This window comes from Micromonospora sp. NPDC004704 (assembly GCF_053601675.1).
The window spans coordinates 226109-281660 of sequence record NZ_JBSGCD010000003.1; the positions used below are offsets into that span (position 1 = coordinate 226109).

At 71.9% G+C, this 55552-nt stretch carries 54 protein-coding genes (2 of these 54 cut by a window edge); 29 read left to right on the forward strand and 25 right to left on the reverse strand.

Features of this window, described 5'->3' with window-relative positions:
* Together ACWEFB_RS05365 and ACWEFB_RS05370 are read right to left on the reverse strand one after the other, a co-directional pair.
* On the reverse strand, window positions 1-1019 hold the start of the coding sequence (locus ACWEFB_RS05365) for a S8 family serine peptidase (RefSeq protein WP_452282445.1). The gene continues 2713 nt to the left of window position 1, outside the view; 1019 of the gene's 3732 nt are visible here — the first part of the coding sequence; its start codon is at window positions 1017-1019; its stop codon lies beyond the left edge, outside the window.
* 156 nt (window positions 1020-1175) lie between these two features.
* The gene (locus ACWEFB_RS05370; protein ID WP_452282447.1) at window positions 1176-2054 is read right to left on the reverse strand and encodes an AraC family transcriptional regulator; all 879 of its coding nucleotides are present in this window, start codon (window positions 2052-2054) and stop codon (window positions 1176-1178) included.
* Here ACWEFB_RS05370 and ACWEFB_RS05375 point away from each other — a divergent pair.
* Both ACWEFB_RS05375 and ACWEFB_RS05380 read left to right on the forward strand, forming a co-directional pair.
* Window positions 2038-2451, forward strand: coding sequence for a DUF2000 family protein (locus ACWEFB_RS05375; protein WP_452282449.1), 414 nt, complete (start codon window positions 2038-2040; stop codon window positions 2449-2451). The two genes, ACWEFB_RS05370 and ACWEFB_RS05375, sit on opposite strands and share 17 nt — an antisense overlap.
* A gap of 145 nt (window positions 2452-2596) precedes the next feature.
* Window positions 2597-2836 carry a twin-arginine translocation signal domain-containing protein gene (locus ACWEFB_RS05380; protein WP_452282451.1) on the forward strand — a complete coding sequence of 80 codons (240 nt, stop codon included), beginning with the start codon at window positions 2597-2599 and terminating at the stop codon, window positions 2834-2836.
* A gap of 4 nt (window positions 2837-2840) precedes the next feature.
* On the opposite strand, the gene ACWEFB_RS05385 is transcribed toward ACWEFB_RS05380, so the two are convergent.
* The 4 genes from ACWEFB_RS05385 to ACWEFB_RS05400 all read right to left on the reverse strand — a co-directional run bounded on the left by ACWEFB_RS05385 (window position 2841) and on the right by ACWEFB_RS05400 (window position 6872).
* Complete coding sequence (locus ACWEFB_RS05385; protein WP_452282453.1) at window positions 2841-3659, reverse strand: hypothetical protein; 819 nt, start codon at window positions 3657-3659, stop codon at window positions 2841-2843.
* Between the two features lie 75 nt (window positions 3660-3734).
* Window positions 3735-4460: a response regulator transcription factor gene (locus tag ACWEFB_RS05390; protein WP_326556408.1), complete on the reverse strand. Its 726-nt coding sequence runs from the start codon at window positions 4458-4460 to the stop codon at window positions 3735-3737.
* Window positions 4430-5674 (reverse strand): hypothetical protein, encoded by a 1245-nt coding sequence (locus ACWEFB_RS05395; protein WP_452282455.1) that lies wholly within the window; start codon window positions 5672-5674, stop codon window positions 4430-4432. Before ACWEFB_RS05395 ends, ACWEFB_RS05390 begins: the two co-directional genes overlap by 31 nt.
* Entirely contained in the window at window positions 5664-6872 is a 1209-nt protein-coding gene (locus ACWEFB_RS05400; protein ID WP_452282457.1) for a sensor histidine kinase, read from the reverse strand. The genes ACWEFB_RS05395 and ACWEFB_RS05400 overlap by 11 nt, the downstream gene beginning before the upstream one ends.
* A 195-nt stretch (window positions 6873-7067) precedes the next feature.
* On the opposite strand from ACWEFB_RS05400, the gene ACWEFB_RS05405 reads away from it, so the two are divergent.
* Entirely contained in the window at window positions 7068-7991 is a 924-nt protein-coding gene (locus ACWEFB_RS05405; RefSeq protein ID WP_452282459.1) for a DUF72 domain-containing protein, read from the forward strand.
* Between the two features lie 29 nt (window positions 7992-8020).
* On the opposite strand, the gene ACWEFB_RS05410 is transcribed toward ACWEFB_RS05405, so the two are convergent.
* Window positions 8021-8611, reverse strand: coding sequence for a hypothetical protein (locus ACWEFB_RS05410; RefSeq protein ID WP_452282461.1), 591 nt, complete (start codon window positions 8609-8611; stop codon window positions 8021-8023).
* Window positions 8612-8729: 118 nt separating this feature from the next.
* Here ACWEFB_RS05410 and ACWEFB_RS05415 point away from each other — a divergent pair, with 118 nt between their 5' ends.
* Window positions 8730-9557 carry a MerR family transcriptional regulator gene (locus ACWEFB_RS05415; protein WP_452282463.1) on the forward strand — a complete coding sequence of 276 codons (828 nt, stop codon included), beginning with the start codon at window positions 8730-8732 and terminating at the stop codon, window positions 9555-9557.
* Between the two features lie 65 nt (window positions 9558-9622).
* Here the strand turns inward: ACWEFB_RS05415 and ACWEFB_RS05420 are convergent, their stop codons facing one another.
* Complete coding sequence (locus ACWEFB_RS05420) at window positions 9623-10258, reverse strand: SAM-dependent methyltransferase (RefSeq protein WP_452282465.1); 636 nt, start codon at window positions 10256-10258, stop codon at window positions 9623-9625.
* Between the two features lie 114 nt (window positions 10259-10372).
* Here ACWEFB_RS05420 and ACWEFB_RS05425 point away from each other — a divergent pair, with 114 nt between their 5' ends.
* Window positions 10373-10996, forward strand: coding sequence for a hypothetical protein (locus tag ACWEFB_RS05425; protein WP_452282467.1), 624 nt, complete (start codon window positions 10373-10375; stop codon window positions 10994-10996).
* A gap of 127 nt (window positions 10997-11123) precedes the next feature.
* Complete coding sequence (locus tag ACWEFB_RS05430; RefSeq protein ID WP_452282469.1) at window positions 11124-12137, forward strand: NAD(+)/NADH kinase; 1014 nt, start codon at window positions 11124-11126, stop codon at window positions 12135-12137.
* 13 nt (window positions 12138-12150) lie between these two features.
* On the opposite strand, the gene ACWEFB_RS05435 is transcribed toward ACWEFB_RS05430, so the two are convergent.
* The 3 genes from ACWEFB_RS05435 to ACWEFB_RS05445 all read right to left on the reverse strand — a co-directional run bounded on the left by ACWEFB_RS05435 (window position 12151) and on the right by ACWEFB_RS05445 (window position 14375).
* Window positions 12151-12441 (reverse strand): hypothetical protein, encoded by a 291-nt coding sequence (locus ACWEFB_RS05435; RefSeq protein ID WP_326556417.1) that lies wholly within the window; start codon window positions 12439-12441, stop codon window positions 12151-12153.
* A 311-nt stretch (window positions 12442-12752) separates the two neighbouring features.
* A complete protein-coding gene (locus ACWEFB_RS05440; RefSeq protein WP_452282472.1) occupies window positions 12753-13697 on the reverse strand; it encodes a serine hydrolase domain-containing protein in 945 nt (314 codons plus the stop codon).
* 9 nt (window positions 13698-13706) lie between these two features.
* Entirely contained in the window at window positions 13707-14375 is a 669-nt protein-coding gene (locus ACWEFB_RS05445) for an MOSC domain-containing protein (protein WP_452282474.1), read from the reverse strand.
* 188 nt (window positions 14376-14563) lie between these two features.
* Between ACWEFB_RS05445 and ACWEFB_RS05450 the strand changes: the two genes are divergently transcribed.
* The 5 genes from ACWEFB_RS05450 to ACWEFB_RS05470 all read left to right on the forward strand — a co-directional run bounded on the left by ACWEFB_RS05450 (window position 14564) and on the right by ACWEFB_RS05470 (window position 18142).
* On the forward strand, window positions 14564-14971 hold the full coding sequence (locus ACWEFB_RS05450) for a hypothetical protein (RefSeq protein WP_326556421.1): 408 nt from the start codon (window positions 14564-14566) through the stop codon (window positions 14969-14971).
* Window positions 14972-15089: 118 nt separating this feature from the next.
* On the forward strand, window positions 15090-15980 hold the full coding sequence (locus tag ACWEFB_RS05455) for a hypothetical protein (protein WP_452282476.1): 891 nt from the start codon (window positions 15090-15092) through the stop codon (window positions 15978-15980).
* A 30-nt stretch (window positions 15981-16010) separates the two neighbouring features.
* Complete coding sequence (locus ACWEFB_RS05460; protein ID WP_452282478.1) at window positions 16011-16571, forward strand: GNAT family N-acetyltransferase; 561 nt, start codon at window positions 16011-16013, stop codon at window positions 16569-16571.
* 253 nt (window positions 16572-16824) lie between these two features.
* Window positions 16825-17634: a DUF4352 domain-containing protein gene (locus ACWEFB_RS05465; RefSeq protein ID WP_452282480.1), complete on the forward strand. Its 810-nt coding sequence runs from the start codon at window positions 16825-16827 to the stop codon at window positions 17632-17634.
* Window positions 17635-17737: 103 nt separating this feature from the next.
* The gene (locus ACWEFB_RS05470; protein ID WP_452282482.1) at window positions 17738-18142 is read left to right on the forward strand and encodes a VOC family protein; all 405 of its coding nucleotides are present in this window, start codon (window positions 17738-17740) and stop codon (window positions 18140-18142) included.
* Window positions 18143-18151: 9 nt separating this feature from the next.
* On the opposite strand, the gene ACWEFB_RS05475 is transcribed toward ACWEFB_RS05470, so the two are convergent.
* Window positions 18152-19030: an alpha/beta fold hydrolase gene (locus ACWEFB_RS05475; protein WP_452282484.1), complete on the reverse strand. Its 879-nt coding sequence runs from the start codon at window positions 19028-19030 to the stop codon at window positions 18152-18154.
* Between the two features lie 300 nt (window positions 19031-19330).
* On the opposite strand from ACWEFB_RS05475, the gene ACWEFB_RS05480 reads away from it, so the two are divergent.
* The gene (locus tag ACWEFB_RS05480; RefSeq protein ID WP_452282486.1) at window positions 19331-20605 is read left to right on the forward strand and encodes a cellulose-binding domain-containing protein; all 1275 of its coding nucleotides are present in this window, start codon (window positions 19331-19333) and stop codon (window positions 20603-20605) included.
* Between the two features lie 161 nt (window positions 20606-20766).
* Window positions 20767-21213, forward strand: a complete 447-nt coding sequence (locus ACWEFB_RS05485; RefSeq protein WP_452282488.1) for a VOC family protein — start codon at window positions 20767-20769, stop codon at window positions 21211-21213.
* A 30-nt stretch (window positions 21214-21243) separates the two neighbouring features.
* Here ACWEFB_RS05485 and ACWEFB_RS05490 read toward each other — a convergent pair whose 3' ends face one another.
* The 4 genes from ACWEFB_RS05490 to ACWEFB_RS05505 all read right to left on the reverse strand — a co-directional run bounded on the left by ACWEFB_RS05490 (window position 21244) and on the right by ACWEFB_RS05505 (window position 26669).
* The gene (locus tag ACWEFB_RS05490; RefSeq protein WP_452282490.1) at window positions 21244-22113 is read right to left on the reverse strand and encodes a cellulose binding domain-containing protein; all 870 of its coding nucleotides are present in this window, start codon (window positions 22111-22113) and stop codon (window positions 21244-21246) included.
* A gap of 35 nt (window positions 22114-22148) precedes the next feature.
* Window positions 22149-22559 (reverse strand): roadblock/LC7 domain-containing protein, encoded by a 411-nt coding sequence (locus ACWEFB_RS05495; protein ID WP_326556431.1) that lies wholly within the window; start codon window positions 22557-22559, stop codon window positions 22149-22151.
* Window positions 22560-22656: 97 nt separating this feature from the next.
* Window positions 22657-25293, reverse strand: coding sequence for a LuxR C-terminal-related transcriptional regulator (locus ACWEFB_RS05500; protein ID WP_452282492.1), 2637 nt, complete (start codon window positions 25291-25293; stop codon window positions 22657-22659).
* Window positions 25290-26669 (reverse strand): Hsp70 family protein, encoded by a 1380-nt coding sequence (locus ACWEFB_RS05505; RefSeq protein WP_452282494.1) that lies wholly within the window; start codon window positions 26667-26669, stop codon window positions 25290-25292. Before ACWEFB_RS05505 ends, ACWEFB_RS05500 begins: the two co-directional genes overlap by 4 nt.
* Before the next feature lie 278 nt (window positions 26670-26947).
* Here ACWEFB_RS05505 and ACWEFB_RS05510 point away from each other — a divergent pair, with 278 nt between their 5' ends.
* The 6 genes from ACWEFB_RS05510 (at window position 26948) to ACWEFB_RS05535 (ending at window position 36500) form a co-directional block, all read left to right on the forward strand.
* The gene (locus ACWEFB_RS05510; RefSeq protein WP_452282496.1) at window positions 26948-27823 is read left to right on the forward strand and encodes an IniB N-terminal domain-containing protein; all 876 of its coding nucleotides are present in this window, start codon (window positions 26948-26950) and stop codon (window positions 27821-27823) included.
* Window positions 27824-27987: 164 nt separating this feature from the next.
* The gene (locus tag ACWEFB_RS05515) at window positions 27988-29850 is read left to right on the forward strand and encodes a dynamin family protein (RefSeq protein ID WP_452282786.1); all 1863 of its coding nucleotides are present in this window, start codon (window positions 27988-27990) and stop codon (window positions 29848-29850) included.
* Entirely contained in the window at window positions 29847-31376 is a 1530-nt protein-coding gene (locus ACWEFB_RS05520) for a hypothetical protein (protein ID WP_452282498.1), read from the forward strand. Before ACWEFB_RS05515 ends, ACWEFB_RS05520 begins: the two co-directional genes overlap by 4 nt.
* A 60-nt stretch (window positions 31377-31436) precedes the next feature.
* Window positions 31437-34418 carry a glycine--tRNA ligase gene (locus ACWEFB_RS05525; protein WP_452282500.1) on the forward strand — a complete coding sequence of 994 codons (2982 nt, stop codon included), beginning with the start codon at window positions 31437-31439 and terminating at the stop codon, window positions 34416-34418.
* 75 nt (window positions 34419-34493) lie between these two features.
* A complete protein-coding gene (locus ACWEFB_RS05530) occupies window positions 34494-35204 on the forward strand; it encodes a hypothetical protein (protein WP_452282502.1) in 711 nt (236 codons plus the stop codon).
* Between the two features lie 393 nt (window positions 35205-35597).
* Window positions 35598-36500, forward strand: a complete 903-nt coding sequence (locus ACWEFB_RS05535) for a helix-turn-helix domain-containing protein (protein ID WP_452282504.1) — start codon at window positions 35598-35600, stop codon at window positions 36498-36500.
* A gap of 12 nt (window positions 36501-36512) precedes the next feature.
* Here the strand turns inward: ACWEFB_RS05535 and ACWEFB_RS05540 are convergent, their stop codons facing one another.
* Window positions 36513-38267 (reverse strand): hypothetical protein, encoded by a 1755-nt coding sequence (locus ACWEFB_RS05540; RefSeq protein ID WP_452282506.1) that lies wholly within the window; start codon window positions 38265-38267, stop codon window positions 36513-36515.
* 167 nt (window positions 38268-38434) lie between these two features.
* Window positions 38435-38776 (reverse strand): hypothetical protein, encoded by a 342-nt coding sequence (locus ACWEFB_RS05545; RefSeq protein WP_326556442.1) that lies wholly within the window; start codon window positions 38774-38776, stop codon window positions 38435-38437.
* A 172-nt stretch (window positions 38777-38948) separates the two neighbouring features.
* Here ACWEFB_RS05545 and ACWEFB_RS05550 point away from each other — a divergent pair, with 172 nt between their 5' ends.
* Genes ACWEFB_RS05550 through ACWEFB_RS05560 form a run of 3 tightly spaced genes read left to right on the forward strand, consistent with a single transcriptional unit; the run spans window position 38949 to window position 40942 of the window.
* The gene (locus ACWEFB_RS05550) at window positions 38949-39167 is read left to right on the forward strand and encodes a hypothetical protein (protein ID WP_452282509.1); all 219 of its coding nucleotides are present in this window, start codon (window positions 38949-38951) and stop codon (window positions 39165-39167) included.
* Window positions 39168-39191: 24 nt separating this feature from the next.
* Window positions 39192-40337, forward strand: a complete 1146-nt coding sequence (locus tag ACWEFB_RS05555; RefSeq protein ID WP_452282511.1) for a sensor histidine kinase — start codon at window positions 39192-39194, stop codon at window positions 40335-40337.
* Complete coding sequence (locus tag ACWEFB_RS05560) at window positions 40334-40942, forward strand: response regulator transcription factor (RefSeq protein WP_326556445.1); 609 nt, start codon at window positions 40334-40336, stop codon at window positions 40940-40942. The genes ACWEFB_RS05555 and ACWEFB_RS05560 overlap by 4 nt, the downstream gene beginning before the upstream one ends.
* Before the next feature lie 9 nt (window positions 40943-40951).
* Here ACWEFB_RS05560 and ACWEFB_RS05565 read toward each other — a convergent pair whose 3' ends face one another.
* The 4 genes from ACWEFB_RS05565 to ACWEFB_RS05580 all read right to left on the reverse strand — a co-directional run bounded on the left by ACWEFB_RS05565 (window position 40952) and on the right by ACWEFB_RS05580 (window position 43775).
* Window positions 40952-41269 (reverse strand): carboxymuconolactone decarboxylase family protein, encoded by a 318-nt coding sequence (locus ACWEFB_RS05565; RefSeq protein ID WP_452282513.1) that lies wholly within the window; start codon window positions 41267-41269, stop codon window positions 40952-40954.
* 21 nt (window positions 41270-41290) lie between these two features.
* The gene (locus tag ACWEFB_RS05570) at window positions 41291-41824 is read right to left on the reverse strand and encodes a hypothetical protein (protein WP_452282515.1); all 534 of its coding nucleotides are present in this window, start codon (window positions 41822-41824) and stop codon (window positions 41291-41293) included.
* Window positions 41825-41940: 116 nt separating this feature from the next.
* A complete protein-coding gene (locus tag ACWEFB_RS05575) occupies window positions 41941-42579 on the reverse strand; it encodes a response regulator (protein ID WP_452282517.1) in 639 nt (212 codons plus the stop codon).
* Window positions 42576-43775, reverse strand: a complete 1200-nt coding sequence (locus tag ACWEFB_RS05580; protein WP_452282519.1) for a sensor histidine kinase — start codon at window positions 43773-43775, stop codon at window positions 42576-42578. Before ACWEFB_RS05580 ends, ACWEFB_RS05575 begins: the two co-directional genes overlap by 4 nt.
* A 148-nt stretch (window positions 43776-43923) precedes the next feature.
* On the opposite strand from ACWEFB_RS05580, the gene ACWEFB_RS05585 reads away from it, so the two are divergent.
* On the forward strand, window positions 43924-44700 hold the full coding sequence (locus ACWEFB_RS05585) for an ABC transporter ATP-binding protein (RefSeq protein WP_363591839.1): 777 nt from the start codon (window positions 43924-43926) through the stop codon (window positions 44698-44700).
* Window positions 44697-47261, forward strand: a complete 2565-nt coding sequence (locus ACWEFB_RS05590) for an FtsX-like permease family protein (protein WP_452282521.1) — start codon at window positions 44697-44699, stop codon at window positions 47259-47261. Before ACWEFB_RS05585 ends, ACWEFB_RS05590 begins: the two co-directional genes overlap by 4 nt.
* 146 nt (window positions 47262-47407) lie before the next feature.
* Here ACWEFB_RS05590 and ACWEFB_RS05595 read toward each other — a convergent pair whose 3' ends face one another.
* A complete protein-coding gene (locus tag ACWEFB_RS05595; RefSeq protein WP_452282523.1) occupies window positions 47408-48364 on the reverse strand; it encodes an SDR family NAD(P)-dependent oxidoreductase in 957 nt (318 codons plus the stop codon).
* 129 nt (window positions 48365-48493) lie between these two features.
* Here ACWEFB_RS05595 and ACWEFB_RS05600 point away from each other — a divergent pair, with 129 nt between their 5' ends.
* Entirely contained in the window at window positions 48494-49090 is a 597-nt protein-coding gene (locus ACWEFB_RS05600) for a TetR/AcrR family transcriptional regulator (protein ID WP_452282525.1), read from the forward strand.
* Window positions 49091-49100: 10 nt separating this feature from the next.
* On the opposite strand, the gene ACWEFB_RS05605 is transcribed toward ACWEFB_RS05600, so the two are convergent.
* Entirely contained in the window at window positions 49101-50054 is a 954-nt protein-coding gene (locus tag ACWEFB_RS05605; RefSeq protein WP_452282528.1) for a L,D-transpeptidase family protein, read from the reverse strand.
* Window positions 50055-50238: 184 nt separating this feature from the next.
* Here ACWEFB_RS05605 and ACWEFB_RS05610 point away from each other — a divergent pair, with 184 nt between their 5' ends.
* Entirely contained in the window at window positions 50239-51867 is a 1629-nt protein-coding gene (locus ACWEFB_RS05610) for a hypothetical protein (protein ID WP_452282530.1), read from the forward strand.
* Entirely contained in the window at window positions 51864-53330 is a 1467-nt protein-coding gene (locus ACWEFB_RS05615; protein ID WP_452282532.1) for a ferredoxin, read from the forward strand. Before ACWEFB_RS05610 ends, ACWEFB_RS05615 begins: the two co-directional genes overlap by 4 nt.
* A 54-nt stretch (window positions 53331-53384) precedes the next feature.
* Here ACWEFB_RS05615 and ACWEFB_RS05620 read toward each other — a convergent pair whose 3' ends face one another.
* Window positions 53385-53933 carry a hypothetical protein gene (locus ACWEFB_RS05620; protein ID WP_452282534.1) on the reverse strand — a complete coding sequence of 183 codons (549 nt, stop codon included), beginning with the start codon at window positions 53931-53933 and terminating at the stop codon, window positions 53385-53387.
* Window positions 53934-54266: 333 nt separating this feature from the next.
* On the opposite strand from ACWEFB_RS05620, the gene ACWEFB_RS05625 reads away from it, so the two are divergent.
* Both ACWEFB_RS05625 and ACWEFB_RS05630 read left to right on the forward strand, forming a co-directional pair.
* Window positions 54267-54836 carry an RNA polymerase sigma factor gene (locus tag ACWEFB_RS05625; RefSeq protein ID WP_326556458.1) on the forward strand — a complete coding sequence of 190 codons (570 nt, stop codon included), beginning with the start codon at window positions 54267-54269 and terminating at the stop codon, window positions 54834-54836.
* Window positions 54829-55552, forward strand: the 5' portion of a protein-coding gene (locus tag ACWEFB_RS05630; protein WP_452282536.1) for a CU044_5270 family protein. Its footprint extends 347 nt past the window's final position; 724 of the gene's 1071 nt are visible here — the first part of the coding sequence; its start codon is at window positions 54829-54831; the stop codon falls past the right edge of the window. The genes ACWEFB_RS05625 and ACWEFB_RS05630 overlap by 8 nt, the downstream gene beginning before the upstream one ends.

Sequence of the window (55552 nt, forward strand, 5' to 3'; positions counted from 1 at the left end):
TCCTGCCGGGCGGCCCACTCCATGCCGGCGATGATCCAGGAGTCCTGCCCCCGGCCCTCACCGTCGAGGACCTTGCCGACGATCAGCTTCGCGCCGGGCGCGACGCCCTTCTCCTGCCCGTCCGAGGTGGCGCCGCTGCCGGCGATCGTCGACGCGACGTGCGTACCGTGCCCGTTGAAGTCGGCCACCTCCTCGTACGGCACGAAGCTGGTGCTGGTCGCGATCTGCCCGGCCAGGTCCGGGTGTTCGGCGTCGACACCCGTGTCGAGCACCGCGACCGAGACACCGGTGGCGGTGTTCCCCTCCGCCCAGACCTGCTGCGCGCCGATCTGCGCGGTCGAGTCGGCCAGGCTGGCCGTGACCCGGCCGTCGAGCCAGATCTTGGCGATGCCGCCGGTGAAAGCCGGGCCGGACGGTGCACGCCGGGCGGTGGCACCGGTCGCCGTGCCGGCCGCTGTCCCGGTCAGCGAGGACCAGAACGTCGGTGCCTGCTCGCGTTCCTGGGCAACGGCCGCGCCCTGGACGCTGGTGAGCGGCCGTACGACGGTGGAGCCGGCCACGTTCGCCGTGGTACGGGCACGGGCGGCGGCGTCGGTGTAGCGGACGATCAGCGGCAACCGGTCGGTGTTCGCGTCGTCGTAACCGTCGGCGATCAGCCCGGTCACGTTGAACAGTTGCCGGTCGAGCAGCCCCGCGGTGACGTACGGCAGGGCGGCGTCCGGGTAGACGTACAGCGAGCCGTCGACCACCGCTCGGTGGAAGCTGGCGGTTGTCCCGTTCGGACCCTCGACCGAACGCAGGGCGCTGCCGTCGTCGGCCGTGCCGACCGTGACCCTGTCGCCGGTGATCAGGGTGACGCTGTGCGAGCTGCCGGCTCCCGGTGGGGGTGAGGTGACCGGAGCCTGCGGCGGAACCGGGCCGGCGGGTGCGGCGGCGGCGGGCGGGGTGACGCCCACCGCCAAGGCCGCGACCGTACCGAGGGCGATCAGCCCCGGCCTGCGGATGGGTACGAGAGGCAAGGGATTTCCTTCGTCGTCATCGGATGTTTGGCAAGAGCATCCGGCCGGTCTGTTACATCGACACCAAGATCAGCCTGGCGGCGTTGCGACATGTCGCATTCTTGCCATCGGTCCGTGGAGCGGCGGTGTCAGCCCAGCGGTGTCAGCCCAGCGGTGCTATCCCGTGGGGGCGGACGCGGAGTAGCGGGCCGGGGTGGCGCCGAGGTAGCGGCGGAAGTGTCGACTCAGGTGCGACTGGTCGTGGAAGCCGACCGCGACGGCCACCTCGGCCGGGGGCTCACCGGCGAGCAGTCGACGGCGCGCGGAGTCGATCCGCCGCCCGGTCAGGTACCGGTGCGGCGGCACCCCGTACGCGCCGGTGAACGACCGGACCAGGTGGCTCGGGTCGGCGTGCAGGATCTCCGCCGCCTGCCGCAGCGAGACCCCCTCGGCCGTACGGGCGTCGATCAGGTCGCGCAGCTCCGTGGCGAGGCGGCGGTCCGGTGCCGGTGGTGGACCGCTCGGGTGCCGCACCAGGTGCCGGCGCAGCCGATCACCCACGAACGCCAGCCGGCTCTCCGCCTCGAACGCGTCGGCGGGGGTGGCGAGGGCACGGTGGAGCTGGTCGATCCGGCGCCGCAGCAGGGGGTCGTGCAGGGTGGGGGTGTCCACGGACGCGTCGACCAGGCCCGGGTCGAGCACCGATTCGTCGAGGTAGAGGACCCGTTTGCGGAAGCCGTACCGGGTGGCCGCCCGTCCGTCGTGGACCACGTGCGGCGGCAGGAGGGTGACCGCCTGCTCGGCGGCGTCGTGGCCGTGCCGGTCGAGGGCGTAGTTGATCGCACCGTCGTCGACGATGAGCAGGGTCCAGGTGTCGTGGGTGTGCGCCGGGTAGGCGTGGCCGAGGAAGCGGGCGTGGAAGACCTCGGTGATCCCGGCGACAACCGGATGCCAGGCGGTGACCCGCTCGGATGGTGGCACGTGCCGCACGTCAAGAACGTACAAGACCGGGGTGGCGGTGGGCGGCAGGGTGAGGGACATGACCACCTTTTCCACCAAGATTGCCGTACTGCTCCGGGACGACCTGGCCACCTGGCAGCGGCTCAACGTCACCGCGTTCCTGGTCAGCGGGATCGCGGCCACCGCGCCGGAGGTGATCGGCGAACACTACGTCGACGCGGACGGCACGAAGTACCTGCCCATGTTCGGCCAGCCGGTGCTGGTCTTCGCCGGCCCCGGCACGCTGCTGACCGCGGCGCACGGGCGGGCGGTGGAACGCGGGCTGGCGATGTCGGTGTTCACCGCCGAGCTGTTCGGCACCGGGAACGACACCGACAACCGGGCGGCCGTACGGGCGGTGGCCCGCGCCGCGCTGGACCTCGTCGGGTTGGCGGTCATCGGACCCCGCAACGCCGTCGACAAGACACTGAAGGGCGCCAGCCTGCACCCCTGAGCAGCCGCCGGTGGTAGCTGACGTCGGTACGCGGGTGGTGTCCTCGGGATCGCCTTCGGTCGTCCATCGCGGGGCAACCTCGGCCTCACCCGTACTCCGAAGGATCGGTGTTGATCTTCGATCGTCTGCCCGAAGGAGAACCTCCATGCAGAAACTCGATCGACGCGGATTCCTCGGCCTGACCGGCGCGGCCGGCGTCGGGCTCGCGGCGGCGGTGGCCGGCCTCTCGGACGCCCCCGCCCGGGCCACCGGCAGGCTCCCCACCGACCTGTTCAAGCTCGGCGTCGCCTCCGGCGACCCACGCCAGCTTCGTGGTCGAGAGCGGACGTCCGGGCGTACAGGCGGACACCCGCCCACTGACACCGGCGCGGCGAGACGACCGTAGCGGATCAGGAAGCGGAACCGGGGTGCCCGGAGCGCCGCAGGCCGGCACTGCCGGCCTGCGGCGCCCGGCGCGCGGAGAAGGAGCTCCGCGCTGACCGGCGGTGATAGTCGTCGCGATGGGTGAACTCGACGACCAGACCACCGGGAAGACTGATGCCCCGCCGGGGATCGGCGAGTTCCTCGGTGAACGGCCCGGCCCCGGCGCGGGTCGTGAGGGTTCCCCGTTCCGGCGCGGACAGCTCCGGTGTGCCGGGGTGGGCGAGCCGGAACTGGGCGATCGACCGGCGGACGAGGTGGAGCAGTTCACGGGCCGCGCCCGGTGAGCCGAGGTCACCGCCGCCGAGGGCCAGGCCCGGCTGCCGGATGGTCCGCAGGCTGTCGCAGACCAGCAGTAACCGTTCCGGCTGGTCGTCCGGCCCGGCCGGCAGCAGGTGCAGCCGGCCCGGCCACTGCCAGCGGATCTGCCCGGTGACGATCCGGCTCCCGACGTGCTCCGACCCGCGGCGGTGCCGGGGCCGGCCGGTCCGGGCCTCGCCCGGTACGCCCACCTTGTCGAAGTCCCAGTTGTCGCAGACGAACGCCAACCGCCGGTCGGTGACGGTGACGTCCGCCGGCCGGAGCAGGGACCAGTGCAGGTTGCCGTTGCCCAGCGACGGGCCGAGCAGGTAACCGGCCACGTCGACCCGACCACGCCAGAGGGACCGCTCGCCCGGGTCGAGCAGCACCCGGTGGTGCCGGTCGAGCTGGGGGTACCCGCGGTCGTCCTGGTCCGGCTGGTCGAAACGGTGCGGCCGGACGAAGTACGGGGATGCGTCGTCGCTCATCGGCGGAGGGCCTCCTGTGGACGAACTTCCTCCTGTCCAGGTTCGCGGACTGCGTGACCCGCGTCATGACACCTGTTAGGGGGTCGGCTGATCGGGTGAGGCGTATGACCGGTAGTCGCCGATCTCCTCCGCCCGTACGAGTCCGTCCTCGATCGCTCGGGCCAGCAACGCCGCCTTGGTCGCCGCCGGGCGGCCGGCGCGGGCGTACTTGATCCGGGCCCGGTCGACGTACTGCTTCACGGTGTGCTCGCTGATGTTCATCCGCCGGGCCACCGAAGCCTTCGACATCGACTGGAACCAGAGCAGCAGCGCCTCACGCTCCTTCTCGGACAGTACGGGTCGACCCGACCGGCGGTCGCCGACGATCGCACCGGCGAGCGCGGGCGGCACGTAGCCCCGGTCGCTGGCGGCGGCGAGCACCGTCGCGACGCAGTGTTCGCGCCCCTCGTGCTTGGCGAGGAAGGCCACCGCCCCGGCGTCGAGGACGGCCAGGATGATGTCCGCCTCGGTGTGTTCGGAGTAGACCACCACCCGGCGACCGGCGGCGCCCAGCTCGGCGACCTTGTCGAGGACCAGGTGCCCGTGCAGCCGCAGATCCAGCATGATCACGTCGGCGGTCGGCTGGTCGTCGCCGAGCACCACGTCCGGGTCCTCACCGGTCGCCACCACGGTCAGCCGGGGCTCCTGGTCGAGCCAGGAACGTACGCCCTCGACCACCACCGGGTGGTCGTCGATGATCGCGACGGTGAAGCGCTGCTCCCGGTCGTCGCTCACGTGGCCCGCCACCGGGTCTGCGCCCATACCTGATCCCCGTCCCGCTCGTAGACGTACTCGACTTTTCCGTTGTCGGTGCCGGTCGCGGCCGGCCCAGCCGGATCCGGTCCGGTGCTGGGGGTGACCACGCTGACCACCACCTCATCCGGCTGCGCGACCACGGTCAACCTGGCCCACTGCCGGGCGGTGGCGAGGGTCGCGGTGAGTGGTTCGGCCAGCCTGCGGCGAACGTGTACGGGTAACGCCGGCAGCGTACCAACGGAAACCAGCTCGACCGGAAGACCGTTTCGTTCGGCGATGTCCACCGCCGCCCGCAGTTCGTGCAGCAGCGGATCGGGCACGTCGTCGGACTCCGCGATCAACCGGCGCAGTCGTGCCGCCTCCAGGGCGCACCGCCGCTGCACCGCCGGGTCGGTCGGGTCGGCGGAACCGTCGGCGAGTTCCGCGAGCAACGCCCCGGCGGTCCGGCTGACCAGCGCGAGGCGTTCCTGCCGGTCGGCTCGGGCCCGCTGGGCGGCGATCCGTTCGGCGTCGAGGGCCGCGCGGGCCGCCGCCGTACCGGCCGTACGGGCGGCCAGGGTACGCAGCACGCTGGCCGCGACGCTGAACGCGATCGGCAGGGTCGCGGTGCCGTACGTGTACATGGCGTACCGGCTCAGCCCGGCAGCGTCCCCGGCGCCGTAGGCGAAGACCGCGACCAGGGCGATGGCCGCCTCGGCGGCGAAGACCGCCACCAGTGCGGTGACCGGCCGCCCCCACAGCACGAGGACGACAAACCAGCCGAGCGTGCCCCAGCCCCAGTTCGCCGGCAGGAACAGCATCTCGGCGGGGGTGTTGACGAAGACCAGCGCGTCGACCAGGAGCAGTACGCCGATCAGCCGCCAGGTCGGCGTACGGGTGCCCCGGAGCAGGTGGGCGGCGGAGATCGCGCCGACCACCACGAAGATCAGCCATCCGGCGCCGACCGTCCACGGCCACCGGTACACCGACCAGTTCCCGAGCAGGGCCGGCACGTTGACCACCGTGTGCCAGCCGAAGGCGATGAGTACGGCGGCGATCCGGCTGCCCCGGTCGGCGGTGGCGGCGACACCGGCGACCACGTCCCTCGGCGTCGCGCCGGTACCGTCCCGGGCCGTGGTCGCGTCCCGACCGGCGCTCCGGTCGGGATCGGCGCTGCGGGCGAGCGGGGCGGTCCGCCGGGTCGCCGCAGCGGCGCCGGCCGGGTGCGGTTCAGTGGACATCGGACCACTCCAACCGGACCCGGGTGCCCCGACCGGGGGCGGAGTCGACCTCCGACCGTCCGCCGATCGCCGCCATCCGCCCGTGGATCGACTCGCGCAGACCGTACCGGTGCAGCGGAACCGTCAGCGGGTCGAAGCCCGGCCCGTCGTCGGTCACCTCGACCGCGACCCCCGCGTCGGCCAGGGCGGTGAGGCGTACCGAGACGGCGGCGCCGGGGGCGTGCCGGGCCACGTTGGACAGCGCTTCGGCGGCGCTGTCGGTGAGCGCGTCGGCGATGTCCGGCGGCACCGCGCAGGGGTGCAGGTCCACGGTCGGGGCCAGCTCGGGCAGGCGGTGCAGGAGGGCCCGGAGCCGGTCGTCGAGGGCCACCGGCACGCTCGGGTCCGGCGACGCCGACAGCGCGCGGGTGCGGGACGAGGCCAGCTCGTCGAGCGTACGCAGGTCGGCCGCCGCCCGTACGCGCAGCAGCGGTGAACCGGCGCCCACCCCGCCGAGCCCGACGACGGTGAGCGTGGACAGCACGGTGTCGTGCAGGTCTCGGTTGTGCCGGCGTTCCGCCGCGCGGGCGGCTCGGGCGATCAGCACCTCGCGGGAGGCCCGCTGGTAGTCGGCGAAAGCCTCGTCGGCGGCGCGGCTGCTGCGCCGGGTCAGCGCGGCCAGTCCGGCCCCGAAGACGGTCTGCACGACCAGGGTCACCGCGTGCGAGATCGCCTCGGTGTTGTTGTCGGCGAGATGTGCCCCGTACGCGTACGCCGCCGTCACGACCAGTCCGGCCGGTACGGACCGGGAGGCGGGCAGCCCGAAGTGGGCGACGACGATCGATGTGCTGGCGAGGATGGCCAGCCAGCTTCCCTCACCGGGCAGCACCTCGGCGGCGACCAGGCGGTTGATCAGCAGGCAGCAGACGATGGTCAGGGTCAGGTCGACGTAGATGATGGCGGGGGTGAGACCACGCCGCAGGGTCGACGCGGCGAACAGCACGGACCAGCCGGTCAGCACGACGATCGTGACGATCAGCAGCGGAGTGGAGACCGGCGGCGTCCGTACGGCCAGCGCCACGGCCGCGCCCGCGAGACCGCAGGTCAGCCGGAGCAGCGCGGGGAAGATCGCGAAGACCTGGTTCAGTGCGCCGCTGGCCGGCCGGTCCTCGTCGCGGGCGGGATCCGGGGCGGTGCCGAGGCTGGTGACCAATGTCAATTCCTGCCCTCCCGGCGGCTGATCGGTTCATTGGCCGGACGTCCGGCATATCGACGGGGGAGAATAGCACGAATAGCCCGATCAGTTCCCGTACCGGTGCAGCCGTTACGGGGCTGTGTCCCGGCACCGCCGGTTTCGGTCCACGCCGGATGGAGAACCGGTTTCAGTCCAGGCCGGATGGAGAACTGGTAGGGCATGAGCGAGATCAGGGTGGGCACATCGTCGTGGGCGGACCGGCTGCTACTGGCCTCGGGCTGGTATCCGCGGGAGGCCAACACCCCCGCCGGGCGGCTGGCCTACTACGCGGACCGGTTCGACCTGGTCGAGGTGGACACCACCTACTATGCGCTGCCGTCGGTCGAGACGACCTCGGCCTGGGTCGACCGGACACCACCGGGGTTCAGGTTCAACGTCAAGGCGTTCAGCCTCTTCACCGGTCATCCGACCGCCATCTCGGCGCTGCCCCGGGACCTGCGCCCCACGGGTGACCCGAACGGCCGGGTACGCCGCCGCGACCTGCCCGAGCCGACGTACGAGGAACTGTGGGAGAGGTTCCGGGCCGTCCTCGAACCGATCGCCGCCGCCGGCAAGCTGGGCGTGGTGCTGCTCCAGTTCCCGCCGTGGCTCGGTTACGGAGAGGCGGCCAAGCGGCGGATCATCGAGGTCGCCGAGCGTTGCCGCCCGCTGCGGGTCGCGGTCGAGTTCCGGCACAGCTCCTGGTTCGACGGAGACAACGCCCGCTACACCGTCGGGTTCCTGGCCCGCAACGACCTGTCGATGGTCTGTGTGGACATGCCGCAGGGGCACGCGTCCTCCGTACCGCCGGTTCTCCTCGCCACCGCGGACCCGGCGGTGGTCCGGTTCCACGGCCACAGCGCGGCCTGGGGCAGCGGCGACAAACAGGAAAAATTCCGGTACGCGTACGCCGAGGGCCAGCTCGCCCGGTGGGCGGACCGGCTGCGCGAGTTCGCCCGCGAGACCGACGAACTGCACGTGCTGATGAACAACTGCTGCGGTGACCAGGCCCAACGCGACGCGGCCCGGCTGGCGGCACTGCTGCGCCGCGACGGCAGCCGACCGGACGCCGACCAGTTGACCCTGCTGCCGGTCGGCTCCTGACGGCGGCCTGCTGCGGCTGACTCCGGACGTCAGCTCCGGGCGCTCGGCCGGGGTGCCTGGATGGACAGGAACGCGTCGATGTTGCGCAGGTGCTTGGGGGTCAGCCCGAGGTGCGACTGCGGGGACACGATCAGGGTCGGCGCGAGCCGGGACAGCTCGTTGCCGTTGTCGTGGGCGCGCAGCTCCCAGGTCGCGTCGTCGTCGGTCCAGACCAGGGGGCGGCCCTCGTCGCGGACCACCCGCTCGGCCGCCGGGTACTTCCACCAGCCCCGCGCGACGGCGACCGGGGCGGCACCGGCAAGCGCCTGCTCGCGCTCGTCGAACTCGGGGGAGTCCTGGGTGTCGAACCTCGGCAGCCCCAGCAGCCGGGCCAGGTTCTCGGCATCGTGCTGCCAGGTCGTGTGCCAGCGGACCTCGGCCCGCCCCGACTCGTGCACGATACGGATGAAGTCGAGCACCGGCTGCGCGGCGAGGATCGGCCAGTCGACACCCGCCGAGCTGGCGGTGCCGGTGACCCACTGGTCCCGGGGCCACACGTTCCGGTCCGGCTTGCGGCTGATCGCGTTGACCACCCCGTCGATGTCGAGCAACCACACCGGTGTGGGATCGACCGTCTCCATGACAGCAGTTGTACGCCCAGCCCACCCGTACCACCAGCCTTTTGGGAAGGCAGGGGCGGGCGGCGTCTAGCGTGGGCTTGACTCTGACACGGTGTCAGGGGCCACGGTGGGACAGGTCATGTTCAGTATCGGAGACTTCGCCAAGATCGGCCGGGTGTCGGTCCGGATGCTGCGTCACTACGACGCGATCGGACTGCTGCGCCCGGCATCGGTCGACCCCGGCAGCGGATACCGCTCCTACCACGCCGATCAACTGCGCCGGCTCAACCGGGTGATCGCCCTGAAGGATCTCGGCTTCACCCTCCAGCAGGTGCAGACACTGCTCGACGACGAGCTCGACGTCGAACAACTGCGCGGGATGTTGCGCCTGCAACGGGCGGAGCTGGCCGCGCGGCTGGCGGCGGACGCGGCCCGGTTGACCGGGATCGAGGCGAGGCTCCGGATGATCGAGAACGAGGGCCACATGCACACCGAGGACGTTGTACTCAAGAAGATCGCCCCGGTCCGGGTCGCGGAACTCAGCGCGGTCGCGGCCAGCTACGAGACCGTCGACCTCTCGCCGGTGATCCAGCCGCTCTACCCGGAACTGCTGTGCCGGATCGAGGCGGCCGGGGTCGACGTGACCGGACCGTCGGTCGCGTACTACGAACCGGCGCCGGGGGAGTCCGGCGAGGCGGTCGTGGTGCACGCGTCGGTTCAGGTCGCGGTCGCACCGCGCGACGACTACGACTTCACCATCGTCGACCTGCCCGGCATCGAGTCCGCCGCGACGATCATCCACCGTGGTTCGATGCACGAGGCCGACCGGAGCATGCAGATCCTGGCTCGCTGGGTCGAGGAGCACGGCTACCGCATGATCGGGTACGCCCGCGAGGTGTGCCTGGAGTTCGTACCGGACGAGCCGGACAAGTGGGTCCACGAGTTCCAGGTCGAGGTCGCCCGGTAGCCGGCCCGTCCCGGCGGGGCCCGTCCTGTCCCGGCGGGACGGCGGGCCACCGGGGCGAGGGCGGGTTACCGGGTGAAGGTGAAGTAGGACAGGTCCGGGTCGAAGGTGGCCGGCGGGGCGGTGAGCTGGTGCAGGCCGACGCTGAGGGTCTGGTCGGCGGGGGCGGCGAAGGCCAGCTCGCGGAAGCCGGCCTCGGCGAACCACCCGCGGATGGTCGGGGTCAGGTCCGGGGCACGGCGGTGCCGGGTCCAGATCACGAAGGCGTCCGGCGCGCAGAGCTGGGGCAGGGCCGCCACGGTCGCCCGTACGTCGGCGTCGGAGATGTTGCCGAAGACGCCGCACATCAGCACGATCTCGGCGGGTACGCCACCGAGGTAGGAGGTCGCCACCCCCGCGTCGGCCTCCACCACCTCGATCTGCCGGTCCAGCCCCGCCGCCGACGCCGCAATCCGTGCCGCCTTCGCGTTCGTCGGATCCAACTCGACCAGCCGGGCCCGTACGTCCATCCGTCGTGGATGGTCGCCGAGCACTCCGATCACGTCGCGTCCCTCCCCGGCGCAACCGCTGACCACCCTGATCGGCCCCGGCGGCACCTCCGCGAGCGCTCGACGCAACTGGTCCTGCACCAGACGCAACCGGTGCCACAGGTGCGAGCCCGGCTGGTCGTACGCGCTGTGCCACGCGGTGCCGTAACGGTTCATACCGGCAACTCCCCGTCTCGATGTGTGACCCGCACCCATCATCGCCGAACGGGGCGGAAGACTGTGGCACCCTCGACGCAGAGCCGCCACGGACTCGACGACCTGGGGAGAGAAATGACCGATCAGTACGGCCAGGGCTCCCAAGCACAGCCGTCCGCCCAGCCGAACCCGCAACCGCTCCCCGCCCAGCCCACCGGGCCGTCCCCGTACGCCGAAGCGAGCGCACCGCCGCCGTATCCGTACGGTGAACCGGTTGTGCCGCCGTCGTATCCGGGTGGGGCGCCGTTCCCGTACCCGGACGGGGGTCCGTTCCCGTACGGGGATCCCGGGCAGCGGGTTGCGCAGCGTAATCGGGCGAAGCCGTTTCTCGTCGCCGCCGCCGGTCTGCTCACGATCTTCGTGCTCACCCTCGGTGGGCTCGCGATCTGGGACGGTGTCCGGGAGGACAGCGGGGTCGCCGGCTGCCGGTCGTTGGCGGACCGGACCTCCGGGCAGAACCGCGAGTTGGCCGAGGACGAGCACCGTGAGCTGCGCGAACAGTTCGCCGACTCCGACATCCGGGCGATCCGCGAGCACGGCACCGAGATGATGGACGTGCTGTGGGAGGTGTCGAAGCTGCCGCCGGGTGAGGAGATGGGCGCGCTGCGCTACCTGCCGCAGTTGTCCGTACACGCCGAGGGGCTGCGGCGGGCCTGCGCCGAGCAGGGTGTGGTGATCTCGCCCAATCTGCCCGACTAGTCCGCTCACCGTCCGCGTACCGGCGTCGGCGAGGTCCGTAAGCTGCATCTGACCGGCTGCGCGGTGCCCGGCGACGGCCGCCGCAGGGCAAGGGTCGGGTCCCCCGGGACGGAGGAGAGACGAGATCATGACGCGCGAGCGAATCGGCCTGGTGGTGCACACGGGCCGGCAGGCGGCGATCGAGGCCGCCGGTTTGGTGCGTCGGTGGGCGGACGCGAACGACATCACGGTCAGTGACATCGACGTGTGGGAGCGGGACTGGGACACCTGCCACCGGCGCAACGCGGTGGACGAGGCCGAGGCCGCCGGCCACCCGGCGCTCGTCGTCACTGTCGGTGGCGACGGTACGTTCCTGCGCGGTGCCCGGATCGCGGCCGAGGACGGCGTCCCCGTGCTCGGGATCAACGTCGGCCGGGTGGGCTTCCTGACCGAGGTCGACCCGAGTGAGATCGATGCCGCCCTGGACGCGTTCTTCTCCGGGCACGTGCACATGGACGAGCGGCTGATGCTGACCCTCTGCGCCTCCCGCCCGCTGGAGATCCCCAAGGGCATGCAGGACCTGCTCCGGTACGGCCGCGGCCCGTTGCTGCCCCCGCCCCCGCTACGGCAGGAGGAGGAGCCGATCAACCGGGCCGGGGTGGCGCTGGACGTGACCGCGCTCAACGACATCGTGTTCGAGAAGCTGGCCCGCGACCGACAGGCGAGTCTCGGGGTCTACCTGGACGAGAGCCTGTTCACCTCGTACTCGGCGGACGCCCTGGTGGTGGCGAGCCCCACCGGGTCGACGGCCTACAGTTTCGCCGCCGGCGGACCGATCCTGTCGCCCCGGCTGCGGGCACTGGTGCTGACCCCGGTCGCCGCCCACATGGTCTTCAACCGGAGCATGGTCGTGGCGGCAGACGAGGCGGTCTCCGTACGGGTCCTCGAACACTCCGGCTCGGTGGCGGTCAGCGTCGACGGGCAGCTCCGGGGGGTGCTGAACCCGGGCGACTGGGTGACCGTGCAGCCGGCGGCCCAACCGGCCAAGCTGGTCCGGCTGCACTCGTCGCACTTCTACTCCCGGCTCCGGGAGAAGTTCTCCCTCGCCGGAGCCCCGGCCGCGATCGCGGACAGCGAACCGGTACGTGGGCGAGGGGAGTGAAGGCGGCGCCGCGTTACGGCAGGATCGACTTGACGAAGGGGTAGAACAGGTGGTTGTAGGTGCCGTTGTCGAGGAACTTGCCGTTGCTGAGGATCGCCTTCCGCAGGGTTTTCAGGTCCTTCTCCCTGCCCTGCGCGGTCAGGCGGGCGCGGAGTAGTGCCGCCTCCTGGGTGACTTCGGCGGAGAGTTCCCGGACCAGTCCGGCGGGGGTGCCGAACCGCAGACCGCCCATGTGCCCCGCGAGCCCCTGCACCTTGTCCTCGAATTCCTTGAGATCTTCCGGTACGCGGTTGAACAGTCCCATGAGTCACCGCCCTCGATAGTCGACGATCGGATTCGTGCTGCGTATCCGCGCTGACGTTACAAGTGGGGGACACGACCGGGGCTCGCCCTTGAGGCCGCAGGTCGGGACTGTTCAGTCCATGGTGGGCGGATCGACCGGTCGGATCGTCGTCCGGTCGGCGAGCACCGCGCCGCCGTTCGACACCGTTCGCGGTCCCAGGGAACCAACTTACTTTTCTTCGTACATCGTCTTTGATGTACGTACACCAAAGACGATGTACGAAGAAAACGCGTGTGTTGGTTCCGCGCGGGTGGACGACGCCGGACTACGGGTCAGGCGGTGGCGGCGAGCAGGTCATGGACCGCGGAGGGGCCGGTTTCGTCCTGGTTGCTGAGGATGACGAGGCGACGGTCGGAGTCGGGCAGCCAGGCGGCGAACGCCTTGAACCCGGCGTTGTCGCCCGAGTGCTGGCGCCATCGCTCCCCGTTGACCGAGCCGATGAACCAGCCGTAGCCGTAGCTGCGCAACTCGGGGCCGTGAACGGTGGCCGCGTGTTCGGTGAACGTCAGCCGCAGCGACTCCGGACCGAGCAGGCGCCCGGCGGGTAGTGCGTCGAGCCACGTGCGCATGTCGTCGACGGTGGACCAGACGTCACCCGCGCCCATCCCGACCGAGTCCAGCTCGAACGGGGGCACGGGACGGTCGGCGGCATGGCCGCGCGCCACGTCGGCGCGGTCGCCCGGGGCGCCGGCGAACGTACGGTCCATGCCCAGGGGCGTGAAGATCTCGCCGGTCAGGAAATCACGGTACGGCCGGTCGGCGGCTCGTTGCACCACGTGGGCCAGCAGGACGTAACCGGGACTGCTGTAGTGCCAGCCGGTGCCGGGCTCGAACAGCGGCCCGGCCTGCTGGAAGACGGCGATCAGGTCGTCCGGTGCCATTCCGGCGGTCAGGTCGATCGTCGGGTAGTCCTTCCAGTGGCCGAGGCCGGAGGTGTGCACCAGAAGCTGATGCAGGGTGATCGGCCCCCACGACTGCGGGCACCCGCCGATCCACCGGTCGATCCGGTCGTCCAGGGTCAACGCGTGCCGCTCGGCGAGCAGCAGGACCGCCGCCGCGGTGATCTGTTTGCTGATCGAAGCGAGCTGGTAGCGGGTCTGCCGCGAGTTGGGGGTGCCGGTCGCCGTGTCGGCGTACCCGCTGTTGACCTGGGTCAGGACCGTGTCGCCGCGGGTGACCAGGATCGAGCCCCGGACCGGTGGTGTGGCTGGTGGCATGGCTCGACTCTACGACTTCGCGCGGGCGGCGAGCAGTTGCCGGATCTCCTCTTTCAGGTGCTCCGAGACACCGTCGGCCTCCACCAGTCGGGGCAGCAACTCCGGCTCCAGCATCCACGCCCGGAACCCCTCGGCGATGGTCATCCCGCGTTCGGGGCGGTGAACCACCCGTACGTCGTCACCGGCACGGACCTCGCCGGGCTCGACCACCCGCAGGTACGCACCCGGCCGCACCTCCCGGGTGAAGCGCTTCACCCAGCGCGGCTCGGCCATCTTCAACTGGAAGGTGGCGCACGGGATTCGGCCGAACGTGGTCTCCAGCAACAGGTCCGCGCCGACCCGCCACTGTTCACCGATGAGCGCGCCGTTGACGTCCAGCCCGGTCGTGGTGAGGTTCTCGCCGAAGATGCCGCCCCGCAGCGGGCGCCCCAGTTCGGTCTCCCACCAGTCGTAGTCCTCGCGGGCGTAGGCGTACACCGCCTGGTCGTCGCCGCCGTGGTTGGCGATGTCGAAGATCTGGTCACCGACCAGGCCGCTGTGCAGCCCGGTGGTTTTCGGGCCGGGAGCCCTTACCTGCACCGGGCCGTCGACGGGCTGTTTGTTGATGCCGGTGACGCCGACCGACTTGGCGCTGTTCGCCTCCGGCACGGCCAGGTTCACCGAGAGAACCGTCCCCATGGATCCCGACCCTACGTCGACCAGCGGTAGGGTCCCGCGAATTTCTGCGGCCACAGTGGACCGACGGTGGCGTGGCTCACACCCGATCAACTTGGACGATCGGGTGGAAAGCCCTCGATCTAGCCTGCCCTGTGCGGTAGATCACCGAACCTGTCGGTTATGTGCCGTACCGGATATGGGGGAAAGAAATGAAGAAAAGACTGCTGGGTGTCGCCGCCGCGGCGATCATGCTGGTCGCGGCGTCGCTGAGCATCGCGGCGCCGGCACAGGCCGCCGAGAGCCCGGTGGCGCTCTGCGGGTCCGACTACTACGTGCTCGACAGCCACGGTGTCTCCGGCGCCACGGTCTACGTGCTCGCCTCCCGGGGCGGTGCGGCCTACAACTGCGTGGTCACCATCAAGACCGCGAACCGGGGCAAGGCAACCTGGGTGGCCGCCTCGATCGGGACTCCGGACGGGCGGTCCGGCATCGACGAGGGCAACTTCCTGTACTACGCCGGTCCGATCCGGATCAGTGCCCCGAGCCAGTGCATCCAATGGGGCGGTGCCGGCGGTAACCGCAGCTGGTGGACGAGCGCGTGGTCGTACTGCAGCTGATTTTCGGGTAGTCGCACCCGGCCAGCGCGGCGGGGCGGACCGGGTGGGCGCGTCGACCGACCGCTCACCCGGGCGCCCCCGGTGCCGGTCGCCGTACCGGGGCCGGTTCAATGTGCGCATGGTTGTGCGAATCGACGTGGACGCGGTGCGCGGTGCGGTGGATCCGGCGGTCTACCGCGAGGCCGAGGAACTGCTCGCCGGCGGTCGGCTGGGCCGTACCGTCGAGGTGGGCGGCGGCCTGATCGGCGCCGTACACGGCGAGGGGACTGCGGCGTACGAGGTGTGGGTCGGCGTGGTCGGTGGCGCGTTCACCGGCGAGTGCGAGTGTGCCGCGTCGGAGGCCGACCCGGACGAGTTGTGCGTGCACGCGGTCACGTTGACGCTCGCCGCCCTCCGTGACGGGTTCCACTGGTCCTCGGCGGCCACCGCACCGTCGACCGTCGAGGTCGACCCGGAGGTCCGCCGGCTGGCCGAGGTCGCCGCGACCCTCCCGGTCCGCCGGCTGGCCATGCTGGTCGCCGAGCACGCGGTCACCGACCGCCGGTTGGAGACCCGGCTGTTGACGTACGCCGGGCAGCTCGGCGCACCGACGGACCCGGAACTGGCCGACGTGCGCGCGACCGTCGACGGCCTCACCGCCACCGACGAGTCCGATCCGTACGACGCGGCCAAGGCCGGTCAGCAGCTCGTCGAGGAGCTGGAGGTGCTCGCCCAGCGCCCGGCCACCGAGTCGACCCTGCTCACCGTCGAGTACGCCGCCCGCCGCTGGGACACCCTGCTCGGGTCGCTCGGCGAGGCCGCCGACGACGAGGACTTCGAGGAGATCGGCTCGGCCCTGCGCGCGGTGCACGTACGGCTCTGTGCGGAACTGCGTCCCGACCCGGACGCGCTGGTCGAGCGGATGCTCGACATCATCGAGGCGGCCGAGCCGGTCACCTCGTGCCTCGACCTGCCGACCGACTACCTCCCGGTCCTCGGCCCCGACCACGTCGCCGCCCTCACCGACTGAGCCCGGTCAACCGACGGATACAGTGCCCAGATGTTCGCGATCGCACTGGACGACGGGGCCGAACTGCGCCCGCTGGAACCGTGGCAGGCCGAGGAGTTCCTCGCCCACATGGACCGGGCCCGCGCCACCGTCGACCCGTGGATTCCGTGGGCGAGCCGAAGCACCGACCTGGACTCGGCCCGCGCCACGCTCCAGCGGTACGCGGACCTCGCCGCCCGCGACGCCGGCCGGCTGTACGGCATCTGGCTCGACGGCACCCTCGTCGGCGGCACCATGTTCACCTCATTCGACACCACCACCGGCATCTGCGAGATCGGCTGCTGGCTGGAACCGGCCGGGCAGGGCCGGGGTCTGATCAGCCGGGCGGCCGGGCACCTCGTCGACTGGGCGGTACGCGTACGCGGGATGCACCGGGTCGAGTGGCGTACCAGCCCGGCGAACACCGCCAGCAGCAAGGTCGCCCGGCGGCTCGGGATGCGGTTGGACGGCGTACTGCGTGAGACGTTCCCGTACCGGGGAGTCCGCCACGACACCGAGATCTGGTCACTGCTCGCCCCGGAGTGGCTCGCCCGTACTTCCATCGCCCCCTGACGATCAGGACGTACGGAATTGACTTGTCGCTGATGTGGTTCCACCCTTTCGGCTTCATATTTGGCTGGATGTGGAAACAGCGTGTTCGAGCGGCTTACGGAGGCTGCGACACGGGTGTATGTCCTTAGAGGAGGGTTAACTCTTCAGCCGCTCAGAGTGACCGAATGATGCTCTGCTGTCGCTCCCAGTTGTGGCAACGTCTGTGCACGCGCTCCCGAGGCGGGGTGCCACTGACATTGACGCGGAGAAGACCATGAGCACCCCGAACCACCCCGGCCAGGAGCCGCCGTACCAGCCCGAGCCGCCGCACGCGCCGTACCCGCCGCAGCCGGCCTACCAGCCAGGCGTGGCGAGCTACCAGCCCGCCCCGCCGCCGCCCGGCTACCCGGCTGCGGCGCCGCAACCGGGGTACCCGATCGCGGCGCCACCTCCGCGTAAGCGCCGACGGTGGCTGGTGCCGAGCCTGATCGGCGGCGGGATCGTGGTCGCGCTCTGCTGTGGCGGCACGATCATCGCGGCCACCTCCGGGGACCTGGAGGAGACAAACAGTTCGGCCGCCGCGCCGGCCGCCGCGACCGGTTCCGACGCCCCGGCAGCTCCGAAGGCCGCCGAACCCGCCAAGACCGAGGCACCGAAGCCACCGCCGGAGGAGCCGAAGAAGTACAAGGTCGGTGAGACCGTACGGGGCGGCGATTTCGAATTCGTCGTGCATGGCGTCAAGTGCGGCATCGCCCAGGTAGGCAGTTCCTACCTGAACCGGAAGGCGCAGGGTACCTTCTGCCGGACCGATGTCTCGGTGAAGAACGTAACGAAGAAAGCCCATCTGTTCCACGCAGACGGAACCGTCAGCGCGCAGGACGCGAGCAACCGCGAATACGAGGCGGACGGTGAGGCGAACATCTACGGCAACAAGGACGGCGCCGGCTTCCTAGACGAGATCAATCCGGGCAACTCGATTCGCGCCTTCGTCTACTTCGACGTACCGAAAAACACGAAACTGACCACGATCACCTTTGACGCCGGACTGTTCACCCTCGCCGAAGATGCAGTGGTCACGCTCTGACGGTGGTCGCCGCCACACGTGCTCGAGCAGGTCGAAGCGCGTGCTTGACCTCAAATGAGCTTCAACTCGCAGGATGATCATCCAACGGAGAACGGAGCTGTTGATGATCGACCCGAGTACGCCGATCCGCCTGGCCCGACCCAGTAGCGACCTGGCGGCGGCTGAACACTTCTACGTACACGGTCTGGGCCTGGAGGTGCTCTACCGCGGGGTCGCGGGCGGCCCGGACGAGCATGACCTGCTGATGCTCGGCTGGCCGGCGGCGTCCTGGCACCTGGAGTTGGTCGGCGGGCCCAATCTCACGGTGCGCCCGGTGCCGACCGAGGAGGACCTGTTGGTGCTCTATCTCGCCGGGCCGGTGGACGACACGCTGGTGACCCGCCTGGAGCAGGCCGGCGGGCGGCGGGTGTCGCAGGGCGCGTACTGGGACCGGTGGGGCGTGACGGTCGAGGACCCGGACGGTTACCGACTGGTGCTGTCCAGCCGGTCGTGGTCCAACGCCGGGTAGCCCGATCCGCTATCGCGCGGGTGGTTCGAGGAAGTGCAGCAGCCGGTCGGTGAGTTCGGCCGGCTGCTCCTCGAAGATCCAGTGCCCGGAGTTCTCGATGACGTCGCCGCTCACCGTGGTCGCGTACTGCCGGACCTGGTTCTGTACGGCATCCCCGAGGCTGGCGCGGGCACCGAGGGCGAGCACCGGCATGGTGAGTTTCGTCTTGGCGTACTCGGTGTTGTCGGCGACGTCCTGGGGCAGGGCACGGAAGTACGCGAAGCTCGCCCGCAGGTGCGCGTCGTCCTCCAGGTGCCGGGCGTACTCGCGTACGTCGTCGGCGGTGATGCCGTCCTGGACCTCCATCGAGTCGGTGAACCGGTCCACCCAGAGGTCCTCCCGACCGTTCATGATCTCCTCCGGCAGCCCGTTGGGGAGGCTGAAGAAGCCGATGTTCCAGAAGCCGGGGCCGTCCTCGGTCAGCGCGGGGATCTGGAAGAGGGTCCGGTCCGGGATCGGTGCCTCGGTGAGCACCAGTTTGCCCACCTCGTCGCCGTGCTCGGCGGCGTAGGCGTACGCGACCATCGTCCCGATGTCGTGCCCGACGAGGGAGATGTCGCCGTCCAGGTCGAGTTGGGCCAGAAGGCCGTGTACGTCGTCGGCGAGCGTCTTCTTGTCGTACCCGTCCGGTGGTGCGTCGCTGTCCCCGGCGCCGCGCAGGTCGGGTGCGATGACCGTGTAGTGGCGGGCGAGTTCGGGCAGGACCTTCCGCCACATGTACCAGGTCTGCGGGTAGCCGTGCAGCAGCACCAGGGGATCGCCCCGGCCGCCGCGTACGTAGTTCAGGGCCACGTCACCGACCTGGGCTTTCTGCTCGGTGTAACCCTGCGGCACCCGTCCGCTGCTCATGGTCGTCCTCCCCGTCGGCCCCCGGTCGAGCCGGTCTACCCGCCGTCCGGGCCGGTACACCCGCGACGGGGGCCGTCAACGCCGTCGGGACGTTGTAGGAATAGATGCCGGTATATAGCATGGGCGGGTGTCGTCGCCGGCACGGGCACGGGTTGACCGGGTGCCGGCGGACACGAGCACCGGAGCCGGGTGGCGGCCGTCCGCGCAACGACGCGGGGGCCGTGAAGTCGTCGCAGCCACGCTGCCGGCGGACCGGCTCCCGACCGGCCCCGGCAGCCGGTCGAGAGGAACCCACCCGTCATGAGACTCATCCCCGCGCGCCGCCGCGTGCCGGTGGTCGCCGCCCTGGTGACCGCGCTCGCCGCGAGCGTCGTCGGCCTCGCCGGTCCCACCCTGACCCAACCCGCCTCCGCGGCGGCCGGTTGCCTGGTCGACTACCGGGTCAACCAGTGGCCCGGCGGATTCACCGCCACCGTCCGCGTCACCAACGGCGCCAGCCCGGTCACCGGCTGGACCGTCCGCTGGACCTATCCCGCCGCCGACCAGCGGATCACCAACGGCTGGAGTGCCCAGGTCAGCCAGGCCGGTGCGGTCGTGACCGCGACCAACGCCGGCTGGAACGGCAGCCTGCCGGCCGGCGGGTCCACCGAGTTCGGGGTGCAGGGCACCTTCGGTGCGAGCAACCCGACGCCGACCGGGTTCACGCTCAACGGCGTACCGTGCAACGACGCCGGACCCACCACGGCGCCGCCGCCGACCACCCCGCCGCCGAGCACGACGCCGCCGGCCACCACCACCCCGCCGCCGACCAGCCCGCCGGTCACGACGCCGCCGGCCACGACCGCGCCGCCGACCACCCCGCCCCCGACCACCCCGCCGCCGAGCGGATGTGGCACGGCCGCGTTCTGTGACGGTTTCGAGAGCCAGACCGGCGGTACGCCGACCGGCGCATGGAGCGTCAGCTACCCCGACTGTCAGGGCAGCGGTACGGCCACGGTCGACACCACGGTGGCGCACCAGGGCACGAAATCCGTACGGATCAACGGCACCGCGGGTTACTGCAACCACGTCTTCGTCCGGGCCACCGGCGACCTCGCCGGACTCGGGCAGGTGCGCTACGGCCGGTTCTGGGTACGGCACACCACGGCGCTGCCGACCCAGCACGTGACCTTGCTGGCCATGCGCGACGCCAACGACGGCAACCGTGACCTGCGGGTCGGTGGCCAGAACGGGGCGCTGCAATGGAACCGGGCGTCCGACGACGCCACCCTGCCGGAGCAGAGTCCGGCCGGGGTGGCGCTCAGCGTGCCGCTGCCGACCAACCGGTGGACCTGCGTGGAGTTCGTGGTCGACGGGGTGCAGGGCCGCCTCCAGACCTGGGTGGACGGCGGCGCGGTGACCGGGTTGACCGTCGACGGCACCCCGACCCACGACATCGACGGGCAGTGGCTCAACCGGGCCAACTGGCGGCCGAACCTGACCGACCTGCGGTTGGGCTGGGAGAGCTACGGCGAGGGGGCGGACACCCTCTGGTTCGACGACGTGGCGCTCGGGTCGAGCCGGATCGGCTGCTGACCCGCTGACCGACCCACCCGTACGGGCCGAGCCGGGTGACGAGATCGGCCGGCTCGGCCCGTACGGCAATGGGTTTGTACGGCAGTGGGTTTGTTTTCCGCAGAGCGGGGATGCGGCAGCAGTCGACCCACCGGGGGCGGCACCGAGCCCGGGGAGCGGACATGACCGAAGCGACGCTCGACTACTTCGAACCCCGCGGTGGGGCGGTGCTCACCACCCTGCTGATCGTCCGGGACGTCGACCGGTCGCGGGAGTTCTACGAGCGGGTTCTCGGCGCCACCTGCGTACGCGAGCGGGAGCCGTGCATCCTGCACTTCCGCAACAGCTACATCGTGATCAACAACGAGGGCGGCCCGACCGACGACAAGCCGACCGTGCAGGCCCGCGCCCCGCAGGACTCGGGGACGTTGAGCTGCGCGATGAACATCCGGGTCATGGACGTACACGCGGTGTACGAGGAGTGGCGCTCGCGCGGCGGCGAGTTCCTGACCGAGCCGAAGGACCACGGGATGGAGATCCGGTGCTATCTGCGTGACCCGGACGGCTACCTGATCGAGGTGGGCCAGACGACCGGTGGCCTGGAGATGATCGGCCGAGCGCCCCGGTGACCCACGCCGGCTCGTGCACCTGTGTCCCGGTCATCCGGTGGTGCACGGGCGGCCGTCGATGGTGCAGGCGGTCGGCGCGGAGCTGACACCCACCCCGTCGACCCGGAACCGGAAGCTGACCGAGCCGCCCGCCGGTGCCGGCCCGGTGTCGGCGGCCGGGACGAACGTCCAGGTGGTGCCGTCCTGGGTGACCTCGGCCCCGGTCACCTCCCGAACCGTCATCGCCGGCCGGGGCAGGGTGATCGTCACCGTCCAACTCGGCGCCGGGGCCGGGTTCGGGTTGTCGATGGTCACCGTCACCCGGTAACCGACCAGGGTCGCGTCCCCGATCGTGTAGACCGCGGTCAGCGCGCCGGCCGGGGGCGCGGGCGGCGGCGGTGCGACGGACGGCGATCCGGTGGCCGTACCGGCGGGGTTCTCCGGTCGGGCCGGGAGCCCGGCGGGCGGGACGGCCTCCGCGCCGGGGGCACCGGTCCGGAGCGCGTTCGGGCTCGCCTCGCTGCCCGGGGTGCCCGGGTCGGCGCTGCTGCCCACACCCACCTCGGCCGGTGGTGCCACGTTCAGCGGAACGTGTTCGTCCGGCGTACGCAGGACCAGCACGATGAGCAGGACGAGCGCGGACAGCACGGCCGCCGCACCGGCGACGACACCTACCCCGATCGACCAACGCCCGACGGTCACCCCGCCGGACGTACCGGGACGGGCCGGCCCGGAGACGAATGCGCCACGGATCGCCGCCCCCACCCCGAGTACGGCATCGAGCACCGCCACCGCCCGGGTACGGGGCGGCGGACCGGTCCGGACCGGTGGTGGTGGCACCAGTGGTGACGGTGGGACGGTCCCCGATGGACGGTCCGGCGAGTCGAGCCGCAGGTCGCCGGTGGGCTCGTCCGGATTCACGACCGGTACTCCTTCATGATGCTCGGATCCGTTGTTCACTCCGTGGACGAGGGGATCGGCGCGGGTTCGAGGTACACCGGCAGGTGGTGGTGCGCCTGCCCGGCGAAGAGAGCCACCTCGTACGCGACGTCGCCGACTTCCACGTCACCGTCGAACCGTACGGTCAGTACGGCGCCGCCGCGAGTCGTGGCGACGAACAGGTACGCCTCCCGCATCTGCACGATGATCTGACGTACGGTGCCGGCGCCGGTCTGCCGCCCGGTCGCCACGGCGAGCGCGTGCAGCCCCGCCGTCACGCTCGCGACCTGGTCGGCCAGTTCGGCGTCGACCTGCCCGGAGGCGGCGAGTGGTAGTCCGTCGGGGGAGAGCACCATCGCCAGGTCCGCTCCGGTGACCCGGTTGACGAGGTCGTCCAGGAGTCGGGTCAGGTTGTCGGTCGCGACCATCGGGGAAACCACTCGTCGTTGTCCTCTCGCTGCCGTCAGCCGGCATCAGTGTTGTCTGTCATCGGTACGTGGCACCGTGCACGACACGCCGGTACGTTCACGACGCCGGCCGTTTCGGCCAGTTCGGCGTCGCCGATCCGTCGCCGCCCCGTTCGGCTGCCAGCATCCGGAGCCGGTTGAGCAGCTCGCCACGGTTCGCGCAGTTCAGCCGTTGGCGCATCCGGGCGACGTGGTGCTCGACCGTCTTGGCGGAGATGAACAGCCGGTCGCCGATCTGTTTGTAGGTCAGGCCGCTCAGGACCAGGTCGGCCACCTCCTGCTCCCGGTCGCTGAGGCGGCTTTCGGTGGGTGCGGTGACGGCGTCGGCCACGGGTGCGTTCGAGGCGCCGGCCGGGTGCGCGGTGCCCTTGTGTCCGGCCGGTCGGCCCTGCAACATCCGGGCGCAGTCGAGCAGCGCGGTCATCGCTCGCCGGTCCGCGGTCCGGATCGCGGCCTGGCCGGCGAGTCGTGCGCCGTCCCAGCCCAGGCCGGCGTCGTGCAGACCACGCGCGGCGGTCTCGACCCGAGCGGGATCGACGGTGCCACGCAGCACCTCCACCCAGCTTTCGGCAGCGGCGGCCATCACGGCAGAGTACCGGCTGTGACCGACGTTCGCCGCGAGCGCGGCGACGTGTTCGTCGGCTACCGAGGGAAGTTCGGCGATGATCGCGGCGTGCAGGCCGCTCCACCGCAGTTGGGTCGCCCAGAGCGCCGGGCCGCCGAGCCGGTCCAGCAACGCGTACGCCTCGCGTAGGTACGGTTCGAGCCGGTTGAGTTCACCCAGCCGGGCCGCCGCGATGGTGATCTCGCCCAGCGGGAGGAAGCTGAACAGGTCGACCGGGTGCCGTACCAGCGCCTCCCGGGCCTGCCCCCAGGCGCGCTGCACCGCCGGCAGGTCGCTGTCGCGGCGGGCGATGCCCATCTCCAACGCGCTGGCGAAGAGCAGGTCGCGCGATTCGAGCGGACCGGTGGCGTCGGATGCGGTGGCGTCGGGGGCGGGCGGGCCGGTGACCCCGCGCAGCGCCTCGGCCGCCATCGCCGTACGGCCGCGCACCATCAGGATCCACGCCTGGAGCAGCCGGTGCCGGCGGGACATCAGTGCCCCGCCGAGGCCGGCGGCGATGGCCCGGTCCAACACCCGTTCGCCGATCTCCAGTTCGCCGCAGTGCAGTGCCACCAGGGCGGCGAGCGCCGCTGGGCTGTCCGGCAGCAGGACCGTACGGCCGGCGGGTTCGAGCAGTGCCGCGGCCTGTACGAGGGTGGACAGGGCCGCGGTCGGCGGGGCGGTGAGCGTTTCGCGTACGCCCCGGACGGTCAGCAGGGCGGCGCTGGTGAGCAGCGTCGGGGGCCCGTCCGTCGACGGCTGCGGTGCCGGGGCGTCCGGTTCGGCGTCGTGTCCGGTGCCGATGGTGGCGATCGCCGCGAACGCGGCCGACGACGGGGCGTTCGACCAGCGGTACAGCTCGGCGCTCCGGCCGAGCTGCCCCCGGTGGGTGAGCGCGGTGGCGGCGACCGTGGCGCCGTCGCGCCGGTCGTCGGGGTTCGTGGCGCCCACCAGGCGGTCGGCCAGGCGCAACGCGGTGTCGAGGTCCCCGGCGAGCGCGGCGGCGTACGCCTGTCGGGCGGTGGTCGGTCGGCCCGCCGTGGCGGCGGCGGCGAACAGGTCCGCGGCCAGCGACGGCTGCTCGGCCAGCGCCTCCTCTGCGGCGGCCTCGATGGTCAGCCCGGCGTTCTCGCCGCCGACACCGGGGGTGAGCAGGGAACGGACCAGCGGCAGCACCGGGGCGCCGCGTACGCGTTGCAGTTCCGCCAGCCGTTGCCAGACGGCGATCCGCTGGCCGGCGGGGCTGAGCGAGGTGACCGCCCGTTCGACGATCGGGGGCAGCCGGTCGTCCGGGCCGAGCAGTCCGCTGGCGCGGGCCTGTGCCAGGGTCTCGTCCACCTCGTCCGGGTCCTGTTCGAGCAGGGCGCCGAGCAGGTCGACCGGGAGCGGAACCCCGGCCGCGACGGCCAGGAGCAGGCGCCGGACCGGCCAGGTGAGGTCGGCGACCTCGGTCCCGAACGGCAGCAGCGCAGCCGGTGGCACCCGGTGCCCGGCCCCGCCCGCGTCCGCCGCCTGCGGCTGCCGGGGCGGCGTGCCGGCCTCCGGGCGCAGGGCCGCCGCCAGCCGTTCCACGAACCGGGGTACGCCGCCCGTCTGCCCCTGTACGAAGCTCACCAGGTTCGGTTCGGGTCGGTGGCCGTACGCGGTGCCGAGCCGGGCGGCGGTCCGTGCCGGGGTGAACGGGGCGAGCAGCAGCGGTGGCCGGTCCCGGGTCAACTGCTCGGCCAGCTCGACCAGGGCGGCCGGTCGGGGCCAGGGCCGGTACGCGACCGCCAGCCGGGCCGGGCCGGTGTCGAGCCAATGCCGCAGTTCGCGCAGCCGGTCCTCGTCGAGCAGGTGCGCGTCGTCGACCAGCAGCACGGCACCCGGCTCGGGTGGGGTCGCCGCCGCCGGCCAGGTGTCGAGCACCGGGTGCCCGACCCGCCGGTAGATCCCGGCCAGCTCATGCAGGAGCGCGCTCTTGCCGTACCCGCCGGGGGCGGTGATGGCGACGGCCAGCGGGGCGTGCGGGTCCGCGTCGACCGCGTCGAGCAGCGCCCTGGAGGGTCTGTCCAGCACGAGCTCGGGGCGGATGGCGGTGTGCGGACTCAACGTTGTCCTCTCGGGGCACTGCGACCGGGGCGCTCGTCGACCGCTTCACGGCTGGCGCCGCGGATCCCCGTACCACGGGGTTTCGGCAGTTTCAGCGGGGTGATCCGGATCGGCGGGCGGGGTGGCGGTTCGGGTTCGGGTTCCGGCCGTACCAGGTCGCCCGACGGTTGCCGGCCCCGGAGCGGTTCGGGATGGGTCCACTGCGGTTCGTGGTGGCTCGGTGCCGGTGCGGTCCGGGCCGGTGCCGGGTCGGCGGGTCGCGGCTCGGGGGCGCGGGGCTCGGGTCGGGGGGTCGGCAGGACGATCTGCCCGGCGGCCACCGCAGCACCGGCCGCCGCGCTGGTGTCGGGGTCGGGCCCCACCGTGACCAGGCCGGGGAACCGGATCTCGGCCAGTTCGGCGACGAGCGGCGTCCGCGCCCAACCGCCGATCAGGAGTACGCCGTCGAGCTGGTCGCCCGGCAGTCCGCTGGACCGGACGGTGGCGGCGAGGGTGTCGACCGCGACCTGCACGGCGGGGCGGACCAGTTCGGTGAACTCGGCCCGGGTGACCGGGACCCGAATCGGCCCGTGCGGCAGGTGCAGGCGTACGTCGGTTTCGGCGGTGACGGCGAGCCGTTCGCGGGCGCGGGCGCATTCGGCGGGCAGTTCGAGCAGCGCGACCCGTACCTGGGCGTCGTCGAGCTGGCGGGGGCCGAGCTGGCGGCCGAGTTCGGTGCGTACGTGTTCGCGCAGCGCCTCGTCGAAGTCGAGTTCGCCGCCGTACGGCTCGCCCTCGCCGGCCGAGTCGAGTACGCCGAAGCCACCGACCCGCCCCCGCCCGACGACGCTGGCGGTGCACCCGTCCGGACGCAGCGCGAGTACGGCGACCGTGCGCCCGGTGAAGCCGGCGGCGACGTGGCTCTCGGCGGCGGTGACCGCCTCGGAGAGCAGGGTGACGTTGCTCAGCCCGATCTCCCAGAGCGCCGCGTGCACCAGGTTGCGCCGGTACGCCCCCCAGCCGGCGGGGTGGCTGAGCACGATCTGTTCGGGGTGCCCGCCCTCGTGGGCCGCGACCTGCTCGACCACCCGGCTGGTCAGTACGGCGGTCAGCGCCGGTGCGGACCAGCCCTCCCCGCCGATCAGCAGCGGTACGGGGTCGCCGACGCGGGCGACGAAGTCCCGGGCGACCCGTCCGGCGTCGTACGGGGTGCCGCCCAGCGCCGGGTCACCGGGGGTGAGGGCGCCGTTGGGGGCCAGGTGCAGCACCGGTGCGATGGTGGGGGAGTGGGTGTCGAGCCAGGTCACCTCGGGTGGGGCCCAGGAGTTGTCCCAGAGTCGGGAGATGGCGGCGGTGGTGTGGGACCCGCCGATGTCGATCCCGAGGACGTACGCCATTGCACCCGATTCCTTCAGCGATTCTGACTCATCCTTTCGTACCAGAGATCTCTCCACCAACGGGACCCTAAATCTGACGGGACGGACCCCCTAAGCCCCTAACGGCGACGGTCGGTGCTGCCCTAGTCCGGCCCCCCGCAGGACCGGGATCCGTCCCCGATGTCCGGTACGTCACCCACGGCCTAGCGTCAGTGGCAGTTCTGGCGCCCCCGTCGTCGGATCGCCCCGGCCTCCGTCCACCCGACCGGCCCCCGTTCACCCGAGGAGATTTGTCCACCATGGACTCCACCCAGAACCTGCACGATTTTGTACTCAACCTGCTCACCGACGTTGACGCCCGGTCGGCCTTCGAGCTGGACCCGGAGGCCACCCTGGCCGACGCCGGGCTGGGCGACCTCACCCCGGCCGACGTGCAGGACGTGATCCCGTTCGTGGTGGACACCGTGCCGCTGCAGGGCATCACCGCCCTCGCCCCGGTCGGCGACCTCGGCGGCGTGGCCGGACTCGACGGCGGTGCGCTCGGCGTGGTCGGGCAGCTGCAGGCCGTGGCGGACCAGATCACCTCGGCCGGGTTCGGCAACAGCATCGACGTCAACGCGGGCATGCTCGGCGCGATCACGGTCGACCCGACCGGTCTCGGCGCCGCCGCCGCGGTGATCCCCGGCATCGGTGCGGCGGTCAGCCCGGCGGGCCTGTCCACCGACCTGTCCGGCGTCAACGACGTGGCGAACACCCTCGACCTGGGCGTGGTCAACACCTCCGGGGTGACCGGCCTGGTCGACACCACGCAGAGCGTGGCCAACGACCCGACCGGTGCCGTGCTCGACGGCACCGCCACCGACGGCCTGCTCGGCACCGCGGACTTCGCGGTGAACACGGTCACCGGCCTGACCCACGTGACCGGCCTGACCGACTCCCTCGACATCGGTGGCCTGACCGGTGGCCTCACCGACGGTCTCACCGGTGGGCTGAACGGCGTCCCGGTGGTCGGCGACGTGGTCGACACCCACGGCGTCCTCGGCGGCGTCACCTCCACCGTCGGCGGCACCCTCGACGGCGTCGGCCTCACCGGCGACCTGGGCCTCGGCGCGAACGCGCACGCCACCGCCGACACCCACGGCGGACTGCTCGGCATCACCGACGGTCTGCTCTGATCGGCTGCGCCGCGGCCCGGGGGTGGGCGCGGCGCGGCGACCGGCCGGAGACCGGGCCCCGCTGCGGTGGGCCCGGCCTCCGGCCCCCTTTCCGGTACGGCCACTTGATAATCCCGTCGACTGCCACTTGATAATCGCGTCGAAATCGGCACACTTGGTGCGTGATGACGCCAATTTGGCTTGACGTGCTCGACGAGACCAGCCGCCTCTGTGCGGCGCACGGTCGCAGCGACCTGGTCGACTCGGTACGTCGCAAACGGGTGCAGTTGCTGGATCCGGGGCTTCGGGTCCTGGTTGTCGGCGAACCCAAACAGGGCAAGAGCCAGCTCATCAACGCCCTGATCAACGCGCCGGTCTGCCCGGTGGGTGACGGCCGGACCACTGTGGTCCCGACAGTGGTCCGGCACGCCCCGGCGCCGACCGCCGCCCTGGTCCGTACCGCCGCACCGGCACCCGGTCGACCGGCCGTCGAGGCGCCCGTACCGGCGGAGCGGGTGCCGCTGCCGATCGAGCAGGTCGCCGCCCGGATCAGCACCGCGGTCGTCGCCGGTCCCGGTGGCGTCGGCAGCACCCACGTCGAGATCGGGGTCCCGCGCGGGCTGCTCGCCGGTGGGCTCACCCTGGTCGACACCCCCGGCGCGGAGGGCCCGGACCAGGCCCGGACAACCTCGGCGTACGCGGCGCTGGCCCGACCGGACGCGGTCCTGCTGGTCACCGACGCGACCAGGGAACTCTCCGTCCCCGAGCTGAACCTGCTGCTGCACCTGGCCCAGTCGCACCCGAACGTGATCGTCGTCCAGACGAAGATCGACATGGTGCCGGACTGGCGCACCGTGGTCGACCGCAACCGGCAGCACCTGGCCAGCGCCGGGGTCCCGGCGGCGCTGATCCCGGTCTCGGCCGCGTTGCGCCTGGCGGCGGCGCAGACCGACGACAAGGTGGTCAACGCCGAGTCCCGGTTCCCCGACCTGATCGGCCGGCTGCTGCGCGACCAGGGCAGCAAGGCCGAGGTGCTGGCCCGGTCGGCGGTCGCCCTGCTCAGCCGGACCACGATCGAGCAGCTCGCCGCGCCGCTGCGGGCGGAGCTGACCTCGGCCTCCTCCGGCGACAACTCGGCCGCCATGAACCGGCTCCGGGCCGCCCAGCGCGAGGTCGACGAGCTGCGCCGGTGCACCACCCGGTGGCAGAACACGCTCAACGACGAGATGGCCGACCTGCTCTCCGACATCGAGTACGACCTGCGCGACCGGACCCGCAAGATCCTGCGCCAGGTGGACGAGGCGTTCGAGACGGCCGACCCGCAGACCGGCTGGGAGCCGTTCCAGGAGTGGCTGGAGGAGAACCTGGTCGAGGCGGCCGAGGCGAACTTCGTCTGGCTGGCCCAACGGTGCGACTGGATCGCCGGCCGGGTCGCCACCCAGTTCACCCGGTACGGTCACGACGCCCTCCCGGACTGGTCGGTGCAGGTACCGGCCGACATCGCCGAACGGCTCCCGGTGCTGGAACAGCCGCCGATCGAGCGGTTCACGCCGACCCAGAAGGTGGTCACCGCGTTGCGCGGCTCGTACGGCGGGGTGTTGATGTTCGGGCTGGCGACCAGCCTGGCCGGCATGCCGCTGATCAACTTCGTGTCGCTCGGTGCCGGCGCGCTGTTCGGCGGCAAGAGCATCCGGGACGAGAGCAAGTCGCTGCTCAAGCGGCGGCAGGCGGCGGTACGGATGGCCGCCCAGCGGCACGTGGACGACTTCTTCCTGCGCCTGAACAAGGACTGCCGGGACACCGCCCGGCGGGTGCAGCGGATGCTGCGGGACCACTTCGCGGCGCTGACCGAGGACCTCCAGGAGGCGATCGTCGCGTCCCTGCGTACGGCGAAGCAGTCCGCGGACGCCGACGCCGCCACCCGCGACCAGCGGCACCGCCAGATCGAGCAGGAGATGCGCCGGCTGGCGGCCCTCTACGAGCAGGTGCAGCAGCTCGCGGCCGGACGCGGCGGCATGGGTTCGGCACCGCTGGGCAGCCCCCGGTGACCGGCGCCGGCCGGCTGGACGAGTCCGTGCCGGCGCTGCTGACCGACGCGCTGACGCTCTACTGGGACAACCCGGCCGCGACCGAACGCCTGCGGCACTATCTCGACCGGTTCGACGAACCGCTGCGGATCGCCGTCGCCGGATCGTGGCGGGCCGGCAAGTCGACGCTGCTCAACGCGATCCTCGGGGAGGAGGTCGCACCGGTCGAGCCGGCCGACGGCGGCCCGCTGCACACCTGGTACGAGGACGGCCCGGAACCGGGGGCGACGGCGTACTCGGCGGAGGGGTCGGCGTGGGAGCTGCCGGTGATCCGGTCCACCGGGGCGCTGCGGGTGGAGTTGGGCGGCTGGCGGTCCACGCAGGTCAGCGAGGTGGTGGTGCGCTGGCCGACGCGGGTCCTGCGGCACACCACCCTGGTCGAGATGCCGGCCGTCCCGCCGACCGGCGAGGACGAGGAACAGCCCACCGCGATGAAGATCATCCGGGATGCGGACGCGGTCCTCTACCTGACCCGCGACGGGCGCGAGACCGACCTGCGGTTCCTCCGGGCGCTGCGCGAGGGAACCGTCGGCCGGTCCACCCCGGTCAACGTGCTGCAGGTCCTCGCCCGCGCGGACGAACTCGGCGGAGGCCGGGTCGACGCGCTGGTCACCGCGAAGCAACTGGCCCGACGGCAGTACCAGGAGCCGGGGGTGCGCCCGCTGTGCATGGGGGTGGTGCCGGTGGCCGGGCTGGTCGCCCTGGCCGGGCGGGTGCTGAGCGAGACCGAGTTCGCCGCCCTGGCCGCGCTCGCCGAGCTGCCCCGCGAGGAGCTGACCGCCGCGCTGCTGTCGGCCGACCGGTTCGTCAACACCCAGTTCACCACCGTTCGCCCCGCCGGTGGTCTGCGCGCTGCCGCCACTGACTATTCCGATTCAACCTTGCCGGACGCGACGCAGCGGCGGGCGCTGCTGGACCGGTTCGGGGTCTTCGGACTGCGCCTGGCCACCACGCTGATCCGTACCGGAGCCACGAACCGGGCCGGGCTCGCCGCCGAACTCGTCCGCCGCAGCGGGCTGACCGAGCTGCGCGAGTCGATGGCCCGGTACTTCACCGACCGCCGGGAGGTGCTCAAGGCCCGGTCCGCGCTCGCCGCCCTGGAGCGGGTGGTGCGCGGCGATCCCCGGCCCGGGTCGGCGGACCTGCTGGCCCGGGTGGAGCAGGTGCTCGCCTCCGCGCACGACCTCCGCGAGCTGCGCCTCCTGGCCACCCTCCGCGACCCCAAAACCAAGATCGACCGGGACCTGGCCGCCGAGGCGCACCGGCTGGTCGGTGGCAACGGCACGAGCCTGGCCGTACGGCTGGAGCTGGACCAGGACACCGACGGCGGGCAACTGTGGGAGCGGGGCGTCGACGCCCTCTACCGCTGGCAGGCCCAGGCCGAGGATCCGCTGCTCCGGCCCGACCAGCGGCGTATCGCCCGGGTGGTCCTGCGCAGCGTCGAGGGGATGCTCGCCGAACTGCGCGCTGGATGGTCACTACACTGAGCAAACCCTGGCCCGCCGCTGCCGCCTGCCTGCCAGGGGTCGCCTCGGACGGAGTTTTCCATGCTGACCATGCAAGATGCCCTGGCCCGCCTGACGGCGTACTGGTCGGAGCAGGGCTGCCTCGTGCTCCAACCGATGAACACGGAGGTCGGTGCCGGCACGCTCAACCCGGCGACCTTCCTGCGGGTCCTCGGCCCCGAGCCGTGGCGCACCGTGTACGTCGAGCCGTCGGTCCGCCCGGACGACTCCCGGTACGGGGAGAACCCGAACCGGCTCCAGACGCACACCCAGCTCCAGGTGATCCTGAAGCCGGAACCGGGCAACGCGCAGGAGCTGTACCTGGGCAGCCTGACCGCGCTCGGCATCGACGTGACGGCGCACGACGTCCGGTTCGTCGAGGACAACTGGACCGCCCCGGCGATGGGCGCCTGGGGGCTGGGCTGGGAGGTCTGGCTCGACGGGCTGGAGATCACCCAGTTCACGTACTTCCAGCAGGCCGGTGGGGTGAACCTCGACCCGCCGTCGGTGGAGATCACGTACGGCATCGAGCGGATCATCATGGCGTTGCAGAACGTACGCCACTTCAAGGACATCGCGTACGCGCCCGGGGTCAGCTACGGCGAGGTCTTCGGCCAGTCCGAGTACGAGATGTCCCGCTACTACCTGGACGACGCAGACGTGGCGGCCAACCGCGAACTCCTCGAGCTGTACGCCGCCGAGGCCCAGCGGATGATCGACGCCGGCCTGCCTGTCCCCGCGCACACGTACGTGCTGAAGTGCTCGCACGCGTTCAACGTGCTCGACTCCCGGGGCGCGGTCTCCACCTCCGAACGGGCCGCCGAGTTCGCCCGGATGCGCCGGATGGCCGGCGAGGTCGCCCGCCTCTGGGCCAGCCGCCGCGAGGAGCTGGGCCACCCGCTGGGCGTGGTCGAGCAGACCCCGCCGGCCGTCGCGCCCACCGCCACCCCGACCGGCGAGACCGGCGCCCGCCAGCTCGTCTTCGAGATCGGCACCGAGGAGATGCCGCCGGCCGAGGCGCGTACCGCCCGTGAGCAGGTGCGCCGGGAGCTGACCGAGCGGCTGGCCGCCACCCGGCTGGCGCACGGCACCATCCGGATACTGGCCAACCCCCGCCGGCTGGTCGCCGTCGTCGACGACGTCGCCGCCCGCGAAGAGGACCACATCCGTACGGTGAAGGGCCCCAAGGCCGCCGCCGCGTTCACCGCCGACGGGCAGCCCACGCCCGCCCTGCTCGGCTTCGCCCGGTCGCAGAAGATCGAGGTCGACGCCCTGGAACGGGTCGAGTTCAACGGGGTCGAGCACCTCGCCGTGCTCCGCCCCGAAGCCGGCCGGGAAGCCGCCGACGTCCTCGGTGAGGTGCTGGCCAAGGTGGTGACCGCGCTGCGGTCGGCGAAGAACATGCGCTGGAACGACCCGAACCTGGCCTTCACCCGCCCGGTCCGGTGGCTGCTCGCCCTCTGGGGTGACCAGGTGGTCCCGGTGGCGGTGTCGTCGCTCGTCTCCGACCGGCAGACCCGGGTGCACCGCAACTCGCCCGCACCGACCATCCCGGTCGCCTCGGCCGAAGCCCACCTCGGCATCCTGGCCGACGCCGGCATCGTGGTCGACCCGGACGAGCGTCGCCGGCTCATCGTCGCCGGTGCCGAGCGGCTCGCCGTCGAGGCCGGCGGGCGGCTCGACACCGACGCCGAGCGTTCCCTGATCGACCAGATCCTCTACCTGGTGGAGCAGCCGACCCCGCTGCTCGGCCGGTTCGACCCCGACTACCTCCGGCTTCCGGAGGCGATCCTGGTCAACGTGATGCGCAAGCACCAGCGCTACCTGCCGGTGCGCGACGCCGACGGCAAGCTCCTGCCGTACTTCGTGGCGGTCGCGAACGGTGCCGTCGACGCCGACCTGGTCCGGGCAGGCAACGAGGCGGTCCTCCGTGCCCGGTACGAGGACGCCGCCTTCTTCTACCGCGCCGACCTGAAGGTTCCGCTGGTCGGGATGCGGGAGCGGATCAGCCGGCTGACGTTCACCGACAAGCTCGGTTCGATGGCCGACCGCGCCGACCGGATCGCCGAACTGGCCCGCGTACTGGCCGCCGCCCTGGACCTCGACCCGGCCGACACGGCCACCCTGCACCGGGCCGCCGCGCTGGTGAAGTTCGACCTCGGCTCCCAACTGGTCACCGAGATGACCAGCCTCGCCGGGGTGATGGCCCGCGACTACGCGCTGCACGCCGGAGAGTCCGAGGCGGTCGCCGAGGCCGTCTACGAGGCCGAGTTGCCGCGCGGTGCCGGCGACGCGCTGCCGCAGTCGCTGCCCGGGGCGCTGCTGTCCCTGGCCGATCGGCTGGACCTCGTCGCCGGTCTCGCCGCCACGGTCGGGCTGCCTACCGGCAGCAGCGATCCCTTTGCCGTACGCCGGGCGTTTCTCGGTCTGCTGGCCGTGCACCGCGCCCACCCGGCGCTGGCCGGTCTGAGCCTGACCGAGGCGCTCGCGTCGGCGGCCCGGCGGCAACCGGTGCCGGTCGAACAGTCGGTGCTCGCCGCCGCGGCCGAGTTCCTGAGCCGTCGGCTGGAGCAGTTGCTCACCGAGGAGGGCCAGCCGGTCGACCGGGTACGGGCAGCGCTTCCGCACGCCGAGCGCCCCGGACTGGTCGACCTCCTGCTCGGCCAGATCGACACCCTGGTCAAGGACGAGCAGTTCCGCGCCCTGGTCGAGGCGATCCAGCGGGCCCGCCGCATCGTCCCCGCCGGTACGCCCACCGACTACCGCCCGGAGGCGCTGGTCGAGCCGGCCGAGTTGCGCCTGCACGAGGTCCTGACCGAGGTACGCGGCGCGCTCGACCCGCACGCGGACCTGGAGCGCTTCAACGAGGTCGCCGGCCGGATCACCGCGCCGGTCAACACGTTCTTCGACGACGTCTTCGTGATGACCGACGACCTCGACCTGCGTGCCGCCCGCCTCGGCCTCCTGGCGACCGTGAGCACCCTCGGCGCCGACCTGCTCGACTGGGACCACCTGCGGATGTAGCCGACGCTCGCGTTCTGCTCCGCCGTTCCGGCGACCGTGTCCCAGCGGTCGCCGGAACGGGAGCAGAATGGCGCCGTGTCAGACCACACGACCTCAACCCGGCTGATCGCGTCCGCCGCACGGGAGGGCCTGGCGCCGCTGGGGCTGCGCCGCCTCGACAGGTCACGGACGTGGTACGACGATCGCGGCTGGTGGGTCATCCACGTCGAGTTCCAGTCGTCCCGTCGTGCGGGCACCTATCTCAACATCGGTGCGATGTGGCTGTGGGTGGACAAGAACTTCTGGACCTTCGACGAGGGGGACCGCCTGTACTGGCGGAACGACGGTTCCTTTACCTACGACCCGCCGTACGGCGGGTCCGGGTGGCTACAGTTTCTCGACTTCCTGAGGGTCGAGCAGTTCTCGCGTGATCTGCCGTCACTGGTCCAGATTGCCGCGCGTCGGGTAACCGAGCTTCGGGCACAGTTTCCCGATCCGGGAAGCGTGGTGACGCACCTGGCGTCCCGACGAACCCGACGTGCCGAGTCGGAGTGGTGGCACGACTACAACACCGGCGCCGCGGCTGGGCTCTGTCGGGACACCGCCACCGCCAGGCGGAGTTTCGACAGCATCAGGCCGGACCACCTCGAGGTCGACTGGGTGCACGACCTGGCACGGACGGCGTCCGAGCTGGGTGATCTCGCGAGCGATCCTGACGCCCTCCAGGAACGCATCCTGGCCACCATCCACGCGACCCGGCAACGGCTGAAGCTGCCACCATCGGTGATCACAGCCCCCACCGCCTGACCCGGTGTGGACGTCAGGGGGCTTCCGAGTCCAGGTGCTGCTCGATGCCGTCCGTCATCCGGGTGAACTCGCCGACGAGGTCGACGTCGTACCGGTTGGCAAGGTCGCCAGGTCCATGCCCGACACCATAGATCGGTGTTGTGGCCGGCGGCGTATCACTTTCAGGACGTACATCATCGATGATGTGGCTACATCAAAGACGATGTAGAGCCTTGACGCGTTGTATGGCTCCGGCGGCCCGCGGGGTTCGGCAAGGCTGACCACCCGATCAGCGCCGGCAACGGGACAGGAACGCCGATTCGTTCGCTAAGGGGCGAAACCTGGCGGTACGCCGGGGTTCCTGGGGGTGACAGGGCCACTCACCGGCGCGAAAACGGCACTAGCGTGGGTGGCATGGACAGCACGAACGCGCTCGGCGAGTTCCTGCGTGCCCGGCGGGAACTGGTCCGTCCCGAGGATGTCGGGATCAGCCGGGGTGTCGGGATGCGGCGGGTTCCGGGTCTGCGCCGGGAGGAGGTGGCGATGCTCGCCGGCATCAGCTCGGACTACTACCTGCGTCTGGAGCAGGGGCGCGACCGTAACCCCTCGATCCAGGTGCTCGACGCGCTCGCCACGGTGCTGCAACTCGACCCCGAGGCGACCGCGTACATGATCGGGCTGACCGGGGAACGGGCGTCGCACCTGCGCCGGCTGGCTCAGTCGTCGCCCCGTCGGCGGACGTCGCCGCAACTGGAGCGGGTGCCGGCGAGCATTCTCCAGCTCATCGACGGCTGGCCGACCAATCCGGCGTACGTCCAGAACAGGTTCTCGGACGTACTCGCGGTCAACTCCCTGGCGGCGGCGCTTTCCCCCAACTACGCCCCGGGGGTGAACCTGCTCCGGGCGGTGTTCCTCGACCCGGCCGAGCGGGACCTGCGCCGGGACTGGGAGGAGGTGACGGAGGAGGGCGTGGCCAACCTCCGTGCACTCGCCGGACCCGACGTCGACGATCCCCGGCTGGTGGAACTCGTCGGAGAGCTGTCCGTACGCAGCGACCGGTTCCGGCGACTGTGGGGGCGCCATGACGTGCAGCCCAAGCGGGGCCGGATCAGCAGGCTGACCCACCCCCAGGTCGGCGAGATCGACCTGCAGGGCAACAAACTGGCCATCGGCGGCACCGACGACCTCATCCTGGTGGTGTTCCACGCCGAACCGGGCAGCCGGAACGCCGAACTGCTGGGCCTGCTGGGCAGCCTCGTCGCCGCTGACCCGGCCCGAATCCGGGACGACCCCGACCGCCAGCCCGTCGACGAGTAGCGCGGCGGTCACTCACAGCCCGTGGACGAGCACCGCGGCCACCACGGGGACCAGCACGGCCCAGCACAGCAGGAGCGCGGCGAAGGGCGGTCGTGGCACCTCGGCCACCGGCGGGGGGACTGTCCCGCCACCGCGTACGGCCTGCTCGCGGGCGTGGCGCAGCGCGTGCCGCAACTCCTCGGCGGTCCGCTCGCCGGACGCGGGCGGCGGGAACCGCATCCACTGTCGCGCCGCGACGGTGAGGGCGTACCCGTTCTCGTCGTCGAGGACGGACACCTCCGAACCGGTGCCGTCCACCCGTAGCTCCGCTGACCAGGTGAGCCGGTGGACCCGCCAGGCCGTGACCATCACCAGTCCGCCGGCGTTCCAGCACAGGTACGCACGCAGGTGGCGCCGCCAGCCGTGGTACAGCGGAAGCGCTGTCAGGGGTGCCGCGATGGCGAACGCCCCCGGCAGGGACAGGGAATCGAGCAGCGACAGCGAGTCGAGCGGGCCCGTGATCAGCAGCCCGGCGGGAGCCAACACCGCCACCACGGAAGCCAGCGCCCGGGCCCAGCCGATCAGCGGGTGTGACCGGTGGAACCGCAGGTCGCCGGGGGAGGCACGGCGATCCGCCTCGGTGAGCAGGCTCAGGTCGACCGGTGGTTCGTCGGCCTCGGCCGAGTATTCACCGGTGACCGGGTGGACCGGGATCTCCCTCAGCGCACGCACCGGGTTCCGGGGCAGCCGTATCCGGCCGTCGACCTCCACCGCGCACCAGTGCCCCGGGCGCGGATCGCCGTACAGGACGGCCTGTTTCGGTGTGGGGTCCGGCTCCGGGTCGTCGGGCGGATCGGCGTGGATCGCGGGAACGGTTACCAGCGTGGTCCGACCCGGTCCGGGGCCCGGCAGGAGGACGAGCACGTTGCCTTCCACCTCGAGAGCACCGACCGCCCGTACGGGCTGCGCCTCGCCGAACAGCCGGCGCAGCGCGGTGTTGCGGTCGACCGTGCGCAACGCCAGGGCGGCGCCGACGGCCGCGGCGATCGCCGCGAGGGCGAGCCACCCGGCGGCGTCGTACGGCTCGCTGACCGGCTGCACCAGGCCGTGACCGTCCACGTAGAACTGCATTGTGCTGCCGACGGGGTAGTAGTCGACGTCGAGGACGTTCACGTTCGCCTGGCTCCCGTCGGGGAACGCGACCCCTGCCGTCCACCCGTCGCGATGCTCCCGCACCACCCCGCTGATTACCCGGGCCGCCTGCTGCTGGGCGTCCCTGCGGTCCTGTTCGGCCAGTCCCCAACAGCCCGTGCCGGCCGTGCCGACGGCGAGCACCGCGGTCAGGGCGAGCCAATGCCGACCGAGCACCGGCACCCGGGTCGGCCGGGGCACCGGTCGGTGGTCCGACACGGGCACGGTCGACGCGGGGGCGGACCCGGCGGCCCACCGGGCCGATCCGGGGAGACACCAGAACAGGGCGGCGTAGCCGAAGACGACGGGGTAGGTCCACCAGGGCATGGTCGGGTCGAGGAAGTCGGCCACCAGGAAAGCCGCCGTCGCGCCGACCGCGGACCAGGCCGCGGTGCGCCAGTGGAGATAGACGACGAGCATCGAGCCGACCAGCAGGCCGAAGAACGTCGAGGCGGACCGGCTCGGCAGACAGGGGTCCGCCACCGAGCACGTGGGTTGCCCGACCTCCCCACCGACGACGATGACACCGATGACGGCGAATCCGGCGAGCGGCACGAGTAGTCGCGGACTTCGCAACCACGACCAGGACGAGAGCATCGAATGATCATGCCGGGCCGGGGCGACCCGGTCGACGGCTGTTCGGCTGACCCGTACCGAGTGGTTTCCCGTACCGGCGACCGGCGGGATGCACAGTCGCCGGTACGGGAACCGGCTCGCCGCCCCGGCGCGACGAACCGCCCTGCCGCCCGCGGTGAGTTTCGCTCCTATTCGGCGGCGGCGCGCTTCGCCAGGCCGCGCGGCGGAGCCTTCATGCCGACCACGATGTCCACGATCTCGATGTAGCGGGCCTTGGCGCCCATCCGGAAATCCGTCGCCGCCGCGTGGATCTCCTCCAGGGTGTCCGCCTCGACCATGGTGACCTGGTCGTAGCGGGCGTCGACACCGCTGCACACGACGTGGGTCAGTAGTTTGGCGTACCTGCCCATGTCCCGCGCATGTCCGGCGGAGACCTCGTGGATGCCGTCCCGGCCCAGGGCGAAATACTCGGGACTGATCTTCATGAACAGGAACGCGACGTACTTGTTCTTTTCCGCTAACTCATGCATGGCACCTTCCCAACCGAAACCTTCGATGGGTAGTTGAGTGATCACTGTGAGTTTATGGTTTCTGACAGATCGTCAGAGAGAACTGTCCGCTGGCCGACTCAACGAACGGTGGCGGTGCCCCCGGCGGGGGAACCGGGCTGCGTCGATCGGGCCGTCGTGGCAGGGTGCGGGCATGGGCGTACCCGACGGTTTCGCGTACACGACCCGGGCCGGCGGCGTGGTTGTCATCTCCCACCACGGTCGACCGGCGACCACGCTGCGTGGTGGCCGGGCGGCCGACTTCCTGGCCGAGGTCGAGGACGGCGACCCGCAACAGGTGATGGCCCGCTGGACCGGCAACTACCGCCGGGGCAACGAGCGGACCGCCAGGAACCACCCGCGCAACGCCTGACATCCGGTGGCAATGGACGTCGAGATGGCGGGGGCCGACCCGAGACTCCGGCGGGCCTGGTACGCCACCCTGGCCTCGCTCGCCGTCATCCTGCTCAGCAGCCTGGTCATGCCCGGCATCGGCCTGCTCCACGAGACCCGTCCACTGTGGATGGCGCTCGGCGCGGTGGGGATCCTCGCCTTCGTCGTCGCCCAGGCCGGAGCGCTCTACGTGGTGGCCACCCCGTGGGTCACCGAACGCCTCCGGCGCCGCCTGCTGGCCGCGTACGCGGTGACGTCGGTTCTCTCCGTACCGCTGGTCGGACCGGTCGGCGGCGGACAGTGGGCGACCTGGGCCTGGATCGGCGGCTCGATCGCCGGCTCGGCGCCCCTGCTGCTGCGTCGACGGGCCGCCGCCGTGGTGACCGTGACCGTCCTGGTGGTCGCGGCCGAGGTGGCCCGCTGGACCGACGGCCCCGCCTCGCGGGTGGTCGACTACCTGGTCATCACCCTGGTCCTCGGCGTGAGCGTCACCGGGATGAGCATCTTCCAGGTGTGGCTCTGGGACCTGTTGGTGCAGGCCCAGCGGGGACGGGCCGCGCTGGCCCGGCTCGCCGTCACCGAGGAACGGCTGCGCTTCGCCCGCGACGTGCACGACCTGCTCGGACACAACCTCACGGTGATCGCGCTCAAGGCCGAACTGGCGTCCCGGCTCGCACCGGTCGACCCGGAACGGGCCGGTCGGGAGGCCGCACAGGTGCAACGCCTGGCCGCCGCCGCGCTGACCGAGGTACGCGAGGCCGTACACGGTTACCGGAGCGTGCGGCTGCGTGACCAGCTCGCCGCGATCGAGCAGGTGTTCGCCTCGTCCGGGGTGCGGTGCACGGTCAGCCAACCCGACCGGAACCTGCCGCCGGAGACCGCCACCCGGCTCGTTCCGGTGCTGCGGGAGGCGAGCACCAACGTGCTCCGGCACAGCGCCGCGACCTGGTGCACCATCGAGATCCGGATCGACCCGCAGGAGGTACGGATGACCGTGGTCAACGACGGTGCCGGTGACGCCGGACCCGACCGGCACAGCTACGGGCTGCGCGGGCTGGCCGACCGGCTCGCGGACGCGGGCGGGGCGCTGCGTACCCGGCGGGACGGGCAGGTGTTCACCCTGGAGGCGACCGTCCGGGCGGTCCCGTGATCCGGGTCCTGCTCGCCGACGACGAGGAACTGATCCGGGTCGCCCTGGCCGCGCTGCTCGGCCTGGAGGGCGACATCGAGGTGGTCGCCCAGGTCGCGGACGGGCGGGAAGCCGTACGGGCGGCGCTCGCCCACCGGCCCGACGTGGCCGTGGTGGACCTGGCGATGCCCTTGCTCGACGGGTTGGGCGTCGCCACCGAACTGGGTCGGGTGCTGCCGGACTGCGCGGTGGTGATCCTCACCGGGCAGGGGCGGCCCCGGCATCTCCAGGTCGCGTTGACCGCCGGGGCCAAGGCCTTTCTGCCGAAGGGCTCGCCCGGTGGCGCCCTGGCCGACGTGATCCGGCGGGTGCACGGCGGCGGGCGGTACGTCGACCCGGCGCTGGCCGCCGACGCGCTGACCGCACCGGAGTGCCCGCTGACCCCGCGTGAGCTGGAGGTCCTGCGCCTGGCCGAGCAGGACACCCCGGTCGCGGTGATCGCCCGACACACCCACCTGTCGAACGGGACGGTCCGCAACTACCTGGCCGCCGCGGTCGGCAAGCTCGGGGTGACCAGCCGGGCCGAGGCGATCCGGACCGCGTACGAGCACGGCTGGCTGCCGTAGCCGTACCGGTCAGGTGGGCAGGGTGCGGGCGGCGATGGCGGAGGCGGAGATGGCGGCGGGAAAGCCGGCGTAGAAGGCGACGTGGGTGAGCAGGGCGGCGATCTCGTCCCGGGTCACCCCGTTGTTGATCGCCCGGTGCAGGTGCTCGGGCAACTCGTCCGGCCGGTACAGCGCGGCCAGTACGGCAACCGTGGCGAGACTCCGGTCGCGCGGGCTCAACGCCGGATCGGTCCATACGTCGCTGTAGATTGGATCGGCGACCAGGGCGGCCATTGCGGGAGTGAAGGAGCGGGCCAGGTCGAAGGTCGACGAATCGGGCGTACTCATGGTGGTTCCTTCCCTGGCGGGTCAGCCGGCGGCGAGGGCCCGGCGTTCGATGCTCTTCGCGTACAGCGGGGTTTCCCGGCTGTTGTGGTCGGCCGAGGCGACCTGGCGGGCCGCGGCGGCCTGTTGCAGGGTGAGACCCTGCCGGTCGATGAAGTCCAGGAACTCGGGGGTGGTCAGGGAGACCACGCTGTTGGTGTACTCGCAGCGTCCCTCGTCGATCGGTTTGACGCTGAGATCCCAGATGACCTTGATCTTGGTACGCCCACCCGGGCTGTACACGTCGGAGAGCGACACCATCCGGCAGTGGTGCGGACCGGCCGGGTCACCCACGTAGTGCTGGATGACCAGCCCGTCACCGATCTGCTCCACGTTGATCGACATCGCCCGCCCGTCGTCGGTGGTGGTGTAGCCGGCCGCGATGTGGTCCGGCGGGGCGCACCGCTGGTACTCCGCCTCGGGCAGGTTGAACAGCCAGTCGGCGATGTTCACCCGCTCCATCGGTGCGTTGATCACCGCGTGGAACGCGGATTCGCTCAGGATCTGGTCGTCGGGCATCGCGCCCCTCCTCCACCCCGGATGAGCTGGGAGAACGTCCCCAGCGGCTCCCTCGGATGATCCCAGCCGGGCACTGGGTCGGGTGCCGGATCGCAGGATGCCGGGACGCCGACCCGTCAGCCGAGCAGCCGCCGCTCCCACGCCCAGGCCGCGATCTCCACCCGGTTACGGGCACCGAGTTTCATCTGCACGCTGCCGAGATGGGTCTTGACCGTGCCGACCGCGATGAACAACCGGGCGGCGATCTCGGCGTTGGTCAGTCCCCGCGCGGCGAGTTTCACCACGTCGAGTTCCCTCGGTGACAGGCCGGCGTCGTCGCGGGCCGGCGCCGGGGGACTGAGGTGCTCCAGCAGCCGTACGGTGATCGACGGGCTGATCAGCGCGTCACCGGAGACCGCCGCCCGGACCGCCTCGACCAGCAACGCCGGGCCGGAGTCCTTGAGCAGGAAACCGCAGGCGCCGTTGCGCAGGGCGGTGTGCACGTACTCGTCCAGGTCGAACGTGGTCACCACGACCACCTTGACCGGGTCGGCGACGCCGGGGCCGGCGAGCAGCCGGAGCGCCTCCAGCCCGTCCATCCGGGGCATCCGGATGTCCAGCAGGGCCACGTCCGGCCGCAACCGCCGGGCCAGGGAGACCGCCTCCACGCCGTCGGCGGCCTCGCCGACCAAGGCCATGTCCGGCTGAGCCCCGATGATCATTCCGAAGCCGGTCCGGACCATCGCCTGGTCGTCCGCGATCATCACCCGGATCACCCGGTCACCCCCTGCCGCAGCGGCAGCGCCGCGTCCACCACCCAGCCGCCGTCGATGCCGGGACCGGCGGAGAAGCGCCCGCCGACCGCCCGTACCCGCTCGGTCAGACCGACCAGACCGTACCCGTGGTGTCCGCGCTGGCCGGGCACGCGCTGCGCCGCACCGTCGTCGGTCACCCGGACCAACAACCAGTCCGGCGTACGCCGCAGCGACACGTCCACCAACCGGGCCCCGGACGCGTGCTGGCGTACGTTCGTCAACGCCTCCATGACCACCCGGTAACCGGAGGTGGAGACCTCCACCGGAATGTCCTCCAGGGTCCCGTCGACGTGCAGGCGGGCCACCGGGGTCGGGGCGCTGTTGAACCGGGCCAGCAGTGGCGTCAGGTCCGCCACCCCGGCCAGCGGCGCCAGCGGCGCATCCGGTCCGGCCTGCGGGTCGCGCAGGATCCCCACCATCCGCCGCATCGAGGTCATCGTCTCCGCACCGGCCCGCTCGATCTGCTCCAGGGCCATGATCACCCGCTGTGGGTCCTGCTCGGCGATGAACCGGGCACCCTGCGCCTGCACCACGATCCCGGTCACGTGGTGGGCGATGAAGTCGTGCAGGTCGCGGGCGAACTCGGCGCGCTGCTCGGCCCGTACCGTGGCCATCGCCCGCTGCCGCCCGTTGTCCAGCAACCGCAGGTACGTCCCACCCGCGCTGGTGGCGGCGGCGCAGAGGGCCAGGAACAGCCCGGCGATGACGTAACCGCTGCCGGTCGTGCTGCGCATCGGCAGCACGAACAGGGCCGCACCCGTGCCCAGCACCCCGGCCAGCGCCCACCGGGCGGCCCCCCGGCGGGCGACCACGAACAGGACCCCGAGCAGCCCGCAGGTCTCGGCGAAGCCCCAACTCGCGGCGCTGCCCGGAGGGCGATCGGCCATCCTGACCACCAGGGTGAGCGCGACGGAGACGGCGGCGAGCACCAGCGCCGCCCGGGGCAGCCGCCGCGAACCCTGCGGGTGCGCGGGCAGCCAGACGATCGCCGTCGCCACCGCCATCACCACCCCGAGCAGGGTCAGCATGCTGTTGCTCGACTCACGCCCCCGGATCAGGCCGACATACAGGTCGAAGATCCCGAGCAGGGCCATCAGCGCGAGCGCCGCGAGTTGGCCCAGCCGGAACCACACGTGTCCGAGTCGAGGGGTCGTCATCGTGACCCAGCGTAGCCAGCGGGCCGCGGCGGCAGATCGGCCGAAAGTCAGAGCCGCCGCCGCCCGAACCCGGCTCCGGACCGATGTGCCACCCGGTGGCCGACGGCGAAGCTTCCTGCGGAGTTGTCGGACAGCCACTGGAGGATCGATGAGTTCCCAGCACCACGCCGCCCCGGTCGCCCCGCCGGACCAGTCCCGGGCCGCCGTGGCCGCGGTCGACCTGGTCAAGGTGTACGGCAGCGGCGACACCGCCGTACGGGCACTCGACGGGGTCACGGTCGGCTTCGGTCGGGCCGAGTTCACCGCCATCATGGGCCCGTCCGGCTCGGGGAAGTCGACCCTGATGCACTGCCTCGCCGGCCTGGACTCGGCCACCTCGGGTCAGGCCCTGCTCGGCGGCACCGACCTGACCCGGCAGTCCGACCGGGCGCTGACCACCGTACGGCGGGAGCGGATCGGGTTCGTCTTCCAGTCGTTCAACCTGCTGCCGCAGCTCACCGCCGCGCAGAACATCACCCTCCCGCTCGACCTCGCCGGCCAGCGCCCCGACCGGGACCTGTACGCCCACCTGGTCGACGTCCTCGGCATCGGCGACCGGCTCGGTCACCGGCCCAGCGAACTCTCCGGCGGCCAGCAGCAGCGGGTCGCCCTGGCCCGGGCCCTGGTGTCCCGCCCCGAGGTGGTCTTCGCCGACGAACCGACCGGCAACCTCGACTCCCGCTCCGGCGCCGAGGTGCTCTCCTTCCTGCGCGACTCCGTACGCGACCTCGGCCAGACGATCGTCATGGTCACCCACGACCCGACCGCCGCCGCGTACGCCGACCGGGCGGTCCTGCTCGCCGACGGGCGGATCGCCGGGGACCTTGCCCGCCCCGATCACGCCTCGGTGACCGAGGCCCTGCACCGGCTGGTGGCGACCCGATGAGGGCCACCGTGCTGCGTACCCAGCTCAGCGGGGTCGCCCGCCGCCCGAGCCGGCTGCTGCTGACCGGGCTGGCCGTACTGGTGGCGTCGTTTGTCGTGTTCGCCGCCGTACTGGCCCAGCAGATCACCTCGCGGACCGTGGAGGCCACCGCCGCCAGCACCCCGGCCGCGACCGACCTCGTGGTCGGCGACTCGGAGGGAACCCCGGTCGGTGTCGACGTGCTCCGCGAACTCCGGGAACTGCCCGGTGTGGCCGAGGCCGCCGGCCGGCTGAACAGCGGACTCGCCCTCGGTGAGTCGGGCAGCGGCTACCTCGGGCTGCACGCCGATCCGGGCACCGGTCCGCTCGCGCTGACCCGGATCGTCGAGGGCAGCTACCCGGACGCGGCCAACGAGATCGCGGTCACCCCGCGTACCGCCGAGCGGATGGGGCTGACCGTCGGCACGGTCACCACCACCGCCAGCGGGACACCGACCGGCCCGGTCAAACTGACCGTCACCGGTGTGGTCGAGACCGACAGCGACGGCGGTCAGGACGCGTACGCCCCGGACCTGCTCGCGACCGCGCTCGGCGGTACGGACCTGCTCGGCCAGGTCGACCTGCGCCTCGCCCCCGGCACCTCACCGGCGGCGGTACGCACGCAGGTCGAGGGCATCCTCGCCGCGGTCGCTGAGCCGGAGCGCCCGGTGGTGCGTACGGGTGCGCAGGCCCGGACCGCCGAGGCCAAGATGGCGGTGGCCCGGCTCAGCGTGGTCTTCTCCCTGGTCGGCATGTTCATCTCGATCGCGGTGGCCGCCGCCGCCCTGGTCGCGACCTCGACCTTCCGGATCGTCTTCGCCCAGCGGATGCGGCAACTCGCCCTGCTCCGCGCGATCGGGGCCAGCCGTGGCCGGCTCGCCGGGGCACTCGCCGTCGAGGGCGCGCTCACCGGACTCGTCGCCGGTACGGTCGGCGTCACCATCGCCCTCGCCCTCGGCCACGCCCTGCCGGCGGTCCTGCGGGCCTTCGACCTGACCGTGTCGTCGCCGGGCTTCCCGCTCGCCGCCGCGCTCGCGGTGATCGCTGGCGCCACCCTCGTCACCCTGGTCGCGGTCCTGGCACCGGCGTTCGGCGCCGCACGGGTCGCCCCCCTGGAGGCGTTGCGGGCCGCGAGCACCACCTCGGGGCGGCGCGACATCGGTGCGTTCCGGCTGGTGGGTGGCCTCCTCCTGACCGTCGGAGCGGCACTGCTGGCCGGGCTGGTGGTGACCCGGCTACCCGGCCCGGAGCCGGAGAACTACAACCCGGAAACGCCGCTGCTCATGATCGTCGTCTCCGGCACGCTGGCCTTCTTCGCCCTGGTCACCCTCGGCCCGGTACTCGTCCGGCCGGTGCTGTGGCTGGTCGGCTGGCCGCTGCGCCGGCTCGGTCCGGTCGGGCGGCTGGCGGTCGGCGGCATCGGGGGAGCACCCCGGAGGGCCGCCGCGGTCTCGGTGGTCGTCGCGCTCGGCGTGACCCTGATCGCCGGGGTCCTGGTCGGCGGCTCGTCCATGCGGGTGCTCGGCGAACGGGAACTGGCCGTCAGCGCACCCGCCGACTTCGAGGTGACCGCCGCAGCCGGTACGACCCTGCCGGCGGGAGTGGTCGAGGCGGCACGCGGGCGCGGCGAGATCAGGAACCTGACGCCGTACCGGCGGCTGGACGGGTTGGTGCTGAACCGTACCGGCGATCCGGCACCGGTCGGTGGTGGCGGGGAGCTGCTCGACGCCACCGACCTCGTCCTGAGCGGGCTGCCGGAGGTGCGCAAACTCGACGTACGGTCGGGTCGGGTCGCCGACCTCGGACCCGGCCGGGTGGTGCTCGCCGGGTACGTCACCTGGGACACCGGCCTGCGCGCCGGTGACGCGATCACCCTGACCCGCGAACAACGGAAAATCGACGTACGGGTCGCGGCCGTCCTGCCCGGTGCCACCCCGCTGATGTCCGGTGTGGTGCTCGACCCGGCCGACCTCGACCGGCTCGGTGCCCCGGCCGGCTACTCCGGGCTGCTCGCCGACGCGGCAGGCTCGGGCGAGGACGGCCGGACCGCAGCACAGAAGACGCTGCGGCAGGTGACCGAGGGCAGCACCGGGCTCGGCCTGACCGTGCTCGCCGACAAGCGCGACGAGATCAACGGGCTGGTCGACACCCTGCTCGGCATCGCGGTCGGTTTGGTCGGCCTGACCGTGCTCATCGCCGTTGTCGGTGTCGGCGCCACCACCGCCCTGTCGGTGGTCGAGCGAGTACGCGAGTCCGGCCTGCTCCGTGCGGTCGGGCTGTCCCGGGGTGGGCTGCGCTTCATGCTCACCACCGAGGCGAGCCTCTACGGGCTGATCGGCGCCACGCTCGGTCTCCTGCTCGGCGTCCCGTACGCCTGGCTCGCGATCGAGGCCCTGGGCGCCAACGCCCCGCTGCGGTTCCCGGCGCTACCCCTGGCCGCTCTGTTCCTGGCCTTGGTCGCGCTGACCGCCCTGGCCGGGTTGCTCCCGGCCCGCCGCGCCTCCCGAGTGAGCCCCGTAACCGCCCTCGGCGCCGACACCTAACCCCGCCCGCCCCCGCCCCCGCCCGTCCCGCCCCGCTCGCCTCGTCGATCTTGCACTTGTGGTGCCCCGAATCGCGGTACTCGTCCGGGTTTGTGAACCACCACAAGTGCAAGATCGTCGCGGGTTCCGGGGTGGGGTGGGACGGGTCAGTGGTTGAGGAGGTGGAGGGTTTCTTTCCAGAGGTGGTTGGCGAGGGTGGGGTCGAGGGCGTACGGGGCTATGCCGACCATGCCGGCCGGGTCGGGGGCGGGGATGGCCTCGTTGTTGTCCTCGAAGTAGTGGCCGGTGACGCCCTCGACGTACGGGCTGGCGGCCAGCAGGACCGAGGTGGCGGCGCCCTGTTGCGGGGTCTTCCAGCCCGGCGGGACCTCCAGGCGGTTGCCCTGCTCGTCGACCGCGCCGACGAAGCGCAACTGCGCGTCGTCCAGGTGGCGCTGGAGGTTGGTGACGATCCCGCCGGGGTGGAGTGCGTTGACGGTGATCCCGTCGGCGGCCCACTGCTCGGCCAGGGCGACGGTGAACAGGATCATCGCCGTCTTCGACTGGCCGTACGCGGACCAGCCGTCGTAGGGCCGGTCGGTGTAGTGGATGTCGTCGAAGACGACCGGGGACATCAGGTGCGCCGACGAGCTGACCACGACAACCCGGGCTGCCGGTGCGGCGGCGAGGGCGTCGTGCAGGCCCAGGGTCAGGGCGGCGTGACCGAGGTGGTTGGCGGCGAACTGCGCCTCCCAGCCCTCCGGGGTCCTGGCCAGCTCCGGCAGGGCCATCACCCCGGCGTTGTTGACCAGGATGTCCAACGGGCCGGTCCAGTCGGCGGTGAACCTGTCGATGGTGGCGCGGTCGGTCAGGTCGAGGCGGGCGACCCGTACGTCGTCGCGTCCGGTGGCGGTACGCAGGTCGGCGGCGGCGCGTTCGCCCGCCTCGGTGTTGCGTACGGCCAGGGTCACCTGGGCGCCGGCGGTGGCGAGGGCGCGGGCGGTTTCCAGGCCGATGCCGGAGGCGCCACCGGTGACGACGGCACGCTTGCCGGTCAGGTCGACACCTTCGATCACGTCCGAGGCGGTCGACCGGGCGTCGAAGGGGGTGGTGATACGGGGCATTTCGGACTCCCTGGCTGCGACGGGGAAATAACGGCACCGATTGGCCGTTCAATCCATCCGGATGGTTTAAACCATGCCACGGGCCGAGGCCAAGAGTCAACTATCCAGTTGGATTGCTAATATGGGCGGGTGGCGTACAACTCGGCGGCGACCCGCAAGCGACTGCTCGACGCGGCTTTCGAGGAGTTCTCCGAGCGTGGGCTGGCCGGGGCGCGGGTCGACCGGATCGCCGCCGTCGCCTCCGCCAACAAGCAGGCGATCTACGCGTACTTCGGCTCCAAGGACGGCCTCTTCGACGCGATGCTCCAAGACCGGCTCGGCTCGCTGGCCGACGCGGTCCCGTTCCTCCCCGACGACCTGCCCCGGTACGCCGGAACGCTGTTCGACCACCTCGTCGTCAACCCGGAACTCGTCCGCCTGAACCAGTGGAAGTCCCTGGAGCGTGCCGACGTGTCGACGGCCGAGGCGGACTCGTACCGGGACAAGGCGCAGGCGCTGCTCACCGCCGGGCAGGCGCGGGGGACCGACGAGACGACCGCGGTGGACCTGCTGATGCTCGTCATGAACCTCACCTTCGTCTGGACCACCATCGCCCCCACCGTCCGGGCACTCGGCGGGGCCGACGAGGCGGAACGCCTGCGCCGCCACCGGGCCGCCGTGGTTGCCAGCGCGTCCGCCATCACCTCGGCACTCACCACCTCACCGGTGGCAACCGACGACCGGTGAGGGCGTGCGGCTACTCCGTGGTGAGGGGGCCGGGCGTCGCCGCCGGAAGCTTGTCCACCACCACGAGGGTGGTGCCGGGATCGAGTTCGTCGAGCAGTTTGCGCTGCCCGCTGCGGGTGATCCGGATGCAGCCGTCGGTGACGTTGGTGCCCAGATCGTCGTCGTTGTACCAGGTGTGCAGTCCGATGTGGGCGCCGCGCAGCCCGGCCGGCACCGCGTCCGGGTCGTCCGGGACCGCGCCGAGGGCGAACACGTCGGTGTCGGCGTACACGCGGCCGATCAGGGTGGAGCGGCCGAGCAGGAACGTACGCCCCAGCGGTGTCGGGGTCTCGCGGGTGCCGAGGGTGGTGCGCCAGGTCTGGACCGGCTTGTCGTCGCGCAGCCAGGTCAGCTTGTACGTCTTCCGTTCCACGACGAGTTGGTCGCGCAGTGCGACGGTGGTCCAGTTGCCCGGCGGCACCCAGGCCACGGTCCGGTTCGCCGAGGGGAGCAGGACGGCGGCCCAGCCGGACCGGCGTTCCACGATGGGCACGGTCAACGGCACCCCGGCGAGCATCGGTGCCAGGAAGGCCCGGGGTCGGCCGCCGGGTGCGTCGTACGCGCCGACCCTGGCGGTCGGGCGCAGCCCCTCACCCAGCCGCACGGTCGACATCGGATCCGGGTCGGCCGGGAAACCGCCGGGTGCCGCAGCATAGTCGACCACTGGTAGGTTGGCCGGCGGCGGTATCGCGGTTATCGATGGCTCGGTGCTTGCCGGCGTCGTGCTCGCCGGACCGGCCGAAGCCGGCGTCACCGTCGGATCGGGTGCGACCGGAGGCCGGCTGGCCCGGTCCGGACCGGCACTCGATGTGATCACCAGGGTCAGCGCGACCAGGCCGCCGAGCAGCGCGAGGAGGCCAGCGGAGAGCAGCAGACGCGTACGCGTCCGACTCGGAGCCGGCGGTTCCGAAGGGACAAAAGGCACACAGCAACTGTACGTGGTGAACTCGCCCCATTTGGTAAGTCTCGTCGTTCGGTGGCCGATGGCTCGCTCGGGCCCCGGCATCCGCCCGCCGATCGTGAGAAGAAATCGCGTCAGCCACTCATCCGCTCGACCCGTTCCTACGTATGACGTGACGGAAGAGCTTGGGTGGGAGATCGAGGAGCGTATGGCTCGGATACAGCAGATCCAGCGACCCGCCGGCCCCAGGACCGTCACCAGCCGGGGCGGACCGCCGCGGTCGAAGGGTGCGATCGCGGTGCTCGGCGCCTCCGTACTGGCCGGCGCCTGGGCCCTGGCCATGCTCACCGCCGCGGGCCAGGTCCTCTACGTCTACAGCTACGTCTACCTCGAGTTCTACGCCGGTGTGGTCGCCCTGGTCTCGCTCAGCCTGACCGTGATGGCCGGCCTGCTGGCCACCGACCGGATCGTGCTGCTGGTCCGGCACCGGGTGCTGCTCCAGTCCGCGCACCGGACCACCGGCGTCATCGCGGTCACCACCCTCGGCCTGCACATTCTCACCAAGGTCTCGGGTGGGCGGGCCGCACCGGTCGACGCGATCATTCCGTTCGTCTCGCAGCGCGGGCTCTACGTCGGGCTCGGCACGATCGCCGCGTACCTGATGGTCTCGACGCTCTGGACCGGCCTGATCCGGGCCCGCTTCGTCAACCGGGGCAAGCCGTGGATGTGGCGGGCGTTGCACAGCACCGCGTACGCCTCCTGGCCGATCGCGCTGACCCACGGCCTGAACGCCGGCCGCCAGCCCGCCGCCTGGGTGACCCTGAGCTACCTGCTCTGCGTTTTCCTGGTGATCGTCGCGCTGCTGGTCCGGCTCTCGGTCAGCCTCGGCCGCAAGCGCAAGGACCAGGGCATGACCACCGGCTCGATCAAACCGATCGGCAGGGCCGTACGCGACGGTGCCGAGTCGCGTACCAACCTCGCGGGTTCGACCTCGCGCAGCGACGTACGGGTGAGCTGGGCCGAACCGGAGAGCGCCGGCAACCTGCGGGTGGGCCGGGCCGAGGAGCGGGTGGGGCGCCGGGCGCGTCCCGACCGTACCGCCGCCGAGGGCACTCCCGGCCGCCGGTCGAGCCGTTTTGTCGTACCGGAGGTCCCGCAGCCCGGCACCGTCGGAGCCGAACCTGCCGCCGACGGCCCCCGGTACGGGCGGCGCTGGTCCGCGCGTACGGAAACCGACTCCGCCCCGACCAGCCGCCGCCGGTCGGAACGGGACATCCAGCGTGACTACGAGCGGGACTACGTCGACAGCGGCCGACCCGAACGGGACACCGGTCGCCGGTCCCGCGACGCCGAGCGCGACGACTACACCACCGACCGCGACTACACCGCCGAGCGTGACGTTGACCGGGACTACACCGCCGACCGCGACTACCGGCCGCGCCGGGGGGCGGAGCCGGAGGTTGAGTTGGACTACCGCCCGCGCAGGCAGGCAGAGGACGAGTCGGACCTGGACTACCGGCCGCGCCGGGGTGCCGACGCCGACGCCGAGGCGGACTACCGCCCGCGCCGGCAGGCGGAGGACGACGCCGATCTCGACTACCGGCCCCGGCGAGGGGCGGACGACGAGGACGCCGACCTGGACTACCGGCCGCGCCGGGGAACGGGCGATCCGGCACCGGTGACGGACGACACCCCGACCCTGGTCAACCTGGACCTGCGGCGGGCGCTGCGAAAGGCCGGCGGAGACGGCTCGGGCCGCTCGGGCAAACGCAAGCGCGGCGCCGGGGACAGCGTGGACGAGGCGTACTGGCGGGAACTGCGGGGTGAGGCCAAGTGAGTAGGGCCACCGTGCCCCCGGTCGCCACCTTCGGCCCGCCCCGACTGACCGCCGGCTTCAGCGAGTACGGCCGGTTGGACCTGCTCGCCCACGAGGACGTACACGGTGAACTGGAGTGGTTGTCGGTCGACGGGCTGATCAAGCTCGCCGAGGAGATGCAGCTCAAGGGGAAGGGCGGCGCGGGTTTCCCGTTCGCCCGCAAGGTCCGGGCCGTACTCGACTCGGCCCGCAAGCAGTCCCTGGCCCCGGTGGTGGTGGTCAACGCCACCGAGGGTGAACCGGCGAGCTGGAAGGACAAGGTCCTGCTCACCAGGGCCCCGCACCTGATCCTGGACGGGGCGGCGATGGTCGCGTACGCCCTGGACGCGGACGAGATCGTGATCGGGGTCGCCGACGACGGGATCGGGGAGGCGTCGCTGGCCGCCGCCCTGGCCGAACGGCAGATGCCGGTGCCGACCGGGATCGTGACCGTCCCGCACCGGTTCATCTCCGGCGAGGGCGGCGCGCTGGTCAAGGGGATCAACGGCGAGGCGCACATCCCGCCCGGGGTGAAGAAGCGGGCCAGTGACTCCGGTGTCGCCGGCATGCCGACCCTGCTGTCCAACGCGGAGACGTACGCCCAGCTCGCCATCGCCGCCCGGCTCGGACCGTACGAGTATGCCGCGGTCGGGACCGACGACGAGCCCGGCACCGTGCTGCTCACGGTGACCGGCGCGGCGGCCCGGCCCGCGGTGGTGGAATGCCCCGCCGGTACGCCGCTCGCCGACATCCTCCGGCTCTGCGAGGTGCCCGAGGGGCCGGGTGTGCTGACCGGCGGTTACCACGGCCGGTGGATCACCGCCGAGGCGGCGGCCAAGGCGGTCATCTCCCGCAAGGGGTTCGCCGCGGTCAACGGCACCCTCGGCGCCGGCATCATGATCCCACTCGGCCAGGACACCTGCCCGCTCGGCGAGGTCGCCCAGGTGGTCCAGTACCTCGCCGGTGAGTCCGCCGGCCAGTGTGGACCGTGCCGGCTCGGCCTGCCGGACCTGGCCCGGTCGGTGGACCTGATCGTCGCCGGCACCGCCGCCGCCGACGTCGTCCGGGCCGCCGCGGGTGCGGTACGCGGACGCGGCGCGTGCAGCCACCCGGACGGCACCTCCCGGTTCGCCACCTCCGCGATGGAGGTCTTCGCCGAGGATCTCGCCGCCCACGCCACCCGGGACGGGTGCGGCCGGCGGGTGAAGGGCGTGCTGGGGCTGCCCGCGAGTCCGGAGACGGTGTCCAGCCGGCTGACCGTGGACTGGTCCCGGTGCGACGGGCACGGGCTCTGCGCCCACGTGGTGCCGGAGTTCATCCGGCTGGACGGCAACGGGTTCCCGTCGTTCCCGCCCACGCCGGTGCCGACCTGGCTCGAAGCCGGTGCCCGCAAGGCGGTACGGATGTGTCCCGCGCTCGCGTTGCGGCTGACCGACCCGAAGTAGTCCGGCCGTGCGGCACCACCCCCGTGGCGGTGCCGCACGTCGCCGGAATCCGGGTCAGCAGTAACGGTTCACGTGATCGGCCATGTTGCGGTACGGCGACACGTCGTTGTCCGTACGGACGCTCGCGCTGACCGAGAACAGGTACGGGTCGCCGCCGTGGCCGGCGGTGGTGTGGTTGAGGTACGAGACCGACCCGATCGAGATGTTGAAGTGCACCGACTCGGTCCGGTCGTGCCAGCCGTAGCTCGCCAGGTCCTGCCAGCCGCAGTCGGACAACCGCCCGCGCGGGTAGCCGTAGTTGACCCGGTCGTAGAAGCAGAACCAGCCCGCTTCGCAGTTGGGGCTGGCCAGGGTGCCGACCGGCGGTTCGAAGGTCAGCACGAACTTGCCACCGGCATAGCTGATCTCGGTGGGGCCGATCTGCCGGCCGCCCGGATACGCGGCCAGGTGCTTGTCGATGTCGGCCTGTACGGCGGTGGATGAGGCGGGGCCGTCCGATGGTCCGGCGGTGGCCGGGGGTGCGGCGGCGATGAGGGCGACGATCGCGATGATCGCGGCCATGACGGTGGCCGATCTGCTCCATTGGCGGGGGGTGGTTGCCATGGCAGCCTCCTCGGGTACGGGATTCCGTGCGGTGAGGGAGATCGGTCGGAGCCCGGATCCGACCTTCATCATATTGTGGCAAAGATGACGGTGAATGACTTGTCACGATTCATCTTCATGTTCTCGCAGGTCATGGCCGTTTCTCCGGGTCGAGATCGGTCATTTGTCGGATAGCCGACGCACGATCCGTCGGATTCTGTGCCGATGCCGCCTGACCAGGACGGTCACATCGGCGTCCGTACGGACATATTCATGGTGGGAGGAACGACATAGATCGTCGCCGGTGCTGTCCGTGCCGGCTGGCGAGAGGCATCGATCCCTCGAGGAGAGTCGGTGGGCGGCAACGGCGGCCGGGACGAGGCGTGGCACGACGCACTGCACCGGCGATTCTGGCCGGACGTGGTCCGGATGCTGGCGCGTGCGTTGGGCGGTAACGAAGGCGAGGCGGAAGACCTGGCACAGCAGACCTTCATGACCGCTTGGGACCGGCGGTCGTACGTACCGGACGAACCGAGGGCCTGGCTGTTCGCCACCGCGAACAACCACCTGCGCAACCACCGGCGGTGGAGCCGGCGGCACCCGATGGCGCTGGTCGAGATGGAGGTGATGGAGGTGGTGGCCGGTGCGGCCGAGGGCGAGGAGAGCGCGACCGTCTGCGACCGGCTGGACCTCGGGCGGGTCTGGGGGCAGCTCAAGCCGGCCGAGCGCGAGGTGCTCCAACTCGCCTACCTGGACGGCCTGGACACCGCCGAGATCGCCCACGCGCTCGGCCTGTGGCAGGCGACCGTACGCAAGCGACGCTCCCGGGCACTGAGCCGGCTGCGCGGCTGGATGGTGGGGACCGCCGACCCGATGCTCACCGGAGCGGGTCGCCGAGGCGCGGGGGAGAGCAACGATGGCTGAGCACCACGACGAACAGACCGAGCGGCTGGTCCGCCGGCTGGTCGAGGCGAACGACCCGATGCGCGGCAAGCAGATCGGGCCGCCGAGGCGCAGCGCGGCCGAGTTGCGGCGGCTCGTCGACCAGCGTCGGGTCGACGGGCGGTGGCGGGCGACCAGCCGACCCGGCGTACGGCTCCGGCTGGTCGCCCCGGCCGCCGCCGTGGTGCTCGGGATCACCGCGCTGGTGCTGGTCAACGCGCTGCCGGACGGGGCTGCCGGCCGTGGTGAGCCGACCGTGGTGGCGATGGCCGTCGCGCCGGCCGCGCTCGGGCTCCAGTTTCCCGGTCCGGCCGATCCGGCCGCCCCGTGGCTGCGGGAGCTGGCGGAACGGACCGCCGGGCTGGAGGAGACGGCCGGGACCGGGCGCTACACGTACCAGCACAGCCAGACCTGGTCGATCGAGGACACCGGCAGCGACCCGGACCGGGCGAACGCGGTGATCGCCCAGGACGAGCGGCTGTGGTGGGCGGCGGACCGGTCCGGCCGGGAGGAGATCACCGCCCTGCCGCCACAGGCGGGCAACACGGACGCGGCGCAGTGGCTGGACGGGCCGCCACCCGGCTCCGACGCCAACCTCGCCCGCACCGACTACCGACCCGGGGAGATGGCCCTGGTCGTGGACGACCCGGCCACCGACCCGGCGGTGCTGACCCGACAACTGTCCGCGCACGAACCCT

Excerpts from the sequence above, each read along its gene's own strand:
- ACWEFB_RS05375 (WP_452282449.1), top strand. The coding sequence starts at position 2,038 with ATGACCACCTTTTCCACCAAGATTGCCGTACTGCTCCGGGACGACCTG.
- ACWEFB_RS05380 (WP_452282451.1), top strand. The coding sequence starts at position 2,597 with ATGCAGAAACTCGATCGACGCGGATTCCTCGGCCTGACCGGCGCGGCC.
- ACWEFB_RS05385 (WP_452282453.1), bottom strand. The coding sequence starts at position 3,659 with ATGAGCGACGACGCATCCCCGTACTTCGTCCGGCCGCACCGTTTCGAC.
- ACWEFB_RS05390 (WP_326556408.1), bottom strand. The coding sequence starts at position 4,460 with ATGGGCGCAGACCCGGTGGCGGGCCACGTGAGCGACGACCGGGAGCAG.
- ACWEFB_RS05395 (WP_452282455.1), bottom strand. The coding sequence starts at position 5,674 with ATGTCCACTGAACCGCACCCGGCCGGCGCCGCTGCGGCGACCCGGCGG.
- ACWEFB_RS05405 (WP_452282459.1), top strand. The coding sequence starts at position 7,068 with ATGAGCGAGATCAGGGTGGGCACATCGTCGTGGGCGGACCGGCTGCTA.
- ACWEFB_RS05410 (WP_452282461.1), bottom strand. The coding sequence starts at position 8,611 with ATGGAGACGGTCGATCCCACACCGGTGTGGTTGCTCGACATCGACGGG.
- ACWEFB_RS05415 (WP_452282463.1), top strand. The coding sequence starts at position 8,730 with ATGTTCAGTATCGGAGACTTCGCCAAGATCGGCCGGGTGTCGGTCCGG.
- ACWEFB_RS05420 (WP_452282465.1), bottom strand. The coding sequence starts at position 10,258 with ATGAACCGTTACGGCACCGCGTGGCACAGCGCGTACGACCAGCCGGGC.
- ACWEFB_RS05425 (WP_452282467.1), top strand. The coding sequence starts at position 10,373 with ATGACCGATCAGTACGGCCAGGGCTCCCAAGCACAGCCGTCCGCCCAG.
- ACWEFB_RS05430 (WP_452282469.1), top strand. The coding sequence starts at position 11,124 with ATGACGCGCGAGCGAATCGGCCTGGTGGTGCACACGGGCCGGCAGGCG.
- ACWEFB_RS05435 (WP_326556417.1), bottom strand. The coding sequence starts at position 12,441 with ATGGGACTGTTCAACCGCGTACCGGAAGATCTCAAGGAATTCGAGGAC.
- ACWEFB_RS05440 (WP_452282472.1), bottom strand. The coding sequence starts at position 13,697 with ATGCCACCAGCCACACCACCGGTCCGGGGCTCGATCCTGGTCACCCGC.
- ACWEFB_RS05445 (WP_452282474.1), bottom strand. The coding sequence starts at position 14,375 with ATGGGGACGGTTCTCTCGGTGAACCTGGCCGTGCCGGAGGCGAACAGC.
- ACWEFB_RS05450 (WP_326556421.1), top strand. The coding sequence starts at position 14,564 with ATGAAGAAAAGACTGCTGGGTGTCGCCGCCGCGGCGATCATGCTGGTC.
- ACWEFB_RS05455 (WP_452282476.1), top strand. The coding sequence starts at position 15,090 with ATGGTTGTGCGAATCGACGTGGACGCGGTGCGCGGTGCGGTGGATCCG.
- ACWEFB_RS05460 (WP_452282478.1), top strand. The coding sequence starts at position 16,011 with ATGTTCGCGATCGCACTGGACGACGGGGCCGAACTGCGCCCGCTGGAA.
- ACWEFB_RS05465 (WP_452282480.1), top strand. The coding sequence starts at position 16,825 with ATGAGCACCCCGAACCACCCCGGCCAGGAGCCGCCGTACCAGCCCGAG.
- ACWEFB_RS05470 (WP_452282482.1), top strand. The coding sequence starts at position 17,738 with ATGATCGACCCGAGTACGCCGATCCGCCTGGCCCGACCCAGTAGCGAC.
- ACWEFB_RS05475 (WP_452282484.1), bottom strand. The coding sequence starts at position 19,030 with ATGAGCAGCGGACGGGTGCCGCAGGGTTACACCGAGCAGAAAGCCCAG.
- ACWEFB_RS05480 (WP_452282486.1), top strand. The coding sequence starts at position 19,331 with ATGAGACTCATCCCCGCGCGCCGCCGCGTGCCGGTGGTCGCCGCCCTG.
- ACWEFB_RS05485 (WP_452282488.1), top strand. The coding sequence starts at position 20,767 with ATGACCGAAGCGACGCTCGACTACTTCGAACCCCGCGGTGGGGCGGTG.
- ACWEFB_RS05495 (WP_326556431.1), bottom strand. The coding sequence starts at position 22,559 with ATGGTCGCGACCGACAACCTGACCCGACTCCTGGACGACCTCGTCAAC.
- ACWEFB_RS05505 (WP_452282494.1), bottom strand. The coding sequence starts at position 26,669 with ATGGCGTACGTCCTCGGGATCGACATCGGCGGGTCCCACACCACCGCC.
- ACWEFB_RS05510 (WP_452282496.1), top strand. The coding sequence starts at position 26,948 with ATGGACTCCACCCAGAACCTGCACGATTTTGTACTCAACCTGCTCACC.
- ACWEFB_RS05515 (WP_452282786.1), top strand. The coding sequence starts at position 27,988 with ATGACGCCAATTTGGCTTGACGTGCTCGACGAGACCAGCCGCCTCTGT.
- ACWEFB_RS05525 (WP_452282500.1), top strand. The coding sequence starts at position 31,437 with ATGCTGACCATGCAAGATGCCCTGGCCCGCCTGACGGCGTACTGGTCG.
- ACWEFB_RS05535 (WP_452282504.1), top strand. The coding sequence starts at position 35,598 with ATGGACAGCACGAACGCGCTCGGCGAGTTCCTGCGTGCCCGGCGGGAA.
- ACWEFB_RS05540 (WP_452282506.1), bottom strand. The coding sequence starts at position 38,267 with ATGCTCTCGTCCTGGTCGTGGTTGCGAAGTCCGCGACTACTCGTGCCG.
- ACWEFB_RS05545 (WP_326556442.1), bottom strand. The coding sequence starts at position 38,776 with ATGCATGAGTTAGCGGAAAAGAACAAGTACGTCGCGTTCCTGTTCATG.
- ACWEFB_RS05550 (WP_452282509.1), top strand. The coding sequence starts at position 38,949 with ATGGGCGTACCCGACGGTTTCGCGTACACGACCCGGGCCGGCGGCGTG.
- ACWEFB_RS05555 (WP_452282511.1), top strand. The coding sequence starts at position 39,192 with ATGGCGGGGGCCGACCCGAGACTCCGGCGGGCCTGGTACGCCACCCTG.
- ACWEFB_RS05565 (WP_452282513.1), bottom strand. The coding sequence starts at position 41,269 with ATGAGTACGCCCGATTCGTCGACCTTCGACCTGGCCCGCTCCTTCACT.
- ACWEFB_RS05570 (WP_452282515.1), bottom strand. The coding sequence starts at position 41,824 with ATGCCCGACGACCAGATCCTGAGCGAATCCGCGTTCCACGCGGTGATC.
- ACWEFB_RS05580 (WP_452282519.1), bottom strand. The coding sequence starts at position 43,775 with ATGACGACCCCTCGACTCGGACACGTGTGGTTCCGGCTGGGCCAACTC.
- ACWEFB_RS05585 (WP_363591839.1), top strand. The coding sequence starts at position 43,924 with ATGAGTTCCCAGCACCACGCCGCCCCGGTCGCCCCGCCGGACCAGTCC.
- ACWEFB_RS05590 (WP_452282521.1), top strand. The coding sequence starts at position 44,697 with ATGAGGGCCACCGTGCTGCGTACCCAGCTCAGCGGGGTCGCCCGCCGC.
- ACWEFB_RS05595 (WP_452282523.1), bottom strand. The coding sequence starts at position 48,364 with ATGCCCCGTATCACCACCCCCTTCGACGCCCGGTCGACCGCCTCGGAC.
- ACWEFB_RS05610 (WP_452282530.1), top strand. The coding sequence starts at position 50,239 with ATGGCTCGGATACAGCAGATCCAGCGACCCGCCGGCCCCAGGACCGTC.
- ACWEFB_RS05620 (WP_452282534.1), bottom strand. The coding sequence starts at position 53,933 with ATGGCAACCACCCCCCGCCAATGGAGCAGATCGGCCACCGTCATGGCC.